We start from the raw sequence: 56153 nt of genomic DNA, 5'->3' as shown, positions 1-56153 counted from the left end.
GCTTGGGCTCACGTTCACGCGGAGTTTGCGGCCGCCGGTGAAGATGTCGGCGGTGCCGACCTCGTTCGCCGAGAGGAAGACTCCGAAGCCTGCCGGTGGTTGTGCGAGCCGGTCGACTTCTTCCTTGAGGGCCACGATTTGGTCGCGGGCCTCACGGAGTGTGTTGGCGAGCCGCTCGTTCTGGGCGGACACGCCGGCCAGGTTGGTCTGAAGTTCGACGATCCGCTCTTCGAGAATCCTCGTGTGCCGCGGAGAGTCGGCGAGCTTGCGCCGCAGGACGGCGATTTCCTGCTCGAGATAGGCAACCTGCCCGGCAGGGTCTTCGGACCCTCGTCCCGGGCGGATGCCGCGGTTGATGTCGTCGTCGTGGGCTGCCACGGTCCTCACCTCCTCCAAGGGGAGCTGGACGCTTCCAGACCCTACCTGGGCGGGTGTCGATTGAAACCCCTAGATCAAAAAGACGATGGGGTGTGTCCGATCTTCACCCTTGCGCTCTCCCTCACGCCAGTGGAATACCCACCCAACAACATCGGAAAGCGGCCGGTTGTAGGGTCGAAGTGTTCAACACCCGTCAGGCTCGGCCCGACTTGCTCCTCTGAAGGAGGTTTTCGGGGGCCGCGACGCAGGAAACGGCAGGAGACATGAGCGTGCGGCAAGAGGCCGGATCCGGTACCGACAGCCACATTCCGCTGGAGGTGTGGATCGACCAGGATCTGTGCACGGGCGACGGGATCTGCGCGCAGTACGCCCCCGAGGTGTTCGAGCTGGACATCGACGGTCTGGCGTATGTGAAGAGCGCGGACGACGAGCTGTTGCAGGACGTGGGCGCGGCAACGCCCGTGCCGCTTCCGCTTCTCACGGATGTAGTGGCGTCGGCGAAGGAGTGCCCGGGCGACTGCATTCATGTGCGGCGGGTTTCGGACAGGGTCGAGGTGCACGGGCCGGACGCGGAGTGAACGCGGGGTAGCCCGAAGTGTACGAAAGGGCCCCGTTCGCCGGTTTTCCGGCGGACGGGGCCCGTTGCGTGCGGTGTCAGGCGGCGCGGGCCTCGGAGGGGGTGGAGCGGACGAACGCCCCGTCCTTCCACTGCCACTTGGCCTTCTCGTGGACGTCCGGGCGGTAGCGGGGCACGGAGTCGGAGGAGTAGCCGTCCAGGTCGGCGAGGACGGAGCCGTCCTGTATGGCGAGGGTGGTCGTCGAGTAGTTGTCCTTGGGCGTGACGAGCGTGGCGACGACGCGCGGCTTGGCGCCGGCGGGCTGGGTGAGGACGTAGATGCCGCTGGGCGGCGTGCCGACGCCGGCGTCGCAGCGGACGACGGCGACCGTCTCGGGACGGCCGTCGCCGTCGAGGTCGCCGGCCGCTTGGCGGACGACCTTGGTCTTGACGGGGCCGCAGTCGAGCGGGAAGTGGACGGCGGCGGGGTCGGGCGCGGCGACGGCCGCGGGTCTGTCCCGGGGGGCCTTGTGCTCGGCCTGGGCCGCGGTGGCGGAGTCCGGCTTGAGGAAGCCGGAGACCGCGACGACCGCGGCGAGGGCTGTCGCGGTGGCCAGCCAGTGGATGGGTCGTGTGGTGGTGTGCGCCAGTTCCGGGACGGCGGATTGCTGCACGAGGAGCGTCTCCTGTGAGGGCTGTGCCGGTGGGGGTGGCCAGCATCGTGCCATACGTCACAGTGCGCGGGAACGGCGGGGTCCGTTCTTTCTCAGGTGATATCTGGTCCTGGTGCTGCCGCTTCGCCAACGAACGGACGCCGCCGCGGAGTTCCCGTTGGTGCGGGGAACTCCGCGGCGGCGCTGTCGTGTTGTGCGGTCGTACGTTCTTCGGTGGCGCGGCCTCGGTGGCTCAGCGGCCTCGGTTGCCGCCGTCGGCGTTGGGGCCGTCGTAGTCCTCGCCGTAGGCGCCCTTGGCGGGGCGGCGGCGGCGCATGGGCGGCTCGACGCCGTCCGCGAGGCGGCGGGCGGTGAGCAGGAAGCCGGTGTGGCCGATCATCCGGTGGTCGGGGCGGACGGCGAGGCCCTCCACGTGCCAGTTGCGGATCATCGACTCCCAGGAGGTCGGCTCGTTGAAGCAGCCGATCTCGCGGATGGACTCGACGGTGCGGGCGAGCTGCGTGGTGGTGGCCACGTAGCAGCACAGGATGCCGCCGGGGACGAGCGCCTTCTTGACGACGTCCAGGCACTCCCAGGGGGCCAGCATGTCGAGGATGACGCGGTCGACGTCACCGTCGGACAGGTTGTCCTGGAGGTCGCCGACGGTGAGCTGCCAGGCGGGGTGCGGTCCGCCGAAGTAGCGCTCGACGTTGCCCTTGGCGATCTCGGCGAAGTCCTCGCGGCGCTCGTAGGAGTGCAGCATGCCCTGGTCGCCGATGGCGCGCAGCAGGAAGCTGCTGAGGGAGCCGGAGCCCACGCCCGCTTCCACGACGCGGGCGCCGGGGAAGATGTCGGCGAAGGCGAGGATCTGCCCCGCGTCCTTGGGGTAGACCACGGCGGCGCCGCGGGGCATGGACAGGACGTAGTCGGGGAGCAGGGGGCGCAGCGCGAGGTAGGCGACGTTTCCGGTGGTACGGACAACGCTGCCCTCGGGTGCGCCGATCAGCTCGTCGTGCGGGAAGGAACCCTTGTGGGTGTGGAAGTTCTTTCCCTCTTCGAGCGTGAACGTGTAGTGGCGGCCCTTGGGGTCGGTCAGCTGAACCTGGTCCCCGACCGTGAAGGGCCCGCGCCTGCGGGCGGCACCGGTCGGTTCGGACATGTGAACAGCCTACCGGGCCCGGCGGGGGACGCCGACCATCGCTCGGCGAAACCCGATGGGGTGTACTCGGCGTCGGCCCGTACCGCCCGGTCCGTCGACAGCGGATCGTGATGCCGAGAGCCGTCGTACCTATTGCCGTCGGCTGTGTCCGTCAGCCGAGGGCAGGATGCCGTGCCGCGGCGACGCGACGCGCACGGGCGGCCACTGTGATGCACGGCCGGGCACGCGTTCAGGACGGGCGGGCCATGGCCTTTACGAAGGCGCGTTCGACGTCGGCTGCGGAGAGGACTCCGTAGATGGCGCCGTTCTCCTCGACGACGAGGTATTCGGTGGCGGGGGTTTCGCGGAGGGTGTCGAGGAGTTCCTCGCCGGCGAGTTCGGCGGAGACGCGCATGCCGTCGGTGAGGTCCTGGGCGAGGCCGCTGACGGGGACCCAGGGGCGGCGGTGTTCGGGGATGCCGACGATGGCGGCCTCGCGGACGAGGGAGTGCGGGTCGCCGTCGGCGTCGACGACGACGAGGGCGCGGGCGCCGGCCTCGTTGGCGCGGCGGAGCGCCTCGGAGAGCGGGGTCTCGGATTCGACGGGGACGGCGCGCCGGGTGAGGGTGCGGGCACGCAGGTCGGGGAGGTGTTCGCGCAGTCGTGCCATGCGCAGGCTGTTGCCGGCGCCGGTCCAGATGATGGCGGCGAGGATGGCGGCGAGCAGCGCGTCCATGAGGGTGTTCATGCCGCCGGCCTCCTCGGCGCCTTCACCGAGGGCGCCGGACTGCGTGAGCAGCGGCAGGCCGATGAGGACGGTGACGGCGAGGGCGCGGCCGACCCAGGCGGCGGCGACGGTGCCGCTCATGGGCTTGCCGGTGAGCTTCCAGACGACGGCGCGGAGCATGCGGCCGCCGTCGAGCGGGAGGCCGGGCAGCAGGTTGAACGCGGCGACGATCAGGTTGGAGATCATCAGGCCGGCGAGGAGCACGCCGGGGACGGTGCCGGGTTCGACGGCGCGCATCGCCGCGTAGAAGACGCCGGAGAGGACGAGGGAGAGCAGCGGGCCCACGAAGGCGAGCATGAATTCGCGGCCGGGGGTCTCGGACTCCTTCTCGATCTCGGAGACGCCGCCGAAGAACTGCAACTGGATGCGGCGCACCGGGAGCTTGTAGCGCAGCGCCACGACGGTGTGGGCGAGTTCGTGGATGAGTACGGAGGCGTAGAAGGCGACGGCGAAGAAGAGGGAGACGAGGTAGCGGGCGGCGCCGAGCTCGGGCAGGACGCGGTCGAGCTGGCCGCCGAAGACCCAGGTGATGAGCGCGGCGACGAGGAACCAGCTGGGGGCGACGTACACGGGGACGCCGAAGGGGCGGCCCATGAGCAGTCCGCCGCGCGGTTCGGGTCGTTTGGTGGGGCCCTTGATGGCGCCCTTGCGCTTGCCCGAGGTGGCGGTGGCGCGCTCGGGGTGGCGGTCGTAGGGGTGCGCGGGTGGCGCGTCCTGCGGCGGGGTGGCCGGGTCCGCGGGCGGGTCGGCCGGTTGCGTACCGGGCCGCTCCTCCCGCGCCGCGTGCTCCGGCTCCTCGGTGGCCGCGCGCGGCGGCTCCGAGCCGGTTCCGCGCTCCTGCGGCGTTTCCGGCTCGCCCGGCTCCTGGGCCTCACTGGTTGCGCGGGCTTCGGTCGCGTCCGGCTCGACCGCGGCCGGCGGCCCGGGTGGCGTCGCCTCGCCGGTGCCGGACTGCGGCTGCCCGCTCTCGTCCACGGTGATCCCTCGGTCCCCTCGTTCGAAGCGTTTCCCGCCGCCCGGCGGGACGTTCTGGCGTCGATGGTATGCGGACAGTGTCCGCGGGCCCCCGTCGACTCCCCCGCGCCACGCTACGCAAGACGCGGCTTCGCGTGCAGGTGCCTGACTGTCAGTGCGGGCCCGTATCGTCGTGACGCATGGAGACCAGCACCGATCAGGCCCCCGCGCAGGCCGTGGCCGCCCCGCCGAGGTCGCTCTCGCCGTCGCGCGCGAGCGATTTCATGCAGTGCCCGCTGCTGTACAGGTTCCGGGTGATCGACAAGTTGCCGGAGAAGCCGAGCGAGGCGGCGACGCGGGGCACGCTGGTCCATGCCGTCCTGGAGCGGCTGTTCGACGCGCCGGCGGACGAGCGGACGGCCCCGCGGGCGGCTGCGCTGATCCCGGGCCAGTGGGAGCGGCTGCGGGAGTCGAAGCCGGAGCTGGCGGAGCTGTTCGCCGACGCGGGCGAGGGCGAGGAGGCCGCGGGCGAGCGGATGGCGCGCTGGCTCGGTGATGTGGAGCGCCTCGTGGAGCGCTGGTTCACGCTGGAGGATCCGACGCGCCTGGAGCCCGTCGAGCGGGAGCTGTTCGTGCAGGCCGAGCTGGAGTCGGGCCTGAAGCTGCGCGGGATCATCGACCGGGTGGACGTGGCGCCGACGGGCGAGGTGCGCATCGTCGACTACAAGACGGGCAAGGCGCCGCGCCCCCAGTACGCCGAGGGCGCGCTGTTCCAGATGAAGTTCTACGCGCTGGTGGTGTGGCGCCTGAAGGGGGTCGTGCCGCGCCGCCTTCAGCTCGTGTACCTGGGCAGTGGGGACGTGGTCACGTACGACCCGGTGCCCGCGGATCTGGAGCGGGTGGAGCGCAAGCTGCTCGCGCTGTGGGAGGCGATCCAGCAGGCGACGGAGACGGGTGAGTGGCAGCCGAGGCCCACGAAGCTGTGCGGCTGGTGCGACCACCAGGCGGTGTGCCCGGAGTTCGGCGGCACTCCCCCGCCGTACCCGTTGCCGATCGTCCCGGCGCCCGCGGCCGGGGCGGAGGACCTTCCGCAGGCATAGCAGGGCAGAATGGGCCGCCGGGTCTATCGAAGGATCAAAGGAGAGTTTCGTGGCCATCCGCGTCCTACTGGTCGACGACCAGCCGCTGCTGCGTACGGGCTTTCGCATGATCCTGGAGGCCGAGCAGGACATCGCGGTGGTCGGCGAGGCCGGGGACGGGCTGCAAGCGCTCGACCAGGTGCGTGCGCTTCAGCCCGATGTGGTCCTGATGGACATCCGGATGCCGCGGATGGACGGCGTGGAGGCGACCCGGCAGATCTCGGGACCCGGCAAGGACGGCCCGGCGAAGGTCCTGGTGCTGACCACGTTCGATCTCGACGAGTACGTGGTGGAGGCGTTGAAGGCGGGGGCCAGCGGCTTCCTGCTCAAGGACGCGCCCGCGGGCGAGCTGGTGCAGGCGATCCGGGTGGTGGCGGCCGGCGAGGCGATGCTGGCGCCGAGCATCACCCGTCGTCTCCTTGACAAGTACGCGGACCACCTCCCGTCCGGGGACGAGCCGGTGCCGGACACGCTGCACACGCTGACGGAGCGGGAGGTGGAGGTGTTGAAGCTGGTCGCGCGCGGCCTGTCGAACGCCGAGATCGCCGCCGACCTGTTCGTGAGCGAGACGACGGTGAAGACGCATGTCGGCCATGTGCTGACGAAGCTGGGCCTGCGCGACCGCGTGCAGGCGGCCGTCTACGCGTACGAGAGCGGTCTGGTCCGCCCCGGCGCCCAGTAGGGCTACTGGCCCAGTAGGGCCACTGGTCCGCCCCAGGCGTGCAGTGGGCCGCCGTCCCGCCCCGGCGCGCGGCTGCGGCCGGGGCGGGTCCGCGAGCGGTCAGCCCTTGCTGATCTCCCAGAACCGGAAGACGGTCGACGCGTCGAGGCAGTTCTCCAGGCCGTACACGTCGGACTTGGCGACGGCGTACTGCTTGGCCTGCCAGACCGGGAGGATCGGCAGCTCGTCGGCGACGATGTTCTGGAGCTGCTCGTAGCGCGGGGCCGTCCCGGAGCGGTCGCTCTGGGCGCCGGTCTCGGGGATGATCCGGCCGGTGATGGTGCTGTTGTCGTAGCGGTTGTCGAGGACGTTGCCCTTGCCGAAGAACGGCTGGGTGAAGTTGTCCGGGTCCGGGTAGTCCGGCACCCAGCCCTTGACGTAGACGCCGTACTTGCCGGACTTGATGTCCCGCTCGTACTGGGCGAATTCGACGGACTTCACGTCGGCGTCGAACAGGCCGCTCGCGTTGAGCTGCTTGGCGATGGCCTTGAGCTCGGCGTCGGTGCCGGGGCCGTAGCGCGCGGGCGTGGACCAGAGCGTGAGCTTGACCGGCGCGCTGATGCCGTCGGCGCGCAGCGCGGCCGCCGCGCGGCTCTTCGAGGGGCGGGACCCGTACTTGTCGAAGAACGCCGTGTTGTGGCCCGTGATGCCCGCCGGGATGATCGAGTACAGCGACGTGGCGGTCTGGTCGTACACGTCGTTGATGAGGGCGTCGCGGTCGATGAGGTAGGCCATCGCCCTGCGGACGCCGATCTTGCCGGCGACCGGGTCGTCCATGTTGAAGACGAGGTGCTGGACCTCGGCGCTCGTGCCCTCGATGACGTCCATGTTCTTGCTGCCGGACTTCTGGATGTCGGCGACGTCCTTGGCGGCGAGGCCGCGGTAGGCGAGGTCGAGCTTCCCGGCGAGCAGGGACTTCTTCAGGCCGGCCTGGTCACCGTGGAAGAACTTCATGGTGACGCCGTGGTTCTTGACCTTGGCGGTGCCCCGGTACTTGGCGTTGACCGAGAAGGCGGCCTGCTTCTTGCCGAAGGAGTCGAGCTTGTAGGGGCCCGAGCCGACGGCCTTGCCGTCGTTGCGCAGCTTGTCCGCGGGGTACGCGGTGTGGTCGACGATCGACCCGGCGCCCGAGGCGATCTTGCTGGGGAAGGTCGCGTCGGCGGACTTCAGCTTGAAGGTGACGGTCTTCGCGTCCGGGGTCTCGACCTTGTCCAGCATCGGGAACATGATCGCGGGACCGGCCTCGTCGTTGATCCGCATCATGCGGTCGAAGGAGAACTTGACGTCCTTCGACGTGAGCGCGTGTCCGTTGCTGAACTCCAGGCCGGAGCGGAGCGTGCACGTGTAGACCTTGGTGGCGCTGTCGCTGAAGTGGCACTCCTTGGCGGCTTCCGGCTCCGGCTCGGTGCCTCCCTTGGGGAAGCTGAGCAGCGACTGGAAGACGTTGTTGAACAGCAGCCACGAGCCGGGGTCGTAGCCGGATGCCGGGTCGGTGGCCTGGATGTCGTCGGACATTCCCATGACCACGGCGTCGCCGCCGTCGGCGGAGTCGCCCTCTTCAGAGCCACAGCCGGTCAGGAGTGCCGCGGCGAGTCCCGCGCCGAGGGGCATGACCAGCCACTGGTTGCGCATTCTCACGTACGTGCCTTGTCGTCGGTCGAGCGGACGGGCTGGGGCCGGCCGCGAGTGGACCGGCCCCGGGGTGGGCTCAGCCGCTGACGCCGCGGCCCAGCTCCCACAGCTGAAGGACCGAGGAGGCGGACAGCGCCCATTCCACCCCGGTGATGTCGTCGCGCGCCGCGACGTACTGCTTGCCCTGCCACAGCGGCAGGACCGGCACGTCGTCGGCGACGACGTTCTGGATCTGCTGGATGGGCTTGGACGCGGTGAGCCGGTCGGCCTCGCGGCGCTCGGCCGGGATCAGGTCACTGCGGATCCGGCTGTTGGCGTACGGGGACGAAAGGAAGTTGTCCTTGTCGAGGAACGGCGCGAGGAAGTTGTCCGCGTCCGGGAAGTCGGGGAACCAGCCGAGGCCGTAGACGTCGTACTTCCCCTTGAGCTGGGCGTCGCGGTAGGTGTCCCAGACGTCGCCCTTGATGTCGACGTGGAACAGGCCGCTGGAGTTCAGCTGCTTCTGGAGGAGCTCGAACTCCTTCTTCGTGCCGGACCCGTAGTGGTCGCTCGTGTAGTGCAGGGTGAGCTTGACCGGGGTGCTGATGCCGGCCTGCTGAAGGATCGACGCGGCCTTGGTCCTGCTGGGGTCGCCGTACTTGTTGAAGAACGAGTTCTGGTGACCGGTGATGCCGCTGGGCACGAGCGAGTAGAGCGGCTCCGCGCCGGTGCCGTACACCTGGGAGGCGAGCTCGCCGCGGTCGACGAGCTGCGCCATGGCCTGGCGGACGGCCTTGTCCCGGACGGTGCTGGCCTTGGTGTCGAAGCCGAGGTAGCGGATCTCCATGCCGGGCATCTCGACCAGGTTGATGTTCTTGGGCGCGCTGTCCGAATACTTCTTGATCTGCTCCGGGGACATGGTGCGCGTCATCATGTCGATGTCGCCCTTCTCCAGCGCCTTGCCCATGGCGTCGGCGTCGGTGAAGGAGTCCAGCTCCACCTTGTCGTTCTTCGGCTTCAACTGACCCTTGTAGTTCGGGTTCTTGGTGAAGACGGTCTTGACGACGGCGTCGTCCTTGACGGTGGCCTTCAGGGTGTACGGGCCGGAGCCGTTCACCTTGAAGCCGTTGCGCAGCTTGTTCTTCGGGTACTCGTCGGGGTCGACGATGCCGGCGGAGGGCGTGGCCAGCTTGTACGGGAACGTGGCGTCCGGGGACTTGAGGTGGAAGATGACCTCGCGGTCGCCCTGGGTCTCGATGGTGTCGATCGAGGAGAGCAGACCGTAGGAGCCGCTGTCGCTCTTGATGTTCCTGACGCGGTCGATGGAGTACTTCACGTCGGCCGCGGTGATCGGCTTGCCGTCGGCGAACTTGAGGTCCTTGCGCAGCTTGCAGGCGTAGCGCTCGCTGCCGCTGTCGGAGAATATGCAGCTCTGGGCGGCCTCGGGGACGGGCTCGCCGCTGCCGCTGCGCGGCATCGCCATGAGCGTCTGCACGGTCTGGCGCAGCACGTTCCAGGACCCGGTGTCGTAGGCGTACGCCGGGTCGAACGGCGCGGGGACCTTCCCGGAGGCGATGAACCGGTCCGTGGTGCCCACCTTGATCGCATCGCCGCCCGCGTCTCCGCTGTCCGACCCGCCGCATGCGGCGAGCACGGGGGCCAGCAGACCGATGATGGCCGGCAGCACCAAAGTCTTGCGGTTCATGCTCGAAGTTCTCCAGAGCTGTTGAACCCGCCGGCCCGGCGAAAGGGGTGGGACGCCTGGGCGACGGGAGGGTACGGCGATGTTCTCGCGACGACATTAATGGGCGTGCCGCCACGGTTCGCGGGCGCGGGAGCGGAGCTTTCATCACGCTGTGGAATCAGGCGTGGACGCACCGAAAACACCTCAGGAGGAAGGTTCGTCGCATGGGGTGGCCAATCGGGACACAAGGGCACCCCGCACCGCACGGGAAGCGGTCGCGCAGCATGTGCCCGACGGGCTGTCGACCCCCGGGAAAGTGGGAAAGGTCACACGCTCAACGAGCTTGTCGTGCGCATTGATTCAGCCACCCCGCGGACTTCAGGACGTCATGAGTCCCTTCAGGAAAGGCACGTTGACGTGCTCCAGGGAGCGGACGACGGTGCGCCGGGGCGCGGGTTCGATCGGCGACACGGACGGCACGGCGACGACCTGGCAGCCCGCGGCCTCGGCCGATGTGACGCCGGTCGCGGTGTCCTCGATGACGGCGCAGCGCCCCGGATCGGCGCCGAGACCCGCCGCGGCGAGGAGGTACGGGTCGGGGTGCGGCTTGGTGCGTGAGACCTCGTCACCGGCGACGGTGAGGCGGAAGTTGGCCGGTCCGAGCGAGTCCAGGACGCGGTCGATGATGCGCCGGTGGGAGGCGGACACGAGCGCCGCCGGCACGTCGTGCGCGGCGAGCTCGGCGAGGAGTCTCGCGGCCCCCGGCATCAGCGGCAGGGAGCTGCTGATGCGCTTCTCGAAGGCGTCGTTGAGCAGCACGGTCACCTCGGGCACCGTGATGTCGGCGCCGGTGGCTTCGATGAGGAAGCCGGCGCTGCGGGTCATGGGCCCGCCGACGACGACATGGCGCCAGTCGTCCTCGAGGGTGTGGCCGAGCTCGGCGAAGACGGCCGTCTCGGCGTCCCACCAGAATCCCTCGGTGTCGACGAGTGTTCCGTCCATGTCGAGGAGCACGGCCTGGAGCGTGGAGCCTTCGGCCGTTCGGGTACCGAGTGCGGGGACCGTACTGGTCATCCGTACACCTCCATGAGGGACGAAGAGGCCGGTTGCCCCTTTTCGAGCTCAAGGGCAACCGGCCTGCGCTGGACCGACCAGTGTACGACTGGTGGCAATTACCGCGCGTTGAAGTACTTCGCCTCGGGGTGATGGATGACGATCGCGTCGGTGGACTGCTCGGGGTGCAGCTGGAACTCCTCGCTGAGCTGGACGCCGATCCGCTCGGGCTCCAGGAGGTCGGCGATCTTCGCGCGGTCCTCCAGGTTCGGGCAGGCGCCGTAGCCGAGGGAGAAGCGGGCGCCCCGGTACTTCAGGTCGAACATGCCCTCCATCTCGGCCGGGTCCTCGCCCGCGAAGCCCAGCTCGGAGCGCACGCGCGCGTGCCAGTACTCGGCGAGGGCCTCCGCCAACTGCACGGACAGGCCGTGCAGTTCGAGGTAGTCGCGGTAGGAGTCGGACGCGAACAGCTTCGCCGTCTCCTCGCCGATCCGGGAGCCGACGGTGACGACCTGGAGGCCGACGACATCGATCTCGCCGGACTCCTCCGGGCGGAAGTAGTCCGCGAGACACAGGCGGCGGCCGCGGCGCTGGCGCGGGAAGGTGAACCGGGTCCGCTCGTTGCCCGCGTCGTCCAGGATGATCAGGTCCTCGCCCTTGGAGACGCACGGGAAGTAGCCGTGCACGACGGCCGCTTCGAGCATGTTGTCCGTGTGCAGCTTGTCGAGCCAGCCGCGAAGGCGCGGACGGCCCTCGGACTCCACCAGCTCCTCGTACGAGGGACCGTCGCCGGTGCGCGCCTGGCGCAGGCCCCACTGGCCCTTGAAGAGGGCGCCCTCGTCGAGCCAGGACGCGTATTCCTTGAGCTGGATGCCCTTGATGACGCGGGTGCCCCAGAACGGCGGTTCGGGGACCGGGTTGTCGACGGCGACGTCGGAGCGCACGGGGCCCTCGTCGGGCGTCTCCTCGACCACGACGTCCCGCTTGGGGACCCGGCGCTGCTTGAGCTCCGGCAGGGTCGCGCCGGGGACGCCGCGCTTGACCGCGATGAGCGCGTCCATCAGGCGCAGGCCCTCGAACGCGTCGCGGGCGTAGCGGACTTCGCCCTCGTAGATCTCGTGCAGGTCCTGCTCGACGTACGCGCGGGTAAGGGCGGCGCCGCCGAGGATCACCGGGAAGTCGGCGGCCAGCTTGCGCTGGTTGAGCTCCTCCAGGTTCTCCTTCATGATCACGGTCGACTTGACCAGGAGCCCGGACATGCCGATGACGTCGGCCTTGTTCTCCTCGGCCGCTTCGAGGATCGCGGAGACGGGCTGCTTGATGCCCAGGTTGACCACGTTGTAGCCGTTGTTGGACAGGATGATGTCGACGAGGTTCTTGCCGATGTCGTGGACGTCGCCGCGCACGGTGGCGAGCACGATGGTGCCCTTGCCCTCCGAGTCGGACTTCTCCATGTGCGGTTCCAGGTAGGCCACCGCGTTCTTCATGACCTCGGCGGACTGGAGCACGAACGGCAGCTGCATCTGGCCGGATCCGAACAGTTCGCCGACGACCTTCATGCCCTCCAGGAGGGTGTCGTTGACGATGTCGAGGGCGGGCCGGGTCTCAAGCGCTTCGTCGAGGTCGGCCTCCAGGCCGTTCTTCTCGCCGTCGATGATGCGCCGCTGGAGGCGCTCGTCCAGCGGGAGGGCGAGGAGCTCCTCGGCCTTGCCGGCCTTCATCGACTTGGTGGAGACGCCCTCGAACAGCTCCATGAGCTTCTGAAGCGGGTCGTAGCCCTCGGCGCGACGGTCGTAGATGAGGTCGAGGGCCGTCTTGACCTGCTCGTCGTCGAAGCGTGCGATCGGCAGGATCTTGGAGGCGTGCACGATCGCCGAGTCCAGGCCCGCCTTGACGCACTCGTCGAGGAAGACCGAGTTGAGCAGCACGCGGGCGGCCGGGTTGAGGCCGAAGGAGATGTTGGAGAGGCCGAGCGTGGTCTGCACGTCCGGGTGGCGGCGCTTGAGCTCACGGATCGCCTCGATGGTGGCGACGCCGTCGCCCCGGGACTCCTCCTGACCGGTGCAGATGGTGAAGGTCAGGGTGTCGATGAGGATGTCCGACTCGTGGATCCCCCAGTTCCCGGTCAGGTCCTCGATCAGCCGCTCGGCGATCTGGACCTTGTGCTCGGGGGTGCGGGCCTGGCCCTCCTCGTCGATGGTCAGCGCGATCAGCGCGGCGCCGTGCTCCCGCGCCAGCTTGGTGACCTTCGCGAAGCGGGACTCGGGGCCGTCCCCGTCCTCGTAGTTGACGGAGTTGATGACGGCGCGTCCGCCGAGCTTCTCCAGTCCCGCCTGGATGACGTCGACCTCGGTCGAGTCCAGGACGATCGGCAGGGTGGAGGCGGTGGCGAAGCGTCCGGCCAGCTCCTTCATGTCGGCGACGCCGTCGCGGCCCACGTAGTCGACGCACAGGTCGAGCATGTGCGCGCCCTCGCGGATCTGGTCGCGGGCCATCTCCACGCAGTCGTCCCAGCGGGCCTCCAGCATGGCCTCGCGGAACTTCTTCGAGCCGTTGGCGTTGGTGCGCTCGCCGATCGCCATGTACGCGGTGTCCTGGCGGAACGGCACCGTCTGGTAGAGCGAGGCGGCGCCCGGCTCGGGCTGCGGGGTCCGCTGGGTGGGCTCGGCGCCGCGGACGCGCTCGACGACCTGGCGCAGGTGCTCGGGGGTCGTGCCGCAGCAGCCGCCGACCAGGGAGAGGCCGTATTCGCGGACGAAGGTCTCCTGGGCGTCGGCCAGCTCGGCCGCCGTGAGCGGGTAGTGGGCGCCGTCCTTGCCGAGGACCGGCAGGCCCGCGTTGGGCATGCAGGAGATCGGGATGCGCGAGTGGCGGGCGAGATAGCGCAGGTGCTCGCTCATCTCGGCGGGCCCCGTGGCGCAGTTCAGGCCGATCATGTCGATGCCGAGCGGCTCCAGGGCCGTCAGGGCGGCGCCGATCTCGGAGCCGAGCAGCATCGTGCCGGTGGTCTCGACGGTGACCGAGCAGATCAGCGGGAGGTTCACGCCGGTGGCGTCCAGGGCGCGGCGGGCGCCGAGGATCGCGGACTTGGTCTGGAGGAGGTCCTGCGTGGTCTCCACCAGGAGGGCGTCGGCGCCGCCCGCGATCATGCCTTCGGCGTTGGTCTGGTAGGCGTCGCGCAGCACCGTGTAGGGAGCGTGGCCGAGGGTGGGCAGCTTGGTACCGGGGCCCATCGAGCCGAGGACCCAGCGCTGCTGCCCGGTCTTCTCGGTGAACTCGTCGGCGACCTCGCGGGCGATGCGGACGCCGGCCTCGGAGAGCTCGAAGTTCCGTTCGGGGATCTCGTACTCGTTCAGGGCGGCGAAGTTCGCGCCGAACGTGTTCGTCTCGACGCAGTCGACGCCGACGGCGAAGTACTCCTCGTGGACCGAGCGGACGATGTCCGGCCGCGTCACGTTCAGGATCTCGTTGCAGCCTTCGAGCTGCTGGAAGTCATCGAGCGTCGGGTCCTGCGCCTGAAGCATGGTGCCCATCGCTCCGTCGGCCACCACGACGCGGGTGGCGAGGGCTTCTCGGAGGGCGTCCACACGGGCGCGGGGATCGGATGCGGGCGTTGGCAACGAGGCCATGAAAGTTCTCCCAGAGGTGCGACGGCTGTCGGCTTTGCGGCTCCACTCCCTGAAGGCGCACCCGGTCAGGGTAACGGGGACCATGGTCCCGTCGTGGTGACGTCCACAAGCCGGAATGGTGTGCGCGTGTCGTGGCCGGAAGCAGCCGATGGAAATATTGGCGCACGCCGCGCTCGCCGGAGGTCGGCAACGACCGATACTGTTCAGCATTGCCGAACGTTGCATGGCGACTCCAGCCAGCGACCTGTCAGCGAGAAACCGAGGAGGAAGGGACTGCGATGGCACGCAACATCCAGTCGCTCGAACGGGCCGCGGCCATGCTCCGGTTGCTCGCGGGCGGCGAGCGGCGGCTCGGCCTCTCGGACATCGCCGCCGCGCTCGGCCTCGCCAAGGGCACGGCGCACGGCATCCTGCGCACCCTCCAGGCCGAGGGTTTCGTGGAGCAGGACTCCGCCTCGGGCCGCTACCAGCTGGGCGCCGAACTGCTGCGCCTGGGCAACAGCTACCTGGACGTGCACGAGCTGCGGGCGCGCGCCCTGGTGTGGACGGACGACCTGGCCCGCTCCAGCGGCGAGGCGGTCTACCTGGGCGTACTGCACCAGGGAGGCGTGCTGATCGTGCACCACGTCTTCAGGCCCGACGACAGCCGGCAGGTCCTGGAGGTCGGCGCGATGCAGCCGCTGCACTCCACGGCCCTGGGCAAGGTGCTCTCCGCGTACGACCCGGTGGCGCACAGCGAGGCCCTGGAGGCCGAGCGCAAGGACTTCACCGCGCGCACCGTGTGCGACTCCGGCGAGCTGGAGGCGGTGTTCGACCTCACCCGTGCGCGCGGGTACGCCGCGGACATCGAGGAGACCTGGGAGGGCGTGGCCTCGGTCGCCGCCCCCATCCACGACCGGCATCGGATGCCGGTGGGCGCCGTGGGCATCACGGGCGCCGTCGAGCGGGTCTGCCGGGACCCCGAGACCGGTGGCGACGCCGGGTCCGGCGGGCTGCGCCCCGAGCTGATCGCGGCCGTCCGCGACTGTGCCCGCGCGGTCTCCCGCGATCTGGGCGCCAGCCGCTTCTGAGCCGCGCGCCCGTACTCAAGGTGCAGGACGCACCGATCCGAGTGACCATCGTTGAACGCCCACCGGCCTGTCGCCCCACAAACGACGGGCCGATAACCGCAGGCGATCAATAACGATCGCGCATTCGATAAAAGATCCCTTGACGAGCCGGGAACCACAGAGCGAGACTCGCGTCCATCGGTCGGCATTGTCGAACACCTACCGGCAATACGCGTTAGAGTGTCAACAGGCCAGACCGGACCCGACCCTCGCCTGAGGGCTCGGACCACCGGAAAGGGACCCGGGAGGTTCGTTACTCGGGTTTTCCCCTGGACGAAGGACAAAGGAGTCGCGGGTGTCCAGCCACGACATCTTCCTTGGCGAGACCATCGGTACCGCCATCTTGGTTCTGCTGGGCGGTGGCGTGTGCGCCGCCGTCACTTTCAAGCGCTCGAAGGCGTTCAACGCCGGCTGGGTCGCCATCGCGTTCGGCTGGGGCTTCGCGGTTCTCACCGGTGCGTACCTCTCGAGCGGCGTCTCCGGCGCCCACCTGAACCCCGCCGTCACCATCGGCCTCGCCATCGAGGGCGGCACCAAGTGGAGCGACGTACCGCTCTACCTGGTCTCCCAGCTCTTCGGCGCCATGATCGGCGCGGCCCTGGTCTGGCTCGCGTACTACGGGCAGTTCCACGCCCACCTCACGGACCGTGAGGTCCTGATCGCGCACAACGGCGCCGCTGCCGACGACGAGGGTCTCGTCGACCCGAAGGCGGCCCCCGAGGCCGGCCCCGTACTCGGCGTCTTCTCCACCGGTCCGGAGATCCGGGTCGCCTGGCAGAACCTCCTCACGGAGATCATCGCCACGGTCGTGCTCGTCCTGGCGATCCTCACCCAGGGCCTCAACAACGAGGGCAACGGCCTCGGCGTCCTCGGCGCCCTGATCACCGCGCTCGTCGTGGTCGGCATCGGCCTCTCCCTCGGTGGCCCCACGGGGTACGCCATCAACCCGGTCCGTGACCTCGGCCCGCGCATCGTGCACTCACTGCTCCCGCTGCCCAACAAGGGTGGTTCGGACTGGTCGTACGCCTGGATCCCGGTGGCGGGACCGCTCATCGGCGGTGCCCTCGCCGGCTTCATCTACAAGCTGTTCTGAGCGACGCCACCGAGACCGACCACTCACGAACCACGCACGAGGAGCACTCCGTGACCGACGCACACACCACAGGCCCCTTCATCGCGGCGATCGACCAGGGCACCACGTCCAGTCGCTGCATCGTGTTCGACAAGGACGGCCGGATCGTCTCCGTCGACCAGAAGGAGCACGAGCAGATCTTCCCGAAGCCGGGCTGGGTCGAGCACGACGCGAACGAGATCTGGACGAACGTCCAGGAGGTCGTCGCCGGTGCCATCACCAAGGCCGGCATCACCCGCGACGACATCAAGGCCATCGGCATCACCAACCAGCGCGAGACGACGCTGCTCTGGGACAAGAACACCGGTGAGCCCGTCCACAACGCCATCGTCTGGCAGGACACCCGCACCGACGCCCTGTGCAAGGAGCTCGGGCGCAACGTGGGCCAGGACCGCTTCCGCCGCGAGACCGGCCTGCCGCTCGCGTCGTACTTCGCAGGTCCGAAGGCCCGCTGGCTGCTCGACAACGTCGAGGGCCTGCGCGAGCGCGCCGAGCGCGGCGACATCCTCTTCGGCACGATGGACACCTGGGTCATCTGGAACCTGACGGGCGGTGTCAACGGCGGCAAGCACTACACCGACGTCACCAACGCCTCCCGCACGATGCTGATGAACCTGCACGAGATGCAGTGGGACGAGCGCATCTGCTCCTCCATCGGCGTCCCGATGTCGATGCTGCCGGAGATCCACTCCTCCGCCGAGGTCTACGGCGAGGTCACCGGCGGCAAGCTGGGCGACCTGCTCGGCGGCATCCCGGTCGCCTCGGCGCTCGGCGACCAGCAGGCGGCCCTGTTCGGCCAGACCTGTTTCGCCGAGGGCGAGGCCAAGTCCACGTACGGCACCGGCACGTTCATGCTGATGAACACCGCGGACAAGGCCATCAACTCGTACTCCGGCCTGCTGACCACGGTCGGCTACCAGATCGGCGACCAGAAGCCGGTCTATGCGCTCGAGGGCTCGATCGCCGTCACGGGCTCCCTGGTGCAGTGGATGCGCGACCAGATGGGTCTGATCAAGTCGGCCGCCGAGATCGAGACGCTCGCGTCCTCGGTCGAGGACAACGGCGGCGCGTACTTCGTGCCCGCCTTCTCCGGCCTGTTCGCCCCGTACTGGCGCTCGGACGCGCGCGGTGTCATCGCGGGTCTGACCCGCTACGTCACCAAGGCGCACCTCGCGCGCGCCGTGCTCGAGGCCACCGCCTGGCAGACCCGCGAGATCACCGACGCCATGACGAAGGACTCCGGCGTCGAGCTGACCGCGCTCAAGGTCGACGGCGGCATGACCTCCAACAACCTGCTGATGCAGACCCTCTCGGACTTCCTGGACGCGCCGGTGGTGCGCCCGATGGTCGCCGAGACGACCTGCCTCGGCGCCGCTTACGCCGCCGGCCTCGCCGTCGGTTTCTGGTCCAACACCGACGAGCTGCGTGCCAACTGGCGCCGGGCCGCCGAGTGGACCCCCCGCATGGACGCGGACACCCGCGACCGTGAGTACAAGAGCTGGCTCAAGGCCGTGGAGCGGTCCATGGGCTGGCTCGAAGACAGCTCTGTCGAGGAGTAACACCCCACCATGAGTACCCAGTCCACCCTGAAGACCGTGCCTGCCCTCGGAACGCACCCGGTCGCCGGTTCCAACCCGAGCCGCGCCGAGACCCGCGAGCAGCTTTCCAAGGCGACGTACGACCTCCTGGTCATCGGCGGCGGCATCCTGGGCATCTCCACTGCCTGGCACGCGGCGCAGTCCGGTCTCAGGGTGGCCCTGGTCGACGCCGGCGACTTCGCCGGCGCCACGTCCTCCGCGTCTTCCAAGCTGCTCCACGGCGGTCTGCGCTACCTTCAGACCGGTGCGGTGAAGCTGGTCGCGGAGAACCACTTCGAGCGGCGTGCGGTGTCCCGCAATGTGGCCCCGCACCTCGCCAACCCGCTCACCTTCTACCTGCCCGTCTACAAGGGCGGCCCGCACGGCGCGGCCAAGCTGGGCGCGGGTGTCTTCGCGTACAGCGCGCTGTCCGCGTTCGGTGACGGCGTCGGGCACCTGTTGTCGCCGGACAAGGCGCAGCGCGATGTGCCCGAGCTCCGTACGGACAACCTGAAGGCCGTCGCCGTGTACGGCGACGACCAGATGAACGACGCGCGGATGGCGCTGATGACCGTGCGTGCGGCTGTGGACGCGGGCGCCGTGGTCCTCAACCACTCCGAGGTCACGGGCCTTCGGTTCACCAACGGCCGGGTCACGGGCGCCGAGCTCAAGGACCGTATGGACGGTGAGGAGTTCGGGGTCAACGCCCGCCTGGTGCTGAACGCGACGGGTCCGTGGGTCGACCACCTGCGCAAGATGGAGGACCCGAACTCGGCGCCGTCCATCCGCCTCTCCAAGGGCGCGCACCTGGTCATGAAGCGGACCTCGCCGTGGAAGGCCGCGCTCGCGACCCCGATCGACAAGTACCGCATCACCTTCGCCCTCCCCTGGGAGGACATGCTGCTGCTCGGCACGACCGACGAGGAGTACGAGGGTGACCCCGCGGACGTCTCGGTCACCGAGAAGGACATCGACCAGATCCTGGACGAGGCCGCGTTCTCGGTGCGTGACCAGCAGCTCAAGCGGGAGCTGATGACGTACTCCTTCGCCGGTCTGCGCGTGCTGCCGGGCGGCCCCGGCGACACCTCGAAGGCCAAGCGCGAGACGGTCGTCAACGAGGGCAGGGGCGGCATGCTGTCCGTCTCGGGCGGCAAGTGGACGACGTTCCGGCACATCGGCCGCACGGTCATGAAGAAGCTGGAGTCGCTGCCCGGCCACCCGCTCGGCGACGACTACGAGCCGATCGACTCGCTGCCGAAGAAGCTGCCGCTGCCGGGTGTCGCCAACCCGCGCGCCGTCGCGCACCGCCTCCTCGTCGACAGCCCGGCGCCCGGTCCGCGGATGGGGGCCGACACCGCCAAGCACCTGGCGACGCACTACGGTTCGCTGTCCTTCGACATCGCGCGGCTGGCCAACGAGAACCCGGAGCTGGCCGAGCGGGTGCACCCGGACGCGCCGGAGATCTGGGCGCAGGTCGTGTACGCGCGTGATCACGAGTGGGCGGAGACGCAGGACGACGTGTTGCGGCGGCGGACGACGCTGACGATTCGTGGGCTGGACACGGATGACGTTCGTTCCCGGGTGCAGGATCTGCTCGACAAGAAGTAGGGCTCACCCGGTGTGACGAAGGGGCGGCTCCCACGGGGGGAGCCGCCCCTTTCGCCTGTCACCTGTAGCGGGGTTGACGTCTCGGGGCGCTGCCCCGGACCCCGCTGCTCAATCGCCGCAGGGGCTTGGATTACCCGAACCGGGGTTGCGGACTCGGGGCGCTGCCCCGGGCCCCGCTCCTCAATCGCCGGAGGGGCTTGATTTGTCGGCGTTCGGGTCGTCCGCGTCCAGGATGGAGTGTTCCAACTTGCCCAGGAGGCGGGCCAGTTGGCGGCGTTCGGCCGGGGAGATGCCGGCGAGCATGCGTTCCTCGTTGGCGAGGTGGTCGGTGAAGACCTCGTCGACCGTGGCGAGGCCGAGGTCGGTGAGGCGGGAGTAGACGACGCGGCGGTCGTCGGCGTCCCGCTCGCGCACTATCAGGCCGTCCTTCTCCAGGCGGTCCATGCGCAGGGTGACCCCGGCGGACGAGACGAGCCCGGAGTCGGCGAGCTGACCGGCGGTGAGCCGGTAGGGCTTGCCCGCGCGGCGCAGCGCGGTCAGGACGTCGAACCCGGCGACCGACAGGCCGTGCCGCTCGATCGACGCGTTGAGCTTGGTGTTGTAGCGCAGGAACGAGCGGTGCAGGCGGGCCAGCACCTCCAGCGGTCCTGTGTCGAGCTCGGGCCGCTCGCGCGCCCAGTCCGCCACGATCTGTGTCACGGCGTCGTGCCGCTTCGCCTTCCGCTCGGCCATCCCCGTCCCCTCGCGCGCTTCCCACGGGCGGACGCGAAATCGTACGCCCCTGAAAATTCTACCCCTGAAGCGATCCGCGGCGGCGCCTGCCGATCACCGCGACCAGTATCGCCGCCGCGAGCGCGGCGGCGGCGGGAACCGCGGCCTTCTTCAGGAGTACGGGCAGGGCGGCGGCGCCGAGGTCGACGGCCTCCGGCTCGGCGGGCGCCGCCGCAGGGGCGGACTCGGCCTGTGGGCCCGACATCAATTCCGCGAGCCGCTCGGCGAACTGGCCGACGATCCGGTCGCCGACCTCGGCCATGATGCCCCGGCCGAACTGGGCCGGGCGCCCCGTGATGTCGAGGTCGGTGCGGACGCGGACGCGGGTGCCCGCCGGGTCGGCGGCGAGTTCCGCGGTGACGGTCGCGGCGGCCGTGCCCGCGCCGCGGGTCTCGCTGCCGCTGAGGTCGAGCCGCATGCTGCGGGCGGCCTCGTCGCGGGTCACGGAGCCCTCGCCCCGGTAACTCATCTGCACCGCGCCGACCTTGACCTTCACGCGTCCGGTGAAGGTGTCCGCTTCAAGGGTGTCGAGGACCGCGCCCGGCATGCAGGGGGCGACGCGCCCGAGGTCGTGGAAGAGCTTCCAGGCGTCGTCCGGCGCGGCCGGCACGGTGAAGGTGTGGTCGAGTTGCATGGGCGGGGCCTTCTTCCGATCGTCAGTGGGTGGTCGGCGCGTCGCGCAGCAGGTCGCGGATGCGGCTGGGCGAGAGCGGGCCGCGGCGGACGACGACACCGAAGGGGCGCAGCGCGTCCTCGACGGCGTTCGCGAGGACGGCCTGCGGGGCGATGGCGCCGCCCTCGCCGAGGCCCTTCACTCCGAGGTCGTTCATGGGGCTCGGCGAGTGGATCTCGTCCATGTCGAGGTCGGGGATCTCGGACGAGGTGGGGACGAGGTAGTCCATGTAGGTGCCGGTGCGGGGCTGGCCGTCGGGGCCGTAGATCAGCTCCTCGTAGAGGGCGCCGCCGATGCCCTGGGCGACACCTCCGGTGACCTGCCCCTCGGCGATCAGCGGATTGACGATGACACCGGCGTCGTGCACGACGACGTACTGGAGGATCTCCAACTCACCCGTGTGTTCGTCGACTTCGATGACCGCGGCGTGCGCCCCGCTGGCGACCGCGAAGCCGGGAGGGCGGAAGTGGACGGTCTCGCTGAGTTCGGTGCCGTGCCGGCCGTCGGTGGGTTCGGGGGTGCCGGGGAGCGGGGCGCGGCCCGCGAGTTCGGCGAGGGTGAGGGTGGGACCATCGGGCTTGTTCGTGGTGAACACACCGTCGGTGAGGGTGAGTTCGGCCGCGGGCACGCCGAGTCGGCGGGCCGCGGCGTCGAGGGCCTTCTCGCGTACGAGCCTGCCGGCCCGGTGGGTCGCGTTGCCCGCGTTGACGAGGGCGCGGCTCGCGATGGTGCCGACGCCGAAGGGGGTCGCGGAGGTGTCGCCGCCGACCACGTCGATGACGTCGAGCGGCACACCGAGCGCGTCGGCGGCGATCTGCGCCATGGACGTGCGATGACCCTGCCCCTGCGAAGGCGCGCCGATGGCGAGCTTGACGCGGCCGCTGGGCGCGATGTCGATGCGGGCCGTCTCGAAGGGGCCGAGCCCGGTCGCCTCGATGTACATGGCGTAGCCGACGCCGATGTGCTTGCCGTCGCGCTTCTCCGTGGGCCGGTGGACCTTGGCGCGGGCCCGGCGCAGCAGTTCGGGGAAGTCCCCGGAGTCGTAGGACTGGGGGTTTCCGGAGCGGTCGACGAGGCCGGTCGCGTACGGCATGTCGTCGGGTCCGATGAGGTTGCGTGCCCTCAACTCGGCAGGTTCCAGGTCTAGTTGCGCGGCCAGGCGGTCCATCGCCCGTTCCATCGCGAAGACCGTCTCGGGGCGTCCCGCACCCCGGTACGGCGTGGCGAAGGCGGTGTTGGTGAGGACGCCGATGACGTCGATGTCGACGTTCGGGATCCGGTAGGGGCCGAGGAGGTGGCACAGCGAGTTGTACGGGACGACCAGGCCGGTCATGTTGTACGCGCCGAAGTTGACGGTGATGCGGTCGCGGACGGCCAGGAGCCTTCCGTCGGCGTCGGCGGCGAGTTCGATGCGGTGGAGCTGCTCGCGGGCGTGCGAGGCGGCGGTGAGGTTCTCGCCCCGGTCCTCGCGCCAGACGACCGGGCGGCCCAACTCGGCCGCCGCGCAAGGGATCAGCATCTCCTCTACGTAGAGGATGCCCTTCTGGCCGAAGCCGCCGCCGACGTCGGTGGCGATGACGCGGACGGATTCGGCGTCGAGGCCGAGGGTGTGCGCGATGGACTCGCGGACGCGGTGCGGCGTCTGGGTGTTGGACCAGACGGTGAGCTCGCCGCTGTAGGGGTCGACGCGGGCGGCGACGGCGCGGGTCTCGATGGGCGAGGCGACGTAGCGGTGCGCCTGGAACTCCTCGCCGACGACGGTGTGCGCGGCGGCGAACGCGGCGTCGGGGTCGCCCACTTGGGCCGCGACGGCCACCGCCGTGTTGTCCGGCAGGTCCTCGTGCAGCAGCGGGGCGTCGTCGTCGAGGGCGCGGTCGGGGTCGACGAGGACGGGCAGCGGCGCGTAGCGGACGTCGACGAGTTCGAGGGCGTCCTCGGCGAGGTAGCGGCTGTCCGCGAAGACGACGGCGACGGACTGGCCGACGTACAGCACCTTGTCGGTGGCGAGCAGCGGCATCGGGGTCGTGGCGACGCGCGGGTCGAGGAGTTCGGCGAGGCGGGGCGGGGTGCGCAGCTCCTCCTTGTTCAGGAGCGGCGCGAGGTGGGCGACGTCGGCGCCGGTCCAGACGGCGACGACGCCCGGGGCTTCGAGCGCGGCGGTGACGTCGACGGACCCGATGCGGGCGTGGGCGTGCGGGCTGCGCAGGACGGCGGCCTCGGCGGCGCCGGGCAGGTCGATGTCGTCGACGTAGCGGCCGTTGCCGCGCAGCAGGCGGTCGTCCTCGACGCGGGGGACGGGGCGGCCGATCCAGGTGGTGGGCATGCGGGTCACTCCCCTCGCCGCGCGTCGGCGGCCGGTACCGGTCCGTACGTCTCGTCGAGGGCGCGGCCGAGCGCGCGGCGGATGCCCCGGTAGCCGGTGCAGCGGCAGAGGTGGCCGCTGAGGGCGTCGGCGACCTCGGTGGCGCCCGGCCGCTCGTCCTGTTCGGTCAGAGCGGTCGCGGTCATGAGGAAGCCCGGGGTGCAGAAGCCGCACTGCATGCCGTGGCAGGCGTGGAAGGCCTCCTGCACGGGGGTGAGCGGCGCGTCATCGGGCGCGAGCCCCTCGACGGTGCGCAGCTCGGCGCCCTCGCACTGCACGGCGAGCGTGAGGCAGGAGCGGACGGGCGTGCCGTCGACGAGGACGGTGCAGGCGCCGCAGACCCCGTGCTCGCAGCCGACGTGGGTGCCGGTGAGCCGGAGCCGGTCGCGCAGGAAGTCGCTGAGCAGCAGCCGGGATTCGACCTGCGCGGTGACGGAATCGCCGTTCACGGTGAGCCGGATCTCGTGCCAGCCGGAGGGTTCGGCGAGCGGCGGCGTCCGTACGGTGGCGGGGCTCGGCGTCGTGGTCATCGAGTGCGCTCCCAAGCTGTCGTGCAGGCGCGGACGAGGAGGTGGGCGGCGGCCTCGCGGCGGTACGCGGCCGTGGCGTGGACGTCGTCGGACGGGTCGAGGTGCGCGAGGGCGGCCCCGCGGGCGGCCGGGCCCGCGTCGGTGCCGGTCAGGGCCGCTTCGGCGGCGGGCAGCCGGACCGGGGTGGGGCCGACGCCGCAGAGGACGACGCGGGCGGCCGCCACGGTCGAGCCCGTGCGCTCCAGGAGGACGGCGACGCCGACGGTGGCGAAGTCTCCGTGTCTGCGGGTGAGTTCCTCGAAGGCCCAGCCGCCTTCGCGGGGCGGGAACACGACCTCGGTGAGGAGTTCGTCGGGCTCGACCGCGGTCTGGAAGGTGGCGACGAAGAACTCCTCGGCGGGGACCGTGCGCTCCCCCGCCGGCCCCGCGACGACGAAGCGGGCGTCAAGCGCCACCGCGGCCGTGGGGAGTTCGGCGGCCGGGTCGTGGTGCACGAGGCTGCCGCAGACGGTGCCGCGGGCGCGGATCTGCGGGTGCCCGATGTGGCCGATCGCGGCGGCGAGCAGCGGCCAGCCCTCTCGGACGCGGGGGTCGGCGGCCGCGTCGCGCTGGCGGACGGCGGCGCCGACGCGCAGCGCGCCCGACGCGTCGACGGAGAGTTCGCCGAGGCCGGGGATGCGCGTGATGTCGACGAGGAGGCCGGGGCGGGCGAGCCGCATGCTCAGCATCGGGATCAGCGACTGGCCGCCGGCGACCACCTTGGGTTCGCGGTCCTCGGCAGCGAGCAGGGCGAGCGCCTCGGGGACGGAGCGCGGGGCGCAGTAGTCGAAGGGTGTGGGTTTCAAACCGTCTGCCACCAGGCCTCTCGGAGCGAGCGAGCGGTACGGATTACCTAAGAGCTGAAATGATTGACTCTGAAGTACCTTCTTGGCAAGGGGGTCGCTCACATCGATGTTCGCCAGCTCTTGCCTGGGTGATCGATTTGAACGGCCGTGCACAAGTGGGCCGCTCCCCCGGCTCGACTACTGTTGGGCCGTGGATCCACAGCAGGAGAAACGGCGCGGCCGCCCGCACGACCCCGAGGGGAACCGGAGGGCCGTGCTCGACGCGGCCCGGCGGCTGTTCGCGGCCCACGGGTACCAAGGGGTCGGCATCCGGGCCATCGCCGCCGACGCCGGGGTGACACCCGGACTCGTCATGGCGTACTTCGGGTCCAAGGACGGGCTCTTCCGCGCCGTCGTCGGCGAGGGGACCGGCGTCACGGCCGCGCTGCTCGACGAGGCGGGCAACGATCCGGCCGGCCTCCCCGGGGCCCTCGCCCACTCCTACCTGGACCGCTGGGACCGCCTCTCCGCCCAGGACCCGCTGGCCGCGCTGATCCGCTCGGCGCTCAACCACCCGCCCAGCGCGGAGCAGTTGAGCGAGCTCCTGGAGCGCCTGGTGACCGGGCCGCTGCGGGGCGTGCTCGGCGAGGGGTCCGGGGCGGCGGCCCGGATCGGCATGGTCCGCAGCGTGCTGTTCGGCGTCATCATGGAGCGCTACCTGTTCGCGCACGAGCCGGCCCGCTCGGTGCCGACGGCCGACCTCGAGCCGTTGCTCACCGACGTACTGGCCGCGGCCATCGGCGCACCGGCCGAGGACGCCGAAGGGGCGCGGCCGCCCGGGGACTCCCCCGCCACCGACGCCGACACCCGCGTCTTCGCCGCCCTCACCGACTGCGCCACCCGCTACCGCACCCTGATCGGCCGCGTCGTCAAGCGGCACGGCATCTCCCTGGCCGCCTTCGAGGTGCTCGCCGAGCTGCGCCGCACCCCCGCCCCACACCGCCGCACCATGGGCGAGCTGGCGGCGGCCGGCGCGGTCGGGGCCGGCGGGATGACCCAGCACGCGGATCGTCTCGAGCGGGCCGGGCTCATCGAGCGGGAGGGCGACGAGCGGGACCGGCGGGTCGTGCAGCTGCGGCTGACCGGGGCCGGGCGGGAGCTGGTCGACCGGGTCACCGAGGAGCGCAGGGCGGGCGAGCGGGAGCTGCTGGACGGGCTGCGGCCGCAGGAGCGGCGGGGGCTGCGGGCCCTGCTGGGGACGCTGGGCGGGGCCCTCAAGGACGCGCCGGGCACCACCTGAGGCCGGGCCCGCCCCGCGGCGGGCCGCAGCGCACGACAACGGCGCCGGAGCCACCTGGCCCCGGCGCCGCGACATCGCACTCCCCCGTTACGAGTTGAGCTCCTCCAGCGTCTTGCCCTTCGTCTCCACCGCGAACAGGGCGATCACCGCGCCCAGCACGGCCATGCCCGCCAGCTGCGCGAAGACCAGGCCGAGCCCGCCGCCGGAGCCGAGGATCGCGCCGACCACGATCGGGCCGAGGATCACGCCGAGGCGGTTCCACAGTCCGCCGAAGGCCGCGCCCGTGGCCCGGTTGGCCGTCGGGTACAGCTCGGGCGAGTACAGATAGAGGCTCGCGTTGATCGCGTAGACGAAGAACGTCGTGCAGGAGGCGAACAGGGCGACCTGGAGGCCCGAGGTGACGCCCGCGATCGCCAGCACGCCCAAGGCGATGGCGGCGCCGCCGAGCCCCGCGACCAGGGCGGGCCGCCGGCCGATCCGGTCGATGAGCATGGCGACGACGAACGTGCCGAGCAGGCCGGTGACGTTGCCGAGCATCGTGTACGAGAGCGAGGTCGTCAGGTCGAGGCCGAAGTTCTTCGTGTAGAGCGACGGCAGCCAGCTCGCGATGCCGTAGTTCACGTAGTACGCGGCGAACCACAGCGCCGAAAGGACGGCCGTGCGGCGCAGGTAGCGGCCGGTGAACAGGTCCCGCAGGCGGCCGCGCGCCACCTCCGCGTCGGGCGTGGGCCCGGGCTCCGGCAGCGGCCGGCCGACGGCCCGCTCAACCTCGGACTCGATCCGGGCGATGGCCTGCTCGGCCTCCTCCGTGCGCCCCTGGGAGAGCAGCCAGCGCGGCGACTCGGCGACCTGCTTGGGCAGCGCAAGGGCGATCAGGACGGGCAGCGCGCCAAGGACGAACATGGCGCGCCAGCCGAGGTTCGGCACGACCCACACGGCGACGAGGCTGGCGGTCGCGAGGCCCGCCGGGAAGATCATCTCGTAGAGCAGGACGAAGCGGCCGCGCTTGTCGGAGCGGGAGATCTCGTTGATGTACGTGGCCGCGACCGGGACGACGCCGCCGATGCCGAGGCCCTGGATGAACCGGAAGAGCGAGAACAGCTCGATCCCGTTCGCCAGGGCGACGGCGAGGCTGCCGAGGCCGGTGATCGCGACGCCGAGGGCCACCGTACGGACCCGGCCGATCCGGTCCCCGAGCCAGCCGGCGACCAGCGCGCCGAGCAGCATGCCCACGGAGCCGGTGGTGACCGCGAAGGTCGCCTGCGCCGTGCTCAGGTGCCAGTCCTTGATGAGGACGGGCAGGGCGGATGCGGCGAGGAGCTGGTCGAAGGCCTCGAAGAACGTCACGGCGCCGATCAGGAAGCGCACCTTGACGTGCCAGCGGGAGTGCGGCAGCCGTTCGAGTCTGGCCGCGATCGAGCCGAGGCCCTGGCTGCCGGATTCTCCGGCTTTACCGGCCACAGTCGTCATGGAGGGGTCCTTCCGCGAGCACGCGAACACGAGGGGATTGCGGCGACAGTAGAAGCCAACTCCTTAGCGGTCAATGGTTAGGCACTTAGGGATCTGGAGACAGGTGAACCGAAAAGCCGCCGACGGCAGGGTCTTGCGGAGAAACATTTAAGCGCTTAGCTTTCTAGTGCTTCAGCAAGTCAACTCCCGTGCGCCGGAGGTCCCGCCGTGTCCCACCACCCCACCGAAATCCTCGTCGCGGGCCAGTGGCGACGCGGCGCCGGTGCCCCGCTCGACACGGTCGACCCCGCCACCGGCGAGGTGCTCGCCACCCTGCACACCGCGTCCGCCGAGGAGGTCGACGAGGCCGCCCGCGCCGCGGCGGCGGCAGCGGCGGACCCCGCCTGGCGCGAGCTCCTCCCCCACCAGCGGGCCCGGCTCCTGTACCGGATCGCGGAGCTGACCGAGGAGGCAGCGGACGAGCTCGCCGCGACGCAGACCGCCGACACCGGCAAGACCCTCACCGAGACGAAGGCGCTCGCGCTCAGCGCGGCGGGCACCTTCCGCTACCTGGGTGCCGCCCTGGAGACCGCCGAAGAGGCGATCACCCCCTCGCGCGGCCCGTACGTCACGATGAGCGTGCACGAGCCGATCGGCGTGGTCGGGGCGATCAACCCGTGGAACTCCCCCGTCGCCAGCGACGCGCAGAAGATCGCGCCCGCCCTGGCGGCCGGGAACGCGGTGCTGCTCAAGCCCGCCGCCTGGACCCCGCTGGTCTCCCTGGGACTCGGCCGGATCATCACCCGGGCGCTCACCGAACTCGGCCTGCCCACCGCCCTGTTGTCCGTCCTGCCCGGCAGCGGCCGGGTCGTCGGCGACGCCGTCGTCAAGCACCCGCTCGTCGGCCGGATCGGCTTCACCGGCGGCACGGAGACCGGCCGCTCCATCGCGGAGATCGCCGCGCGCAAGCTGATCCCCGCCTCCCTGGAGCTGGGCGGTAAGTCGCCGACGATCGTGCGGGCCGACGCGGACGTCGAGCAGGCCCTCGCGGGCGTGATGTTCGGGATCTTCTCGTCCAGCGGGCAGTCCTGCATCGCCGGTTCGCGGCTGTTCGTGCACGCGTCGCTGTACGAGTTGTTCGTCGATGAACTCGTCTCCCGTGTCAGCAAGTTGCGGGTCGGCCCCGGCACCGACCCGGACACCCAGGTCGGCCCGCTGGTGCACACCAAGCACCGGGACTCGGTCGCCGCCTACGTCGACCTCGCCCGCTCCGAGGGCGCCGAGGTGCTGTGCGGCGGTGCCGTCCCCGAGGGCCCCGCGTACGAGAACGGCGCGTACTACCTGCCGACCGTCCTCGCCGGGCTCGCGAACGACTCCCGCACCTGCCAGGAAGAGATCTTCGGCCCGGTCCTGGTGGTCCTCCCCTACGACGACGAGGACGACCTGGTCGAGCAGGCCAACGACTCCGTGTACGGCCTGGCCTGCGGGATCTGGACCCGGGACCACCGCGCCGCCTGGAACCTGGCCCGCCGCATCGACGCGGGCACCGTGTGGATCAACACGTACAAGCAGTTCAGCGCGTCCACCCCGTTCAGCGGGATGAAGGACAGCGGCCTCGGCACCGAGAAGGGACGTGACGCCATCCGCGCCTACCAACGCCAGAAGTCCCTGTACTGGGGCACGTCCGAAGCCCCGCTCCCCTGGGCCAACTGACCACCCCTGCAACGGAGTTCCGTATGCCCCACCCCACTCAGCCCCCGATCGCCCGGCTGCGCGCGCTGCGCTCCGTCGAGCTGCTCACCCCCTCGTTCGCCGAGGCCACCGACTTCTACGAGGAGGCGTGGGGCCTGGAGGTCGTCGAGTCCGAGCACAGCGCGAGCTGGCTGCGCGGCACCGGCGAGCAGCACCACGCCCTCCAGCTCACCCGCTCCGACCGCACCGGCCTCGGCCGCCTCGTGTTCGCCGTCACCACCCCCGCCGAGATCGACGAGGCGGCGCGCCGCCTGGAGGCCCGCGGGATCGTGCCCGTCGCCGGGCCCGGACCGCTCGACCAGGTCGGCGGCGGCTACGGCCTGCGCTTCCACGACCACGAGGGCCGGCTCGTCGAGCTGTCCGCCGAGACCTGGGCGGTCGCCCCGCGCGGGCAGGACGGGGCCGTCCCGGTCGGTGTCACGCACGCCGTCCTCAACACCCCGGACATCGACGCCGCCGTCGCCTTCTACTGCGACGTCCTCGGCCTGCGGGTCTCCGACTGGTCCGAGCACCAGATGGCGTTCCTGCGCTGCAACGCCGACCACCACTGCATCGCGTTCAACCAGGCCGAGTGGGTGTCCCTCAACCACGTGGCGTACGAGATGAGTTCGGTCGACCACTTCATGCGCGGACTCGGGCGCCTGCGCCACCACGGGATCGTCCCGCAGTGGGGTCCGGGGCGGCACGGGCCCGGCAACAACACCTTCTCCTACTTCACCGACCCGACCGGGCTCGTCTGCGAGTACACGTCCGAGGTCGCCCAGATCGTCGAGGACCGGTGGATCGCCAAAGTGTGGCGGCGGATCCCGGAGCTCTCCGACCTGTGGGGCACGGCGGGCCCGCCGTCGAAGGAGATCCGCTGTCACATGGCCGGTTCGCCGGAATCCCCGGTCGTCCCCGAAGGAGTACGGAAATGAGCACGCTGAAGGTCGGACTCGTCGGCTGGGGCGCCATCGGCCGCGTCGTCGGCACCGCGCTCGCCGGGCGGGAGATCCAGGGCGCCGAGCTGACGTGCATCGTCGACAACCGGCCGCTCGGCGAGGCGGCGCCCGCTCCGCAGGTGACCTTCGAGGAGGCCATCGACCGCTGCGACCTGATCGTCGAGGCGGCCGGTCAGGGTGTCGTCCGGGAGTGGGGCGAGCACGTCCTCGACTCCGGCACCGATCTGCTCGTGGCCTCGACCGGGGCCCTCACCGACGACGAGCTGGCCAAGCGGCTGCTCGCCGCCGGGCCCGGCCGGGTGTTCTTCACGGGCGGCGCGGTCGGCGGCCTCGATCTGCTCCAGGCCGTGCGGGTCCTGGGGCCGATCGAGGACGTCCGGCTCACCACCACGAAGCTGCCCTCCACCCTCGAACAGCCGTGGATGGACGAGGAGTTGCTGGGCCGGATGCGCTCGGCGACCGGTCCGGTCGTGGTGATGTCCGGCACGGCGCGCGACGTGCCGGTGAAGTTCCCCAAGTCGACGAACGTGGCCGCCTCGGTCGCCCTCGCCGTCGGCGACCTGGACGCTGTGCGGGTCGAGGTCGTCGCCGATCCGGGGGCCACGCGCACCCGGCACGTCATCGAGGCGTCCGGGGAGCACGGCGCGTACCGCTTCGAGGTCGCGCACCGGCCGGACCCGGGCAACCCGGCGACCAGCCAGGTCGTGCCGTACGCGGTGCTGCGTTCGGTGGCCGCGCTCGCCGGGCGGTCGGGGCAGATCCTGTGATCCACGTGGAAGAAGCGGGTGCCGAGGGCCCGCTGCTGCTGTGCCTGCACGGCATCGGCTCCTCCTCGGCCGCGTTCGCGCCACAGCTCGAAGGGCTCGCGCCGCACGCCCGGGTCGTCGCCTGGGACGCGCCCGGCTACGCCAAGTCGGCCGATCCGGACGGCCCGTTGGACCTCGACGGCTTCGCGGACGCCGCGGCCGACGTGATCCGCTCGTACGGTCCCTCCGCGCACGTCCTCGGTGTCTCGTGGGGCGGCGTCATCGCGCTGCGGCTCGCGACCCGGCACCCGGACCTCGTGGACTCGCTGATCGTCGCCGACTCCAGCGCGGGCTCGGGCACCGACCCGAAGAAGGCGGAGGGCATGCGTGCGCGCGCCAACGAGCTGGCCGAGGCCGGAGCGCGCGCCTTCGCCGAGAAGCGCGGACCGCGCCTCGTCTCCGACCTCGCCCCCGAAGCGCTGGTCGAGCGGGTCGTCGACACCATGGCCGCCTCCGTGCGGCTGCCCGGCTACGGGTACGCCGCCGAGGCCATGGCGAGCGCCGACCTGCGCCCCGAACTGTCCGCCGTCACCGCTCCCACGCTCGTGATCTGCGGCGACCGCGACAAGGTCACCGGCGTCGAGGCCTCCCAGGTCATCGCCGGCGGCCTGCACAAGACGGCCTACGTGATCGTCAAGGACGCCGGTCACCTGGCCAACCAGGAACAGCCCGAGCGGTTCAACGCCTGGGTCCTGTCCCACCTGCACATCGCCACCGCCTGACGGTCACCGCCCGACCGTCGGCGCCTACCTAAGGACACACACCATGCCTTTGACCACCACCGAGTACGACAACGGCGGCGACCTCGGCGCGTACACCGACTCGCTGATCGCCTCGAAGGAGTCCCGCGTCGCGGACTTCGACACGCTTTCCTTCCAGGAGAAAGCGGGCAAGCAGTACCGCCGCGGCCAGATCCGCTACGTGGGCTCCGGTGCCACCGGCAACCACGAGGGCGACAGCCGCATCCTCCCGTCCGGCGGCTTCACCTTCTCGAACATGCTGCTGCCGCCCGGCGCCGAGGGCCCGGCCCACACCCACCACGACGTGGAGGAGGCCTTCTTCGTCCTGGAGGGCGAGGTCCGCGTGGGCGTGCACCGCGGCCCGGACGAGGTCGAGTACCGCACCCTCGGCTACCGCGACATGATCGTGGTGCCCGCCGGTGTGACCCGCTCGCTGAAGAACGAGGGCGACACCGACGCCCTGTTCTGCGTCGTCATCGGCACGCAGAAGCCGCAGGTTCCCTCGTACCCCGAGTACTCGCCGATGCACGGCGTCACCCGTGACTGACGTGCCCGACGCGCGCACGGTCGTCGTGACCGGGGCGGGCCGTGGCCTGGGACTGGCCATGGCCCGCCGGGCCGGCGCGGACGGCTTCCGGGTCGTCCTCGCCGAGCTCGACCCCGAGCGCGGCGCCCGCGCCGCCGAGGAACTGCGGGCCGAGGGGCACGACGCGCACTTCGTCCGCTGCGACGTGGCGGACCCGGCGTCCGTCGACGAACTCGCCGCTTTCGTAGGCAAGTTGGGCGGGCTGTACGGTCTCGTCAACAACGCGGCCCTCGCCAACGGCGTCGGCGGCAAGGAGTTCCAGGACATCGACATCGAGACCTGGGACCGCCTGATGACGATCAACGCGCGCGGCCCCTGGCTGGTGGCCAAGGCCCTGCACCCGCTGTTCGGCCCGACCGGACGCATCGTCAACATCGCGTCGGACGCCGCGCTCTACGGCTCCCCGAGGCTCGCGCACTACATCACCTCGAAGGGCGCCGTCATCGCCCTCACCCGGGCGATGGCACGGGAGCTCGGCGAGCGCGGCATCACCGTCAACGCGCTGGCGCCGGGCCTCACCGAGTGCGAGGCGACCGAAGGGGTGCCCGAGGAACGGCACGGTCTGTACGCCGCGAACCGGGCGATCTCCCGGCCGCAGCAGCCCGAGGACCTCACGGGCCTCGCCTCCTTCCTCCTCTCGGAGGAGTCCCGCTATCTGACCGGACAAGTGATCGCCGTCAACGGCGGCTTCACGATGAACTGACCCACTGGAGCACTGAGTTATGGATCTGGGCCTCGCCGACCGGACCTACGTGGTCACCGGAGGCAGCTCGGGCGTCGGCCTGGCCACGGTCCGCGCCCTCCTCGACGAAGGCGCGAACGTCGCCACCTGCGGGCGCGACGCCGACCGCCTCAAGAGGATCGGCACGCACGACCGCCTCTTCACCGCCACCTGCGACGTGCGCGACGCCGACGCCGTACGCGGCTTCGTGCAGGCGTCGGCGCACGCGTTCGGCGGCGACCGCATCGACGGTCTCGTGAACAACGCGGGCCAGTCCCGCATGAAGCGCCTCGACGACACGACCGAGGACGACTGGCGCGACGAGCTGGAGCTGAAGTTCGCGGGCGTGCTCAACCCGCTTCAGGCGGCGCGGCAGTACCTGAAGGCGTCCGACGCGGCCTCCGTCGTCAACGTCAACGCGGTCCTCGCCAAGCAGCCGGAGCCGCGGCTGATCACGACGAGCGCCGCCCGCGCGGGCATCCTCAACCTCTCGAAGTCCCTGTCCCAGGAGCTGGCCCCGGAGGGCATCCGGGTCAACTCGGTCTGCCTCGGCCTCGTCGACACCGGCCAGTGGACGCGCCGGCACGCCGCCGCGGACTCCGGGATGAGCTACGAGGACTGGCAGGCGGAACTGGCCGCCGACCGCGGCGTCTCGCTCGGTCGGCTCGGCCGCGCCGAGGAGGTCGCGTACGCGATCGTCGCGCTGCTCTCGCCGCGCGCCTCGTACATCACCGGAACCGGCATCGATGTCTGTGGCGGCGTCGGCCGCGGCATTCTCTGAGGAGTTCACATGCAGTACACCAACGGCGGTGACCTCCTCGTCGCCGTCCTCAAGGAACTCGGCGTCGACACGGTCTTCGGCATCGTGTCCGTGCACAACCTGCCGCTGGTCGAGGCCGTCGACCGCGAGCTGCGCTTCGTGCCCGTGCGCCACGAGGCGAGCGCGGTCAACGCCGCCGACGCCTACGGCAGGGCCCGCGGCACGATCGGCTGCGCGCTCACCTCGACCGGCACGGGCGCGGGCAACGCGGCCGGTTCGCTGATCGAGGCGCTCGCCTCCGGCACGTCCGTGCTGCACGTCACCGGCCAGGTCGAGGCCGAGTTCCTGGGCAGCGGGCGCGGGTTCATCCACGAGACGAAGAACCAGCTCGGCATGCTCGACGCCGTCTCGGCGTACGCGGCCACGGTCCGCTCCACCGAGGAGGCGGGCACCGTGCTGCGCTCCGCCGCGCGCGCCGCGCTCGCCTCGCCGGGCGGTCCGGCGAGCGTGGAGTGGCCGATCGACCTCCAGTACGCGGCGCAGACGGACGCGCCGGTGGCCGTGGAGCCGACCGTCACCTCGGTGCCCGAGCCCGAACTCGCCGCCGCAGCACAGCTGTTGGCGACCGCGGAGCGTCCCCTGATCTGGGCCGGCGGCGGCGCCGCCCGCGCGGGCGCCGAGCTGACCGCGCTCGTCGAGGCGACCGGCGCCGGACTGCTCACCTCCAACTCCGGGCGCGGCGCGGTCCCCGAGGACCACCCGCAGGTCATCGGCAACTTCGCGACCACCCCCGCCGGACGTGCCCTGCTCGCCGACGCGGACGTGCTCCTCACCATCGGCACGCACTTCCGGTCCAACGAGACCGCCGACTACGGCCTGAAGCTCCCGGACGCGGACCGGCACATCCAGATCGACGTCGACGCCGCCGCCCTCGGCCGCGTCTACCCGGCCGCGCACACCCTGCACGCCGACGCCGCCGACGCCCTGGCCGCCCTGCTCCCCCACGCCCGCGCCGCCGCGCCCTCGTGGACCCGGCGGATCAAGGACGTACGGGCCGAGGTGCGGGCCACGCTGCACGACAACATCGGCCCGCAGGCGGCGATCTGCGACGCGCTGCGCGCCGTGCTGCCGCGCGACGCCGTCGTCGCCCGGGACGTCACCATCCCGTCCAGCAGCTGGGGCAACCGACTCCTGGAGATGTACGACCCGCGCTCCAACGTCTTCCCGCGCGGCGGCGGCATCGGGCAGGGCCTCGGCATGGGCATCGGCGCCGCGCTCGCGGACCCCGAGCGGCCCACCGTTGTCATCGCGGGCGACGGCGGCCTCGCCGTGCACCTCGGCGAGCTGCTCACCGTCGCCCAGGAGCGGCCGCGGCTGACCGTCCTCGTCTTCAACGACGGCGGCTACGGCGTGCTGCGCAACATGCAGGACCGGTACAGCGAGCGCCGCTCCGGCGTCGACCTCGCCACGCCCGACTTCGAACTCCTCGCCCGCGCCTGCGGCTTGCCGTACCTGCGGATCGCCGACGCCGAGCACGCCCGGCCGGTCCTGGAGCAGGCCGTCGGCGCCGAGGGCCCGACCCTCGTCGAGGTCGACCTGGCCGCGCTCGGCCCGATGAAGAACCCGTTCACCCCGCCCGTGAAGATCCCCGGCGCGTAGGAGACCACCATGACGACCGAAGAGCGTCGCCTCGACCTGCTGGTCCGGCGGATGACCTGGGAGGCCGACGACGTCCTGTCCGTCGAGCTGACCCACCCCGAGAGCAAGCCGCTGCCCGCCTGGGAGCCCGGCGCGCACCTCGACGTGCACGTCGGCGGCCAGGTCCGCCAGTACAGCCTGTGCGGGGACCCCGCCGACTGCGGCACGTACCGCATCGGCGTGCTCAACGAGCCGTCCTCGCGCGGCGGTTCGCGGCACGTGCACACCAAGCTGCGCCCCGGCCAGCAGGTCACCGTGTCGGAGCCGCGCAACCACTTCGCCCTGGAGGACGCCCCGGCGTACGTGTTCATCGCGGGCGGCATCGGTGTCACGCCGATCCTCGCAATGGCCCGGGAGGCCGCCCGGCGCGGCGCCGACTGGCGCATGGTGTACGGCGGCCGGGGGCGCGCCTCGATGGCGTTCACCGACGAGCTGGCCGCGCTCGGCGGGGACCTGACCCTCGTACCGCAGGACGAGCAGGGGCACATCGACCTGGATGCGACACTCGCCGAGCTGCCCGAAGGGGCGCTCGTCTACTCCTGCGGGCCCGAGCCGCTGCTCGCCGCCGTGGAGGAGCGCTGCCCTGGCGACCGGCTGCGCCTGGAGCGGTTCGCCGCCCCGGTGGTCGAACGGTCCGCGGACGACGGCGAGTTCGAGGTCGAGTGCCGCACCTCGGGCCAGACCCTCACCGTCGGTGCCGACACCTCGATCCTGGAGGCCGCCGAGACCGCGGGCATCGATGTCGCCAGCTCCTGCCGCGACGGCATCTGCGGCTCCTGCGAGACCCGCGTCATCGAAGGCGCCCCCGAACACCGCGACTTCCTCCTGTCGGAAGCGGAGCACGCCGCGAGCGCCTCGATGATGATCTGCGTCTCGCGCTGCGCGGCCGGCTCCCGCCTCGTACTGGACCTTTAAGCCCCTCCTGACACGTAGGAGACACCACCCATGAGCAGCAGCACCGAGACCACCACCGACTGGCCCTACCTGGAGGTCCACCAGTCGCGCACCCACGAGCCGAGCCCGTACGAGTACAAGCTCGCGGCGACGCTCGAGGAGGTCTTCACCAAGGTCGGCCACGAACTCGCCGATGTCGTCGGCGGGCTGAACGCCCGTCAGGTCCACGCCCCCGACGGGCAGCCGTGGACCGAGGAATCCTTCCGCGCCGAGATGCACCGACTGGGAGCGTGACACACCATGGCTCTGACCGCCGACAAGATCTACGCGACCGGCCTGCGCAACCAGTGGCACCCGGTCGTCCCGTCCTCCTTCGTCGCCCCCGGCGCGATGCGCAAGGTCACCGTCCTCGGTGAGCAGTGGCTGCTGTTCCGCCGCTCGGACGGCACCCTGAGCATGCTCGCCGACCGGTGTCCGCACCGCGGCGCCCCGCTCTCCCTCGGCAAACACCTGGGCGACCGGGTGGCCTGCTGGTACCACGGCGTCGAGGTCGAGACCGACGGCACGGTCTCCTCCGTGCCCGGTCTGCCCGGCTGCAACCTGGAGGGCAAGAAGCTCGTCACGTCGCTGCCCGTGCGCGAGGTCTCCGGCGCCGTCCTCGCCTACTTCGGTGACGAACAGCACCCGGAGCCCGTCGAGTTGACGCTCCCCGACCCGCTGACCGACCCGGACACCGACGCGTTCCTGTGCTACGCCGAGTGGGACGTGCCGTGGCGCTTCGGCGTCGAGAACCTGCTCGACCCGATGCACGGCCAGTTCCTGCACCACGACTCGCACACGATGTTCGACGGTGACACCACCGCCAAGTTCCGCATCCGCGAGACCGACCGCGGCTACTTCTTCGAGAAGACCGACCAGCGGGGCGTGAACTTCGACTGGGTCGAGCTGTGCCGCACCGGCGTGGACTGGGTCGACCTGTCGATCCCCTACCCGCCGTCCGCGGGCCCCGGCGGCCCGTTCGGCATCGTCGGCATGGTCCGCCCGGTCGACGAGGAGCGCTGCGCCGTCTTCTTCTGGCGCTACCGCAAGGTCCAGGACTGGCAGCGCGACACCTGGCGCTTCCTCTACAAGACGCTGATCGAGGAGCGCCACTGGGCGGTCCTGGAGCAGGACCGCACGATGCTGGAGGCCATGCCGGCCGACGCCGACCAGCGGGAGAACCTGTACCAGCACGACCTCGGCGTGGTCCGCCTGCGCCGCATGTACCGCGGCGAGGCCGAGAAGCAGTCCGCCGGCGCATGAGCACCCGGGCCCGCTGGGCGGGCGTCCTCAGCCTGCTGGTCATCGTCCTGATCAGCTACGTGGACCGGGTGAACGTCTCCGTCCTCATCACGGACAAGGCGTTCACCGACCACTTCGGCATCACCGGCGACCCGACGGCACAGGGCGCCCTGTCGACGGTGTTCCTCATCGGGTACGGCATCGCGGCGTTCGTCCTCACCCCGTTCTACGAGACGTCGCTCGGGGTGCGCCGCGGGCTCGTCGTCAGCGTCGCCCTGTGGTCGCTGATGACACTGCTCTCCCCGTACGCGCTCGGCGCGCTCACGCTGACCGTCCTGCGCGCGCTGCTGGGCGCCGCCGAGGGTCCGCTGTTCTCGCTGAAGACGATGTACGTGCGCGAGCACTTCGAGCCGCACGAGGCGGGCCGCCCGAACGCCGTCAGCTCCATGGGTGTCTCGCTGGGCACGGCGGCGGGCCTGCCCCTCATCACGTACCTCGTCTACCGCTTCGACTGGCACACCTCGTTCATCGCCCTCGCGGCCCTGAACGCGGTCATCGGCCTGCCGCTGATCCTGCTGTTCGTACGGGTCCGGCGGGGACACCGCGTGCGCGGCGCCGAGCGGCCCGGCTTCGGGACCACGCTCAAGGGCGCACTGCGGATGCCACGCCTTGCGCCCATCCTGGTCATCGAGATCGCCACGCTCGCGTATCTGTGGGGGTCGAGCGCGTGGCTGCCCTCGTACCTGCTGCGCGAGCGGCACTTCTCGCTCTCCGCGATGGGCATCGTCTCGGCGCTGCCGTTCCTGATGTCGCTGGTCTCCGGGTTCCTCGGCGGGCTCGTGCTCGACCGGCTGCCGCGGCGGCTGCTCGCGCTGCCGTTCGTGGTGGGATCGGCCGGCACCGCCGTGTGCGTGCTGCTCGTCGCGGGCGCGGACAGCGACGCGGCGGCGGCCACGGGTCTCATCCTGGCCGGCGGTTTCTGGGGCCTTCAGGGTCCGGCGATCCCCACCCTCGTCCAGCACTGCGCGCCCGCCCACTTCGTCGGCAGCGCCTACGGCGTCGTGAACGGCGTCGGCAATCTCGTGTCGGCGTTCATGCCCACCCTCATGGGCGTGGCCATCGCGGCCAGCGGCGGCCACGGCTTCGGCGCCGGATTCGGCCTCCTCGCCGGGGCCCAGGCGCTGACGCTGGTGTGCGGGGCATGGCTGCTGGTCAGGCCGGTCCGCGAGGCACCGGCCGCCGGAACCGACGCCGCGCGGCTCGCGCGGACCTGACGACTGCCCCGCGGTGGAGTGGACCACTCCGCCGCGGGGCAGTGTTGGGGGCAGTCCGCGCCCACAAGGGGATGCGGAGGGCCCCCGCCGACGCCGTAAGGTGGGCAGGTACGCGAGGGCACGTCGGAAGGAGGCGCTGGGTGATCGAGCTCGAGGGGGTTCCCGAGCTGGTCGACCCGGTCATGGTGGCCGCGTTCGAGGGCTGGAACGATGCCGGCGACGCCGCCTCCACCGCGGTCGCGCATCTCGACAAGGAGTGGAAGGGCGAGGTGTTCGCGGCGCTGGACGCCGAGGACTACTACGACTTCCAGGTCAACCGCCCGACGGTGTTCGTCGACGGCGGCGTGCGAAAGATCACATGGCCGACGACGCGGCTCTCGGTGATCCGGGTCGGCGGGGACAAGCCGCGCGACCTGGTGCTGGTCCGGGGCATCGAGCCGTCCATGCGCTGGCGCTCGTTCTGCAACGAACTGCTCGGCTTCGCGCACGAGCTGGGCGTCGAACTCGTCGTCGTGCTCGGCGCGCTGCTCGGCGACACCCCGCACACCCGGCCCGTGCCGGTCAGCGGTGTCACCTCCGACCCGGATCTGGCCACGCGGATGAACCTGGAGGAGACCAAGTACGAGGGGCCCACGGGCATCGTCGGCATCCTCCAGGAGGCCTGCACGCACGCGGGCGTCCCCGCGGTCTCGCTGTGGGCGGCCGTCCCGCACTACGTGTCGCAGCCGCCGAACCCGAAGGCGACGCTGGCCCTCCTCAACCGCCTGGAGGACCTGATCGACCTGCGCATCCCGCTGGGCGAGCTGGGCGAGGACGCGCGGGCCTGGCAGCTGGGCGTGGACCAGCTGGCGGCCGAGGACAGCGAGGTCGCCGAGTACGTGCAGTCCCTGGAGGAGGCCCGCGACACCGCGGAGCTGCCCGAGGCCTCCGGCGAGGCCATCGCCCGCGAGTTCGAGCGCTATTTGCAGCGCCGCGATCCGGGCGCCGGTCCTGGCGGTCACGCGACGGACGGCGGGGACGGCTCCTCGCACCTGCGTGACAATCCGAGCGGCCGGACCAGGCCGCCGAAGCCGCCGCGCCCGGAGAGCGACGACGGCGACGAGTAGTCGCGGCATGCGGTGACGATCAGGGCGGGGCGCCGAGCGCCCCGCCCTTCGTCGTGCCCCGCCCGCGCCCCGAGTCTGGCCGGTTTGCGGCGTGACAGTTGTTTCCGGCCGAATTGAAGGCAGTTGCAGGGGGTTCCCCATTCAACTTGTTTTCAAACGCAGTTGGCCGACGAGGGGTGGACGGGCGGGCGTCGGCGTAGCAGGGTGAGCCCCGACGAGCCTCAAGGAAGCACACGGCACAAGCAGACCCGTACGACCGGATGTGGCGAGGGGAGCTGTGAACCGATGACCGACCAGCACGCAAGCCCGGCACAGGGGCCGGGAGCGGCCGGGCCGGGACCGGACGGATCCGGTTTCACCTATCGCGGGGCGGAAGAGGAACTCATCGTCGTGGCGCGCCCGGAGGCCCGCCTGCGCGTCCAGGCAGACGGTGTGCGCTCCGCCGCAGGCGCCGACGTATCGGCGCTGAACATGTTCCTCGGGGACGAACAGCTCGCTCTTGAACCGCTGTTCGGCGGCGAGGAGCGGGTACGGGACGCCGACGCGGCGCCCGGGGCGGAGGTGCCCGATCTGGCGCTGTTCTACCGGGTGCGCGGCGGGGCCGAGCGCGCACAGGAGCTGCGCGCGCGGATCGCGGCGCTCCCGGAGATCGACACGGCGTACGTGAAGCCGGGCGCGGTGCCCGCGACGCGCGCCTCGTCGCCCCAGCCGTCCCCGGAGAACTTCGAGGAGGCGCGGCGGCTGAAGGAGAAGACGGCCGCGACGCCCGACTACACGGGCCGCCAGGGCTACTTGGGCCCCGCGCCCGCCGGCATCGACGCGCAGTGGGCGTGGCGGCGGCTCGGCGGCAGCGGCGAGGGCATCACCGTCATCGACGTGGAAGGCGCCTGGCAGCTGGGGCACGAGGACCTGTCGGCGAAGCTCGCGGGCATCGTGGTCGGCACGCCGATCTCGGACGTGGCCTGGCGCAATCACGGCACGGCGGTCCTCGGCGTGATCGGCGGCGACCGCAACGAGCGCGGCATCACCGGCATCGTGCCGGAGGCGGTGACCGCGGCGGCGTCCTTCCAGGGTGTGGGCACGGCGGCGGCGATCCACGCGGCGGCCGAGCGGCTGAACCCCGGCGACGTCATCCTGATCGAACTGCACCGCCCGGGACCGCGGTTCGACTTCGAGCCGCGCGACGACCAGCGCGGCTACATCGCCCTGGAGTGGTGGCCCGACGACTTCGCGGCCATCAAGTACGCGACGGCGAAGGGCATCGTGGTCGTGGCCGCGGCGGGCAACGGAGCCGAGTCCCTCGACGACGCGGTGTACGAGCGCAGGCCCGACGAGTTCCCGGCGTGGTGGCACAACCCGTTCAACCCGTCGAACCGCTCCTCGGACGCGGTGCTCGTGGGCGCGGGCGCCCCGCCGCCGGGCACGCACGGCCGCGACCACGGCCCGGACCGCTCGCGCCTGTCCTTCTCCAACTACGGGGCCCGCGTGGACGCCCAGGGCTGGGGCCGCGAGGTCACCACCACCGGCGGCGCCTGGGACCGGCCCGGCGACCTCCAGGGCGGTACCGAGGAGATCGCCTGGTACACGGACACCTTCTCCGGCACCTCGTCCGCCTCCCCGGTGGTCGTCGGCGCGCTGACCGCCCTCCAGGGAATGCTCAAGGCAGGCGGTCAGCGCCCGATGACGTCACGGCGGGCGCGCGATGTGCTCCGGGCGACCGGCTCACCTCAGCAGGACGCCCCCGGCCGGCCCGCCTCGCAGCGGATCGGCAACCGGCCCGACATCAAGGGAGCGGTCACCAACCTGCTGCCCTCGACGGTCGGTTCGGGCCAGGCCGAGCGGTACTGGGACGAGCTGATCCCGTATCCGCCGGAACTCCCGCCCCGGCTACGCCTGTTCGTGGCGGGCTCCTGGCGCAATCTGAACAACCCGTCCCCCGAGACCCGCCAGGCGGTGCACACCGCTTTCGCGGGGGGACGGCCCGACGTACGTGTGTGGTTCTCGGACGACGAGGTCGTCGGCCTGGTCGTCACGGGCTGAGGCAACGCAACCAACCATTGAACGCAGCCAACCATTCATGGAAGGTGGCACCCGCATGAGCATCACCCCCCAGATGGGCCAGCAGGGGCAGCAGTTCCCGAGCACCTCGCCCTACCAGCAGGGCATGAGCCAGCAGCAGCCGTTCGGCCAGCAGTCGTACGGCCAGCAGCAGCCCGGCATGTTCGGCCAGGGCCAGGGTCAGGGTCAGGGCCAGGAGCACCTTCAGCAGCAGCTCCAGCAGCTCGGCCAGCAGCAGCCGTACCAGCAGCTGCTCCAGCAACTCGGCGGGCAGCAGCAGGGATTCGGCCAGCAGCAGTACGGGCAGCAACAGCAGGGCCAGCAGCAGGACCAGCAGGCGCAGCAGATGGAGCAGCAGGCCCAGCAGCAGCTCCAGCAGGTCCAGTTGGCCGCGATCCAGCAGGCCCACCAGCAGGTGCAGCAGCAGGCCCTGGCCGCCGGCATCGCGAACGGCTACATCGACATCGTGCAGCCGCTCCCGGGCCAGCCGAGCCAGATCTTCCTGCGCATCAACAACGTGTTCCGCGTCCTCAACAACCCCACCCCGCAGGCACACGACGAGATCCAGGAGGCCTTCGCGTTCGGCCACCAGGTCGTGGGCGTCTGGGACACGGGGTCGCCGAACATCCTGCGGAGCGTTCGGGTGCAGCGCATCTGAGCACGCGCCGGAAGCACCGGAAACACCGGAAATAAAGGGGCGCCTCCCCGCTCGGGGAGGCGCCCTCTCGGCTACCGGACGGGTGTTGCTACAGCGCCACGCCCAGCAGGGCGTCCACGGCACGGGACACGACGCCGGGGGCGCCCTCGTCCGTGCCGCCCGCGGTCGACTGGGTCTCGGCCCAGCGGTCGACGGCGGCCAGCGCGGCCGGCGCGTCCAGGTCGTTCGCGAGCGCCGCGCGGATCTCCTCGACGAGCGCCTCGGCGGACGGGCCGTCGGGGCGGGAGACGGCCGCGCGCCAGCGGTCGAGGCGGGCCACGGCGTCGGTGAGCACCTGCTCCGTCCACTCCCAGTCGGAGCGGTAGTGGTGGGCGAGGAGCGCGAGCCGGATGGCGGCGGGGTCGACGCCCTCGCGCCGCAGCGCGGAGACGAACACCAGGTTGCCCTTGGACTTCGACATCTTCTCGCCGTCGAGCCCGACCATGCCGGCGTGCACGTACGCCTTGGCCATCGGGAACTCGCCGGTCAGCGCCTGCGCGTGCGAGGCGCCCATCTCGTGGTGCGGGAAGGCCAGGTCGGAGCCGCCGCCCTGGACGTCGAAGCCCATGCCGAGGTGGTCGAGGGCGATGGCGACACACTCGATGTGCCAGCCGGGGCGCCCCTGGCCGAGCGAGCCGCCGTCCCAGCTGGGCTCGCCGTCGCGCGCGGCCATCCACAGCATCGGGTCGAGCGGGTTCTTCTTGCCGGGACGCTCGGGGTCGCCGCCACGCTCGGCGGAGAGCAGCCGCATCGCCTCGGCGTCGAGGTTCGAGACGGAACCGAAGTGCGGGTCGGCCTCGACGGAGAAGTAGGTGTCACCTTCGAGCTCGTAGGTGGCACCGGCGTCACGCAGTCGTTCGACGAGCGGCACGATGCCGGGTATCGCCTCGACGGCGCCTATGTAGTGCTGCGGCGGCAGCATCCGCAGGGCGGTCATGTCCTCGCGGAACAGGGCGGTCTCGCGCTCGGCGAGGCCCTCCCACTCGATGCCGTCACGCACGGCCCGCTCAAGCAGAGGATCGTCGACGTCCGTCACGTTCTGGACGTAGTGAACCTGCCGCTTGGTGTCGAGCCACACGCGCTGCACGAGGTCGAACGCGTTGTAGGTCGCCGCGTGACCCATGTGGGTCGCGTCGTACGGCGTGATGCCGCAGACATAGATACGGGCGACGGGACCGGGGGCAAGGGTGACGAGCCCACCGGTCGCGGTGTCGTGGATCCGGAGGTCGCGGCCCTTGCCGGGCAGGGCGGGGACCTCAGAAGCGGGCCAGGCATGCATGCATCGAGCGTAACCGGACGGTGCTTCCGCATACGAACCGGACCAGGCGTATTGGCCGAACCGGCCCTCTTGCGCGATCTTGACGGACGCGCTAGGCAAATCCAGCCCCTGCGGCGATCGAGCAGCGCGGTCCGGGGCAGAGCCCCGCGACCGCGACACCGGTGCGGGCCGCACTACACCGGCGGCCAGGGGATCGCGGGCCAGTCGCCACCGGGCTCCCGGTGCCGCCCGGACTTCAGAAGGTCCGCCACCCGCTCACGTACGGCCTCCACCTCGGCCGACGTGATCAGCTCGCCCAGCCTCGCAGCGAGCGGCTCGCCCTCGCCGAGGGCCACCCGCAGCCCCTCCAGGGCAACGGTGGCCTCCTCGGTCAGCGGCTCCCCCGCCCAGCCCCACAGCAGCGTGCGCAGCTTGTCCTCGGCGTTGAACGTCACACCGTGGTCGATGCCGAACAGGTGCCCATCGGCGTCGACGAGCAGGTGCCCGCCCTTGCGGTCGCCGTTGTTGATCACGGCGTCGAGCACGGAGAGCCGGCGCAGGCGGGCGTCGTCACGGTGCACGAGCAGCGCCGTACGGCCCTCTCCGACCTCCGCGAACCCGATGGCCTTCCAGCCCTCCTCGGGCTCCTCACGGTCGACGAGGGCCAGCAGTTCCTGCCCCTCGGCCTCGTCGTCGGGCCCGTCGACCCACAGCTGGCACATGCCCTCGCCGTAGGGCCCGTCGCGCAGCACCGTCGGCGGCACCAGGCCCCAGCCGAGCGCCTCGGAGACCTCGTACGCGGCGACCTCGCGCTGCGCCAGGGTGCCGTCGGGAAAGTCCCACAGGGGACGCTCCCCGCGTACGGGCTTGTAGACGCAGCGCGCCTCGCGGCCGTCGTGGGTGACGGTGCACACCAGCACCGCGTTCGACGACTCGCGGATCTGTCCTTCCACGTGCAGCTCACCGAGGGCGAGCAGGTCCCGGTCGTCGCTCACGCGTCGCGCCGGTATCCGTTCTGGCGCGGACATACGTGTCCCTCCGGGTCGAGCGGCAGGCTGCACAGCGGGCACGGCGGGCGGCCCGCGTTCACGACGTCCAGGGCCCGCTTGGCGAAGGCGCGTGCCTGGTTCCCCGTGAGGCGGACCCGGAGCATCGGCGGGCCGTTCTCCTCGTCCTGGAGGAGCTTCTCCTCGGCCTCCGCCAGGTCCTCCTCGGACTCGGCGTCCAGCTCGACGAGGGCCTGCGCCTCGACGATCATGCGCTGTTCGTCGCCGTCCCACGCGAGGGCCATGGTGCCGACGCGGAACTCCTCCTCCACGGGCGCCTCCAGGGGCGCGGTGTCGGAGACCTCGCTGGGCGCGACGGCGGGCACCGGCGCGTTGCCCCCGGTGCGCCGGACGACCTCGTCGAGCAGTTCGTCCATGCGCTCGGCGAGCGCGGCCACCTGGGTCTTCTCCAACGCCACGCTGGTGACCCGGGCTCCTGCCGTGGCCTGCAGGAAGAAGGTGCGGCGCCCGGGGAGCCCGACCGTACCGGCCACGAACCGCTCCGGAGGGTCGTAGAGGAACACCTGACGGGACACGTCCTGTCTCCATGGGATCGGAATCGACTGTCTTGAACCGGTCACGGCCGACCGGGCCGACTGTGCTTACGGCTGCTTCACCCTACTGCGGCGGACGATCACGGTGCGCCCGCGCCGCCCCCGACGGGCGCATCGCCCTCCTGTGGCGCCTCACGCGGCGCCAGGGACGCGAAGTCCCCGGTGTCCCCGAGGCGTACGAGAAAGGGGCGCAGCCGTGTGTAACGGATCGCTGTGATGGAACACGGCTCTACAGAGATGCGCTGAAAGAGGTCCAGATGAAGCCCGATGGCGTCCGCGACAAGGGACTTGATGATGTCGCCGTGCGAACACATCACATAGACGGCGTCCTCGCCGTGCTCGCGCTCCACGCGCGCGTTCCACTCACGTACCGCCTCGGCGGCCCGGTGCTGCATCTGCCGCATCGACTCACCGCCGGGGAACGCGGCGGCCGTCGGGTGCTGCTGCACGACCTGCATCAGCGGCTCGTCCGTCAGCTCGGCGAGCTTGCGGCCGGACCAGTCCCCGTAGTCGCACTCGCCGATCCGGTCGTCGGTGCGCAGGGTGATGTCCGGCCGGGCGGCGAGCAGCGGCGCGACGGTCTCCCGGCAGCGCTGGAGCGGGCTGGCGACGATCTCGGCGAGGGGCAGGTCCGCGAGCCGCTCGGGCAGCCGCGCGGCCTGCGCCGCGCCGCGCTCGTCGAGCGCCACACCGGGCGTCCACCCGGCGAGCACGCCCGCGGTATTGGCGGTGGACCGTCCGTGCCGGACAAGGATCAGCGTGGGCATGTGCCCCACCCTAGGCATACGACGACGTGCGACAGTGCCCGGTCCTGGGAAGAATTCGCTTCGTGATCGTCGACTGCGCCATCTACCGGGAAGGGCGCCGCATCGAGCGCCCCGCCGACTTCTCCGACGCGCTCGACGAGGCGCGGGCGGCCGGGGACGCCTTCGTGTGGATCGGGCTGCACGAGGCGAGCGACGAGGAGTTCGACCAGGTCGCCCAGGAGTTCGGGCTGCACCCGCTGGCCGTGGAGGACGCCATGAAGGCGCACCAGCGGCCCAAGCTGGAGATCTACGACGACTCGCTGTTCGTGGTCCTCAAGCCGGTCGTCTACGAGCCGAACAGCGACAAGGTGTCCACGGGCGAGCTGATGCTGTTCCTGGGCGACTCGTTCGTGGTGACCGTGCGGCACGGCGAGGGCGCGCCCCTGAAGGCCGTACGGCAGCGTCTGGAGGCCGAGCCGGAATTCCTGAAGCAGGGGCCGACCGCGGTCCTGTACTCGGTCGCGGACGCCACGGTGGACCACTATCTGGAGGTCGCGGCCGAGCTCCAGACCGACCTGGAGGAGCTGGAGACGGAGGTCTTCTCGCCACAGGGCGGCGGCACCCGCGACACCGCGGAGCGGATCTACACCTTCAAGCGCCAGATCCTCGAATTCCGGCGCGCCACCGGCCCGTTGGCGATGCCGGTGGCCCGGCTCGCCGGGGTCGGCCCGTGGGGCCTGGCCGCGGTGCCGTTCGTGCACGAGGAGGCGCGGCCGTTCTTCCGCGACGTGAACGACCACCTGACGCGGGTCAACGAGTCCGTGGACGGCCTGGACCGCCTCGTGTCGGACATCCTTTCGGCGCACCTGGCGCAGATGAGCGTGCGGCAGAACGACGACATGCGGAAGATCTCGGGGTGGGCGGCGATGGCGGCGGTGCCCACCATGATCGCGGGCATCTACGGCATGAACTTCGACCACATGCCGGAACTGCACTGGGTGTGGGCGTACCCGGCGGTCATCATCCTGATGGCCCTCCTGGAACTCCTCCTCTTCCGCCTGTTCAAGCACCGCGGCTGGCTGTGACCCACTCAAGCCCCGCCGCCAATTGAGGCGCAGGACCCGGCTGCCCCAATCAAGCCCCAACGGCGATTGAGGCGCGGGGTCCGGGGCAGAGCCCCGCGACCGCAACACCGGTCGAGCAGTACCACCGGACGACTCAGGCGAACTCGACCGTGGCAGGCGGCCCGCCCAGGGCATCGCGCCGATCCGGCATCCGCAACGACACCATCCGCCGCCACCCGCCAAGACGCTCGTACGCGTACACCGCACGGATCCCCGCGGCGAGCACCGCCGCCTTCGGCTTCGACCAGCCCAGAATGCGCCCCATGTGGTCCATGACGGCGAGGCTGACGTCCCGGTAGACGGCGATCTCGGCAAGGGCGCACTCCCGCAGGACCCGCTGAATCGTGCGCCCGTGCCCCGCGTAGGCGAACCGCAGCAACTCCTCGTGGCAGTACGCGAGATGGTTGTCCTCGTCGTTGGAGATCATCTTGACCGCGCGGCCGAGGTCGGGATCGTCGGCGAAGTGCTTGCGGAGCATCTCCATCTGCTCGGAGGCCCGCTGTTCGGTGACACGGCTGTGCGCCAGGTACGTGACGACGTCCCGCACGGAGAGCCGCTCGTCGCCGCGCAGCCGCTCGTGCGCGAGCCCGATGCGCCGCCTCTCCAGAAGCATCGTGTAGTCGGTCTCGGCGGGGACGGGCGCCGGCTCCAGGCCGCGCTTCTTCATGAGGGCGTTGAAGATACGCCCGTGCTTGTCCTCGTCCGCGCCGTGCCGCGCGATCTTGGGGGCGAGGTCGCGCTCGCCCTCGGGCACCAGCGCGGCGATCCGCCCGTTCTCCCAGCCGCCCTGGGATTCGCCGCCGGCGGCGATGGAGCAGAACAGCCGGAACGACTCGTCGTTGTCGATGATTTCCTGGAACAGACTCTTGGCCGACAGCATCTGCTACCTCCATCTCGCCGCGCCGGACTCCGCAGTACTGCAAAGTCCGAGTCAAATGCGGGACATGAGGCAGGGCAACAGCTATGCGGGTCAACTCGTCCGAAAGGAGGACCCGGGGCGCGGGAGGAGCCGTAACCGGAGCCCCTCGTGACGCGTTGTGCTCTGTGACGGCCGTGGCGGGGAAGACCCCCCGAGCCCCCACCACGGCCGTGGAAGAACTCCGCCGAGCCCTTGGGCCCCTGAACCCCTACGCCAGCCCGGCGAGCTCCATGGCCTCGGTGCCCGCGCGCAGCGAGGCGAGCCGGTCGTCGAGCGTGAGCCCGGCCGGGTTGACGGTCAGCGTGGTGACACCGGCCTCGGCGTAGGCCCGCATCCGGTCGGCGATCCGGTCCACGGAGCCGAGCAGCGTGGTGGAGTCGATGAGCTGCTGCGGGATCGCCGCGGCCGCGCCCTCCTTGTCGCCGGCCAGGTACTTGTCCTGGATCTCGGCGGCCTCCTTCTCGTAGCCCATGCGCTGCGCGAGCTGGTTGTAGAAGTTCTGCTTGCGGCTTCCCATGCCGCCCACGTAGAGGGCGGTGTACGGCCGGAACATGTCGGCGAGCGCGCTCACGGACGCCTCGTCGTCCCCGCCGAGTGCCAGCGGAACCGTCGGGCAGACGTCGAAGCCGTCCATGGTCTTGCCGGCCTTCTCGCGGCCCACGCGGATGTGCTGGAGCGCGGTCTCCTCCAGGTGCTCGGCCGCCGGGAAGATCAGCAGGGCGCCGTCGGCGATCTCGCCGGTCTGCTCCAGGTTCTTCGGGCCGATGGCGGCGATGTAGAGCGGAATGTGCTCGCGCTCCGGGTGCACGATGAGCTTCAGCGGCTTGCCCGGCCCGCCGGGAAGCGGCAGCGTCCAGTGCGCGCCCTCATGGGTGACCCGCTCACGGCTCATCGCCTTGCGGATGATGTCGACGTACTCGCGGGTGCGCGCCAGCGGCTTGTCGAACTTGACCCCGTACCAGCCCTCGGAGACCTGCGGCCCCGAGACACCGAGGCCGAGCCGGAAGCGGCCCCCGGACAGCGAGTCGAGCGTCGCGGCCGTCATCGCCGTCATCGTGGGCTGACGGGCCGGGATCTGGAAGATGGCCGAGCCGACGTCGATCCGCTCCGTCTGCGCGGCGACGTACGCGAGGACCGTGGCGGCGTCGGAACCATAGGCCTCGGCGGCCCAGCACACCGCGTAGCCCAGTCTGTCGGCTTCCTTCGCGACGGCCAGGTTGTCCGCGTCCATACCCGCGCCCCAGTAGCCGAGGTTGATGCCGAGCTTCATTGACCACATCCCCTTAACGCTTAACGCCTTGCCGGATCCAGTGATTTACCCATGGGTAAGGTGCCCCGCCCGGCACCCTAACCCGGCGACCCCGACGGCAGATATCCACAGGACCCCCGTTCCTGACCTTCGGCCAGTAACCTCAGCGCCCATGGAGCAGAGGCATCTCGGCCGCACCGGCCTGCGCGTGTCCCGGATCGGGCTCGGCACCCTCCTGTGGGGCCGGGACACCGACGAGCACGACGCCGCCGACCTGTTGAAGGCCTTCTGGGAAGCGGGCGGCACACTCGTCGACACGGCCGACGTGTACGGGGACGGGGAGTCGGAGTATCTGCTCGGCAGGCTCATCGAGGGCCTGGTGCCGCGCCGTGACCTGGTGATCTCCACGAAGGCGGGCAGCGTGCCCGATCCCGACCGGCGTTTCGACGGCTCGCGCGGCCATCTGCTCTCGGCCCTGGACGCCTCGCTCGCCCGCCTCGGCACGGAGTACGTCGACCTGTGGCAGGTGCACGCGTACGACCCCGGGACCCCGCTCGACGAGACGTTGCAGGCCCTCGACATAGCCGTCAGCAGCGGCCGCGCGCGCTATGCGGGCGTCTCGAACTTCTGCGGCTGGCAGCTCGCCAAGGCCGCCACCTGGCAGCTCGCCGCGCCCGGCACGCGTACGCGTCTCGCCAGTACGCAGATGGAGTACTCGCTGTTGCAGCGGGGCGTGGAGCGCGAGGTGCTGCCTGCGGCGCTTGACCTCGGCATCGGCCTGCTGCCCTCCTCGCCGCTGGGCCGCGGGGTGCTGACCGGGAAGTACCGCTCGGGCACGCCCGCCGACTCGCGGGGCGGCTCGGACCACATGGCGCCGTTCGTCGAGCCGTACCTCGACGAAGCGGCGGGGCACATCGTGGACGCGGTAGCGACGGCGGCGGACGGGCTGGCCGTGACGCCGCTCCAGGTGGCGCTCGCGTGGGTCAGGGACCGGCCGGGAGTGACCGCGCCGATCGTCGGCACGCGCAACGCGCAGCAGCTCACGGCGGCATTGTCAGTGGAGGCCCTTAGTCTTCCTGACGAGATCTGCCAGGCGCTCGACGACGTGTCGGCGCCCGTGCACCGCTATCCCGATCAGGACTGGAGCACGTTGTGAGTACGGAGTCCGCTCCCGCGGAGAACGAGTCGGGGGCCCGCCCCGACACCGGGCCGGACACGGAGCACCTGGCCGGTGCGCCCGACCCGACGACGACCGAGGCCGACCGTGTCGCGGACGCGGAGACCACCGGCTCGGAGCCGGGCGGGATCGACGAGACCGAGTCGGAGGCCACGGCGGCCGGCACCGACGGCCGTGCGGACCGTGCCCCGGACGCGGAGGCCGCCGACGAGGAGGCCGAGTCGGGCGGGATCGACGGGGACGGCGCGCAGGCCGCGGCGGACGGCGACGACAGCACGGAGGGCGGCACCGAGAAGTCCGCCGAGGTGTCCGAGGCCGAGCTGGCGGCCCAGCGGGAGTTCCAGGAGCGGATCGCGGAGCGGAAGGCCGCCAAGGAGGGGCCGATCGCCGCCGGGACGAAGCTGAGCGGGACCGCCGCCGACCTGCTGGCCGCCGTACGCGCGGTGGAGAGCGGGGAGAAGCCGGTCGCCGCCCCCGTGCTCGCCCGCCCCGAGCCCGAGCCGCGGCGGGACCCCGCCGCCTCCCCCGCCGAACCCGTGCGCAGGCCGCAGGACCCCGGTCGGGCGGGACCCGATCCGGAAGCCGTCGCCTCGGTGCGGGCCGTGCTCGTCGAGGGCGGGGCCCCCGAGTCACTGGCCGGTGCGGCCGCCGCGGCCCTCGGCGAGGGCGCGGGCGACGAACTGCGCGCGGATCCGTGGCTGTTGCTGCGGGTGGCCGGAGTACGGCCCGAGCAGGCCGACGGGTTCGCGCGGGCGCTGCTCGGCGCGGAGTGCGGGCCGGAGGACGAGCGGCGCGGCCGCGCCGTCACCGTATGGCTCCTCGAGCAGGCCGCGAACGCCGGGCACACGGCCCTCGACCTGCCGGTGCTCGCGGACGCGCTCGGCAAGCGCGGGGTGGCAGAGCCGGAGGAAGCCGTGCAGAGCGCCGTCGCGGAGGGCGACGCGCTGATCTTCCACGACCCCCTTGAGGACGCGCCCGCCCCCGCCCCCGCCGCCGAGGAGGACGGCGAGGAGGAAGAGGCGGAGCGGCCGGTACGGGTCCTGGTCGGCCTCGAGCGGTACGCGCTCGCCGAGGAGAGCCTCGCGGACGGGCTCGCCCGGCTGCTCAACGCCGCGCCCAAGGACGAGGGTTCGGCCGCCGCCGGTCTCGAGGAGGCCGCGGGGGCGGAGCGCGGTACGACGGCCGAGCTGATCCGGGCGATCGCCGCGCACCGGCTCGTCCTGCACACCGGCGGTGAGGCGGCCCGCGCAGAGCCCGTCGCCGCGGCCGCCGCCGCGGGCAGGCTCGGCCTGCGGGTGTGCGTCGCCGCGCACAGCGCGGACGGCCGCCGCCGGGCCGCCGAGCTGCTCGGCCCGGACGCGCCGGAGTCGGCCACCGCGACCGTCGCGGGTCTGCTCGCGCGGGCGGAGGGGCCGGGCCTCGACCGGGACGGGGCGTTCGCCCTCGACGTCCTGGTCGTCCTGGACGCGCCGCAGTTGGACGTGGGCGACGCCGCGATGCTCGTGGAGCTGCTCGCCGACGGGACGTGCCTGGTGCTCAGCGGGGATCCCGGAACGCTGTGGTCGGCAGGGCCCGGCCGGGTCTTCGCGGACGTCGCGGCGGCCGAGATCTGCCCGCGCATCGCCTCCCGCACGCCCGACTTCGGGCCGATCGGCGAGCTGGTGTCGGGCATCGGCATCGGTGAGCTGAACCAGGTGGAGGCGCCCGACAAGGAAGTCGTGATCGTTCCGGTGCGGGACCCGGCCGAGGCGATCCACCGCACCGTGCAGCTGGTCGCGGACTCGGTGCCGCGGGCGATCGGGGTGCCGTCCGAGCAGACGCAGGTGATCACGACGGGGCACGGAGGCGCCGCGGGGACGCGGGCGTTGAACGAGGCGCTGAAGGAGCGGCTCAACCCGGGCCCCGGGCGGTTCGGCGGCTTCGACCCCGGGGACCGTGTGGTGTATGTCACCGGGCGCGGGCGCATCCGGCCCGGCGTGGTCGTCGGGGCGGACGCGGAGGGCCTGCGTCTCGAGTGCGACGGCTCCCCCGTCCTCGCACCCAAGGAGCAGGTGGAGCAGGGCGCGGTGCGGCACGGGTGGGCCGTGACCGGCCATCAGGCCGTCGGAGTCCGCTGGCCCGCGGCCGTGGTGGTGCTGCCCGGCGATGCGGCGCAGTCCCTGAGCCGCCCCTGGGTCTACACGGCCTTCGGGCGCGGTGAGCGCCATCTCTCGGTGGTGCACGGCGTGGACGCGGCCCTCCCGCGCGCCGTGTCGGAGGTCCCGCCGAAGCCCCGGACGACGCGTTTGCGGGGCCTGGTCCGGGCCCAGGTCCCGAGCGCGTAACCGCGGCGCCGCCTTGCCCCCCCCCGGAGGGGGCGGGCGGTGGAATTTGAAGCCCCGCCGGCGATTGAGGCGCGGGGCCTGGGGCGGAACCCCGATCTTTTGAAGCCCCGCCGGCGATTCAGGCGCGGGGCCTGGGGCGGAACCCCGATCTTTTGAAGCCCCGCCGGCGATTGAGGCGCGGGGTCCGGGGCAGCGCCCCGCGACCGCAACCCCGCCGCGGCGAAACCACCGCCCCGCCCCCCCCCCGCGGCAGCGAGGTGTCAGCGGTCCGCCTCCTCCAACGCCTCATCGCCCCCGGCGGAGCCGTCGTCGTCGAACTCGTCGTCGTCGAAGACCGCGCTCACGTCGAAGCGGCACACCACCCGCTGCGGATCGACCTGCTCGAAGGGGGCCTCCAGCCACTCGCCGGGGTCCGTGGGGTCGTCCGCCGCCGTGACCCAGAGCGTGGAGTCGCCCTCCTCCAGGCCGAACTCCTTGTGCCGGGAGGCGATCTCGTCGGGCTCGAACTCACCGAAGAGGACACCGAGCGCGGCGTGCACACTGCTGCCCGCCCCGTTCCCGGCCTCCGCATCCGGCTCCGCGTCCAGGTCGGCGACCCGCCCGGCCTGGGAGAGCAGACGCTGCGGCTCGACCACGGCGTAGTCGCGTCGGATCAGCACGCTCAGCGCGTTCGGCTCCTCGGGTCCCGCGTACGGCGGCAGCGAGTCCTCGCTGCCGGGGATCTCGAAGGGGGTGACCTCGTCGTAGCGGTCGTAGAGGAGTTCGTCGTACTCCTCGGCCGCCGCGGCCAGCTCGTTGAACGCTTCATAGACGGCCGGATCATCTTCTCCCGACCGGCGCTCGACCGCCGCCAAGTGGGCGTCGAGCGCAGCCTTGACCGCCTCGGCGGCGGCGCGTACCTCGGCAGCGGTGGGCTGCGCAGCATCAGACATAGTGCAGACGCTATCCGTACCGGGCCACTGCCCGCACAATAGATGCGATGCCGGAATACGAATTTGTCGACGTGTACGTGCCGCGCGGGGTCTCCCGCAAGGAGGCGACACGCCTGCTGACGGACCATGCCGAGTACGGACACTGGGAGTTGGACCGCTTGAGCCTGCGCCGCGACGGCAGTCGCCGCGTGCGTCTGCGCCGACGGATCATCCGCCAGGTGCGGGCCACATGGTGACCTGAGGGCAAGGCGAGACAACGGAGCGGGCCCCGTCCGTGCGGGGCCCGCTCCGTTGTGCACCGCCTGCTGTCACGCCGCCGCGTTCGCCCGCCGGTAGAGCAGCGCGCCCGCGAGCAGCGCACCCCCGGCGAGCGGTACGGCCGCGCCGATCGGCACCGAGCTGCCGGTCTCCGCGAGGGTGCCGGCCGCCCGCGCCCGGGGGCTGCCGGTCTGCCCGAGCTGGGACTCGCCCTTGGGCATGTCGACGGTCTGCGTTCCCGGGGCGTTGGGCGTGTCGGACCCCGTGCCCGGGTGGTGCCCGCCGCTGGAGGGCGGGGTGTTCGAGTCCGCCGGCGGCGTCGTGGTGCTGCCACCGCCGTCGTCGGAGCAGCCGTTGCCGGTCGTCCCGTTGCCGACGGAGCCGGCGCCGACGGAGTTCCCGCACGCGTTGACCGGCACGTGCACCGGGACCGACACATGGTTGCCGGTGCCGACACCCGGTGAGTCGCTGGTGTGCCCGCCGGCCTGCGAGCCGCCGTCCGAGGACTGGCCGCCGGTCTTGTCGCCACCGCCGCCCGAGTTGTCGCAGCCGTTGCCCGACGCCGGGTTGAGCAGTCCGACGACGTTGATCGTGTTGCCGCAGACGTTCACCGGGACGTCCACGGGCGCCTCGACGGAGTTGCCGGACAAGACGCCCGGCGAGTCCGAGGAGCTTCCGTTCGCACCCGAGTCCGCGTGCGCGTAACCACCGGTGACGGCGAGTACGCCGGACGCGGCCGCCACGGTGATCAGGCCCTTCCGCATGACCTGTCGCATAGGTTTCCCTGCCTTGCCTTATCAGTCTTGCCCTGGAACCTTGTCCAACCCGTCGGCCCCGGAGTGCATGGCTCGCACTCCGGGGCCGTGGGCTCAAACCCTCAAGGGGTGAGGCACAACAACGTCAGTCGTTGGCGCAGGTGTTACCGAAGGCAGGGTTCAGCAGCCCGATCACGGAGACCGTGTTGCCGCACACATTCACCGGCACGTGGATCGGGGCCTGGATGACGTTGCCCGAAATGACGCCGGGGGACTGCGTGGCAGCACCCTGAGCGCCGGAGTCGGCGACGGCCATGCCCGCACCCGCGAGAACCAGACCACCAGTGGCTGCCGCAGCGGCGACGACCTTCTTGAGCATTATTCCTCCTTGTTGGCAATGCAGTCCCAGCCGCGGACTGCACTCCCTGTAACGAGGAAGAACGCAGGGGGCTACGACCGTGAAACCCCTTTCACTCTTTCCGGTCCATTGCGCACGTGCGAACGATTTCCGGCCCGGCGCGGGATTGACGCGTCAGGACGCGTCGATGAAGCGGTCCAGGACCCGCACGCCGAACTTGAGGCCGTCGACCGGCACCCGCTCGTCGACGCCGTGGAACATCCCGGCGAAGTCCAGCTCGGGCGGCAGCTGGAGCGGCGCGAAGCCGAAGTTGCGGATGCCGAGCTCCACGAAGGACTTGGCGTCGGTGCCGGCGGAGAGCTGGTACGGGATGGCCTTGCCGATCGGGTCCTCGGCCTCGATGGAGGACTTCATGGCCTCGACGATCGCCCCGTCGAACGTCGTCTCGACGGCCTTGTCGGCGTGCACGTCCTCACGCCTGACCCTCGGACCGAGGATCCG

51 protein-coding genes (2 of these 51 running past the window's edge) are annotated in these 56153 nt (G+C 71.3%); 27 read left to right on the top strand and 24 right to left on the bottom strand.

What is annotated here, in order from left to right; all coding sequences use genetic code 11:
* On the bottom strand, positions 1 to 378 hold the 5' end (the start) of the coding sequence (arc, locus tag ACNYS0_RS32145) for a proteasome ATPase (protein ID WP_422478588.1). The gene continues 1389 nt to the left of window position 1, outside the view; the window shows 378 of its 1767 coding nt (coding positions 1-378); it begins with the start codon at positions 376 to 378; its stop codon lies off the left edge, out of view.
* Positions 379 to 641: 263 nt separating this feature from the next.
* Here arc and ACNYS0_RS32140 point away from each other — a divergent pair, with 263 nt between their 5' ends.
* On the top strand, positions 642 to 956 hold the full coding sequence (locus ACNYS0_RS32140) for a ferredoxin (RefSeq protein WP_422478586.1): 315 nt from the start codon (positions 642 to 644) through the stop codon (positions 954 to 956).
* A 76-nt stretch (positions 957 to 1032) separates the two neighbouring features.
* Here ACNYS0_RS32140 and ACNYS0_RS32135 read toward each other — a convergent pair whose 3' ends face one another.
* The 3 genes from ACNYS0_RS32135 to ACNYS0_RS32125 form a co-directional block, all read right to left on the bottom strand.
* On the bottom strand, positions 1033 to 1608 hold the full coding sequence (locus ACNYS0_RS32135) for a hypothetical protein (RefSeq protein ID WP_422478584.1): 576 nt from the start codon (positions 1606 to 1608) through the stop codon (positions 1033 to 1035).
* A gap of 232 nt (positions 1609 to 1840) precedes the next feature.
* Complete coding sequence (locus ACNYS0_RS32130) at positions 1841 to 2746, bottom strand: tRNA (adenine-N1)-methyltransferase (RefSeq protein ID WP_389279439.1); 906 nt, start codon at positions 2744 to 2746, stop codon at positions 1841 to 1843.
* 229 nt (positions 2747 to 2975) lie between these two features.
* Entirely contained in the window at positions 2976 to 4487 is a 1512-nt protein-coding gene (locus ACNYS0_RS32125) for a site-2 protease family protein (protein WP_422478582.1), read from the bottom strand.
* A gap of 179 nt (positions 4488 to 4666) precedes the next feature.
* On the opposite strand from ACNYS0_RS32125, the gene ACNYS0_RS32120 reads away from it, so the two are divergent.
* Together ACNYS0_RS32120 and ACNYS0_RS32115 are read left to right on the top strand one after the other, a co-directional pair.
* Positions 4667 to 5566, top strand: coding sequence for a RecB family exonuclease (locus ACNYS0_RS32120; protein ID WP_422478580.1), 900 nt, complete (start codon positions 4667 to 4669; stop codon positions 5564 to 5566).
* Positions 5567 to 5615: 49 nt separating this feature from the next.
* On the top strand, positions 5616 to 6287 hold the full coding sequence (locus ACNYS0_RS32115) for a response regulator (protein ID WP_266721484.1): 672 nt from the start codon (positions 5616 to 5618) through the stop codon (positions 6285 to 6287).
* A 99-nt stretch (positions 6288 to 6386) separates the two neighbouring features.
* Here ACNYS0_RS32115 and ACNYS0_RS32110 read toward each other — a convergent pair whose 3' ends face one another.
* From ACNYS0_RS32110 to metH, 4 genes are all read right to left on the bottom strand, one after another.
* Entirely contained in the window at positions 6387 to 7964 is a 1578-nt protein-coding gene (locus ACNYS0_RS32110; RefSeq protein WP_422478578.1) for an ABC transporter substrate-binding protein, read from the bottom strand.
* Positions 7965 to 8034: 70 nt separating this feature from the next.
* Positions 8035 to 9642, bottom strand: coding sequence for an ABC transporter substrate-binding protein (locus ACNYS0_RS32105; protein ID WP_422478576.1), 1608 nt, complete (start codon positions 9640 to 9642; stop codon positions 8035 to 8037).
* 357 nt (positions 9643 to 9999) lie between these two features.
* A complete protein-coding gene (locus tag ACNYS0_RS32100) occupies positions 10000 to 10695 on the bottom strand; it encodes an HAD family hydrolase (protein ID WP_422478574.1) in 696 nt (231 codons plus the stop codon).
* Positions 10696 to 10793: 98 nt separating this feature from the next.
* Entirely contained in the window at positions 10794 to 14303 is a 3510-nt protein-coding gene (gene metH, locus ACNYS0_RS32095; protein ID WP_422478572.1) for a methionine synthase, read from the bottom strand.
* A gap of 278 nt (positions 14304 to 14581) precedes the next feature.
* Between metH and ACNYS0_RS32090 the strand changes: the two genes are divergently transcribed.
* From ACNYS0_RS32090 to ACNYS0_RS32075, 4 genes are all read left to right on the top strand, one after another.
* Entirely contained in the window at positions 14582 to 15373 is a 792-nt protein-coding gene (locus ACNYS0_RS32090; RefSeq protein WP_422406253.1) for an IclR family transcriptional regulator, read from the top strand.
* Between the two features lie 334 nt (positions 15374 to 15707).
* Complete coding sequence (locus ACNYS0_RS32085) at positions 15708 to 16505, top strand: MIP/aquaporin family protein (RefSeq protein WP_422478570.1); 798 nt, start codon at positions 15708 to 15710, stop codon at positions 16503 to 16505.
* A gap of 50 nt (positions 16506 to 16555) precedes the next feature.
* Positions 16556 to 18103, top strand: coding sequence for a glycerol kinase GlpK (glpK, locus tag ACNYS0_RS32080; RefSeq protein ID WP_422478568.1), 1548 nt, complete (start codon positions 16556 to 16558; stop codon positions 18101 to 18103).
* A 9-nt stretch (positions 18104 to 18112) separates the two neighbouring features.
* The gene (locus tag ACNYS0_RS32075) at positions 18113 to 19729 is read left to right on the top strand and encodes a glycerol-3-phosphate dehydrogenase/oxidase (RefSeq protein ID WP_422478566.1); all 1617 of its coding nucleotides are present in this window, start codon (positions 18113 to 18115) and stop codon (positions 19727 to 19729) included.
* 180 nt (positions 19730 to 19909) lie between these two features.
* Here the strand turns inward: ACNYS0_RS32075 and ACNYS0_RS32070 are convergent, their stop codons facing one another.
* The 5 genes from ACNYS0_RS32070 to ACNYS0_RS32050 are packed head-to-tail and all read right to left on the bottom strand — an operon-like array spanning position 19910 to position 24910.
* Positions 19910 to 20461, bottom strand: a complete 552-nt coding sequence (locus tag ACNYS0_RS32070) for a MarR family winged helix-turn-helix transcriptional regulator (RefSeq protein ID WP_422478564.1) — start codon at positions 20459 to 20461, stop codon at positions 19910 to 19912.
* A 58-nt stretch (positions 20462 to 20519) separates the two neighbouring features.
* Positions 20520 to 21134: an SRPBCC family protein gene (locus ACNYS0_RS32065; RefSeq protein WP_422478562.1), complete on the bottom strand. Its 615-nt coding sequence runs from the start codon at positions 21132 to 21134 to the stop codon at positions 20520 to 20522.
* A gap of 22 nt (positions 21135 to 21156) precedes the next feature.
* A complete protein-coding gene (locus ACNYS0_RS32060; RefSeq protein WP_422478560.1) occupies positions 21157 to 23496 on the bottom strand; it encodes a xanthine dehydrogenase family protein molybdopterin-binding subunit in 2340 nt (779 codons plus the stop codon).
* A 5-nt stretch (positions 23497 to 23501) separates the two neighbouring features.
* On the bottom strand, positions 23502 to 24065 hold the full coding sequence (locus tag ACNYS0_RS32055; protein WP_422478558.1) for a (2Fe-2S)-binding protein: 564 nt from the start codon (positions 24063 to 24065) through the stop codon (positions 23502 to 23504).
* A complete protein-coding gene (locus ACNYS0_RS32050; RefSeq protein ID WP_422478556.1) occupies positions 24062 to 24910 on the bottom strand; it encodes an FAD binding domain-containing protein in 849 nt (282 codons plus the stop codon). The genes ACNYS0_RS32055 and ACNYS0_RS32050 overlap by 4 nt, the downstream gene beginning before the upstream one ends.
* Positions 24911 to 25100: 190 nt before the next feature.
* On the opposite strand from ACNYS0_RS32050, the gene ACNYS0_RS32045 reads away from it, so the two are divergent.
* Positions 25101 to 26189, top strand: a complete 1089-nt coding sequence (locus ACNYS0_RS32045; protein WP_422478554.1) for a TetR family transcriptional regulator — start codon at positions 25101 to 25103, stop codon at positions 26187 to 26189.
* An 87-nt stretch (positions 26190 to 26276) separates the two neighbouring features.
* Here the strand turns inward: ACNYS0_RS32045 and ACNYS0_RS32040 are convergent, their stop codons facing one another.
* Complete coding sequence (locus ACNYS0_RS32040) at positions 26277 to 27659, bottom strand: MFS transporter (protein ID WP_422478552.1); 1383 nt, start codon at positions 27657 to 27659, stop codon at positions 26277 to 26279.
* A gap of 207 nt (positions 27660 to 27866) precedes the next feature.
* On the opposite strand from ACNYS0_RS32040, the gene ACNYS0_RS32035 reads away from it, so the two are divergent.
* The 15 genes from ACNYS0_RS32035 (at position 27867) to ACNYS0_RS31965 (ending at position 42913) form a co-directional block, all read left to right on the top strand.
* Positions 27867 to 29351: an aldehyde dehydrogenase gene (locus ACNYS0_RS32035; RefSeq protein WP_422478550.1), complete on the top strand. Its 1485-nt coding sequence runs from the start codon at positions 27867 to 27869 to the stop codon at positions 29349 to 29351.
* A 23-nt stretch (positions 29352 to 29374) separates the two neighbouring features.
* The gene (locus ACNYS0_RS32030) at positions 29375 to 30307 is read left to right on the top strand and encodes a VOC family protein (RefSeq protein WP_422478548.1); all 933 of its coding nucleotides are present in this window, start codon (positions 29375 to 29377) and stop codon (positions 30305 to 30307) included.
* Positions 30304 to 31098 carry an aspartate dehydrogenase domain-containing protein gene (locus ACNYS0_RS32025; RefSeq protein ID WP_422478546.1) on the top strand — a complete coding sequence of 265 codons (795 nt, stop codon included), beginning with the start codon at positions 30304 to 30306 and terminating at the stop codon, positions 31096 to 31098. Before ACNYS0_RS32030 ends, ACNYS0_RS32025 begins: the two co-directional genes overlap by 4 nt.
* Positions 31098 to 31859, top strand: a complete 762-nt coding sequence (locus ACNYS0_RS32020) for an alpha/beta fold hydrolase (protein ID WP_422482835.1) — start codon at positions 31098 to 31100, stop codon at positions 31857 to 31859. The genes ACNYS0_RS32025 and ACNYS0_RS32020 overlap by 1 nt, the downstream gene beginning before the upstream one ends.
* Positions 31860 to 31902: 43 nt before the next feature.
* The gene (locus ACNYS0_RS32015; RefSeq protein ID WP_385759546.1) at positions 31903 to 32424 is read left to right on the top strand and encodes a cupin domain-containing protein; all 522 of its coding nucleotides are present in this window, start codon (positions 31903 to 31905) and stop codon (positions 32422 to 32424) included.
* Between the two features lies 1 nt (position 32425).
* Positions 32426 to 33166 (top strand): SDR family oxidoreductase, encoded by a 741-nt coding sequence (locus ACNYS0_RS32010; RefSeq protein ID WP_422482834.1) that lies wholly within the window; start codon positions 32426 to 32428, stop codon positions 33164 to 33166.
* 19 nt (positions 33167 to 33185) lie between these two features.
* The gene (locus tag ACNYS0_RS32005; RefSeq protein WP_422478544.1) at positions 33186 to 33965 is read left to right on the top strand and encodes an SDR family oxidoreductase; all 780 of its coding nucleotides are present in this window, start codon (positions 33186 to 33188) and stop codon (positions 33963 to 33965) included.
* 9 nt (positions 33966 to 33974) lie between these two features.
* Positions 33975 to 35603: a thiamine pyrophosphate-binding protein gene (locus ACNYS0_RS32000; protein ID WP_422478542.1), complete on the top strand. Its 1629-nt coding sequence runs from the start codon at positions 33975 to 33977 to the stop codon at positions 35601 to 35603.
* 9 nt (positions 35604 to 35612) lie between these two features.
* Complete coding sequence (locus ACNYS0_RS31995; protein ID WP_422478540.1) at positions 35613 to 36557, top strand: PDR/VanB family oxidoreductase; 945 nt, start codon at positions 35613 to 35615, stop codon at positions 36555 to 36557.
* Between the two features lie 30 nt (positions 36558 to 36587).
* Positions 36588 to 36830: a recombinase-like helix-turn-helix domain-containing protein gene (locus tag ACNYS0_RS31990; protein WP_422478538.1), complete on the top strand. Its 243-nt coding sequence runs from the start codon at positions 36588 to 36590 to the stop codon at positions 36828 to 36830.
* Between the two features lie 6 nt (positions 36831 to 36836).
* A complete protein-coding gene (locus ACNYS0_RS31985; protein WP_422478536.1) occupies positions 36837 to 37838 on the top strand; it encodes a Rieske 2Fe-2S domain-containing protein in 1002 nt (333 codons plus the stop codon).
* On the top strand, positions 37835 to 39091 hold the full coding sequence (locus ACNYS0_RS31980) for an MFS transporter (protein WP_422478534.1): 1257 nt from the start codon (positions 37835 to 37837) through the stop codon (positions 39089 to 39091). The genes ACNYS0_RS31985 and ACNYS0_RS31980 overlap by 4 nt, the downstream gene beginning before the upstream one ends.
* A 140-nt stretch (positions 39092 to 39231) precedes the next feature.
* Positions 39232 to 40197: a PAC2 family protein gene (locus ACNYS0_RS31975; RefSeq protein WP_422478532.1), complete on the top strand. Its 966-nt coding sequence runs from the start codon at positions 39232 to 39234 to the stop codon at positions 40195 to 40197.
* 285 nt (positions 40198 to 40482) lie between these two features.
* Positions 40483 to 42237: a S8 family peptidase gene (locus ACNYS0_RS31970; RefSeq protein WP_422478530.1), complete on the top strand. Its 1755-nt coding sequence runs from the start codon at positions 40483 to 40485 to the stop codon at positions 42235 to 42237.
* A 55-nt stretch (positions 42238 to 42292) separates the two neighbouring features.
* A complete protein-coding gene (locus tag ACNYS0_RS31965) occupies positions 42293 to 42913 on the top strand; it encodes a hypothetical protein (RefSeq protein ID WP_422478528.1) in 621 nt (206 codons plus the stop codon).
* Between the two features lie 88 nt (positions 42914 to 43001).
* Here ACNYS0_RS31965 and mshC read toward each other — a convergent pair whose 3' ends face one another.
* From mshC to ACNYS0_RS31945, 4 genes are all read right to left on the bottom strand, one after another.
* Positions 43002 to 44231, bottom strand: coding sequence for a cysteine--1-D-myo-inosityl 2-amino-2-deoxy-alpha-D-glucopyranoside ligase (gene mshC, locus ACNYS0_RS31960; protein ID WP_422478526.1), 1230 nt, complete (start codon positions 44229 to 44231; stop codon positions 43002 to 43004).
* 173 nt (positions 44232 to 44404) lie between these two features.
* Positions 44405 to 45238 carry an SCO1664 family protein gene (locus ACNYS0_RS31955; RefSeq protein ID WP_422478524.1) on the bottom strand — a complete coding sequence of 278 codons (834 nt, stop codon included), beginning with the start codon at positions 45236 to 45238 and terminating at the stop codon, positions 44405 to 44407.
* Positions 45202 to 45792, bottom strand: a complete 591-nt coding sequence (locus tag ACNYS0_RS31950) for a DUF3090 domain-containing protein (protein ID WP_422406279.1) — start codon at positions 45790 to 45792, stop codon at positions 45202 to 45204. The genes ACNYS0_RS31955 and ACNYS0_RS31950 overlap by 37 nt, the downstream gene beginning before the upstream one ends.
* 98 nt (positions 45793 to 45890) lie before the next feature.
* On the bottom strand, positions 45891 to 46577 hold the full coding sequence (locus tag ACNYS0_RS31945; RefSeq protein ID WP_422478522.1) for a histidine phosphatase family protein: 687 nt from the start codon (positions 46575 to 46577) through the stop codon (positions 45891 to 45893).
* A 62-nt stretch (positions 46578 to 46639) separates the two neighbouring features.
* On the opposite strand from ACNYS0_RS31945, the gene corA reads away from it, so the two are divergent.
* On the top strand, positions 46640 to 47641 hold the full coding sequence (gene corA, locus ACNYS0_RS31940) for a magnesium/cobalt transporter CorA (RefSeq protein ID WP_422478520.1): 1002 nt from the start codon (positions 46640 to 46642) through the stop codon (positions 47639 to 47641).
* A 133-nt stretch (positions 47642 to 47774) separates the two neighbouring features.
* Here corA and ACNYS0_RS31935 read toward each other — a convergent pair whose 3' ends face one another.
* Both ACNYS0_RS31935 and ACNYS0_RS31930 read right to left on the bottom strand, forming a co-directional pair.
* Positions 47775 to 48560 carry a ferritin-like domain-containing protein gene (locus tag ACNYS0_RS31935; protein ID WP_422478518.1) on the bottom strand — a complete coding sequence of 262 codons (786 nt, stop codon included), beginning with the start codon at positions 48558 to 48560 and terminating at the stop codon, positions 47775 to 47777.
* 247 nt (positions 48561 to 48807) lie between these two features.
* Positions 48808 to 49869: an LLM class F420-dependent oxidoreductase gene (locus ACNYS0_RS31930; RefSeq protein WP_422478516.1), complete on the bottom strand. Its 1062-nt coding sequence runs from the start codon at positions 49867 to 49869 to the stop codon at positions 48808 to 48810.
* 151 nt (positions 49870 to 50020) lie between these two features.
* On the opposite strand from ACNYS0_RS31930, the gene ACNYS0_RS31925 reads away from it, so the two are divergent.
* Both ACNYS0_RS31925 and ACNYS0_RS31920 read left to right on the top strand, forming a co-directional pair.
* Positions 50021 to 51004, top strand: coding sequence for an aldo/keto reductase (locus ACNYS0_RS31925; RefSeq protein ID WP_422478514.1), 984 nt, complete (start codon positions 50021 to 50023; stop codon positions 51002 to 51004).
* Entirely contained in the window at positions 51001 to 53349 is a 2349-nt protein-coding gene (locus ACNYS0_RS31920) for a helix-hairpin-helix domain-containing protein (RefSeq protein ID WP_422478512.1), read from the top strand. The genes ACNYS0_RS31925 and ACNYS0_RS31920 overlap by 4 nt, the downstream gene beginning before the upstream one ends.
* Positions 53350 to 53609: 260 nt before the next feature.
* Here ACNYS0_RS31920 and ACNYS0_RS31915 read toward each other — a convergent pair whose 3' ends face one another.
* Positions 53610 to 54281 (bottom strand): hypothetical protein, encoded by a 672-nt coding sequence (locus tag ACNYS0_RS31915; protein WP_422478510.1) that lies wholly within the window; start codon positions 54279 to 54281, stop codon positions 53610 to 53612.
* A gap of 47 nt (positions 54282 to 54328) precedes the next feature.
* Here ACNYS0_RS31915 and ACNYS0_RS31910 point away from each other — a divergent pair, with 47 nt between their 5' ends.
* Entirely contained in the window at positions 54329 to 54517 is a 189-nt protein-coding gene (locus ACNYS0_RS31910; RefSeq protein ID WP_018535088.1) for a DUF5703 family protein, read from the top strand.
* 72 nt (positions 54518 to 54589) lie between these two features.
* Here the strand turns inward: ACNYS0_RS31910 and ACNYS0_RS31905 are convergent, their stop codons facing one another.
* The 3 genes from ACNYS0_RS31905 to ACNYS0_RS31895 form a co-directional block, all read right to left on the bottom strand.
* Positions 54590 to 55315, bottom strand: coding sequence for a chaplin family protein (locus ACNYS0_RS31905; protein ID WP_422478508.1), 726 nt, complete (start codon positions 55313 to 55315; stop codon positions 54590 to 54592).
* Positions 55316 to 55439: 124 nt separating this feature from the next.
* A complete protein-coding gene (gene chpH / locus ACNYS0_RS31900; RefSeq protein WP_399231363.1) occupies positions 55440 to 55673 on the bottom strand; it encodes a chaplin ChpH in 234 nt (77 codons plus the stop codon).
* Positions 55674 to 55826: 153 nt separating this feature from the next.
* A protein-coding gene (locus ACNYS0_RS31895; RefSeq protein WP_422478506.1) for a M20/M25/M40 family metallo-hydrolase crosses the window boundary here: on the bottom strand, positions 55827 to 56153 show its 3' end. 999 nt of this gene lie beyond the right edge of the window; 327 of the gene's 1326 nt are visible here — the last part of the coding sequence; its start codon lies beyond the right edge, outside the window — the gene reads right to left on this strand; the stop codon is at positions 55827 to 55829.

The sequence above is a fragment of the Streptomyces anthophorae genome, from assembly GCF_049310305.1.
Taxonomy (GTDB): Bacteria; Actinomycetota; Actinomycetes; order Streptomycetales; family Streptomycetaceae; genus Streptomyces.
This window is presented reverse-complemented; position numbering and strand designations above follow the sequence as displayed.

What these genes read in the sequence shown, in the direction of transcription:
- ACNYS0_RS32140 (WP_422478586.1), top strand. Translation starts at nt 642, where the DNA reads ATGAGCGTGCGGCAAGAGGCCGGATCCGGTACCGACAGCCACATTCCG.
- ACNYS0_RS32130 (WP_389279439.1), bottom strand. Translation starts at nt 2,746, where the DNA reads ATGTCCGAACCGACCGGTGCCGCCCGCAGGCGCGGGCCCTTCACGGTC.
- ACNYS0_RS32120 (WP_422478580.1), top strand. Translation starts at nt 4,667, where the DNA reads ATGGAGACCAGCACCGATCAGGCCCCCGCGCAGGCCGTGGCCGCCCCG.
- ACNYS0_RS32105 (WP_422478576.1), bottom strand. Translation starts at nt 9,642, where the DNA reads ATGAACCGCAAGACTTTGGTGCTGCCGGCCATCATCGGTCTGCTGGCC.
- ACNYS0_RS32100 (WP_422478574.1), bottom strand. Translation starts at nt 10,695, where the DNA reads ATGACCAGTACGGTCCCCGCACTCGGTACCCGAACGGCCGAAGGCTCC.
- metH (WP_422478572.1), bottom strand. Translation starts at nt 14,303, where the DNA reads ATGGCCTCGTTGCCAACGCCCGCATCCGATCCCCGCGCCCGTGTGGAC.
- ACNYS0_RS32090 (WP_422406253.1), top strand. Translation starts at nt 14,582, where the DNA reads ATGGCACGCAACATCCAGTCGCTCGAACGGGCCGCGGCCATGCTCCGG.
- ACNYS0_RS32075 (WP_422478566.1), top strand. Translation starts at nt 18,113, where the DNA reads ATGAGTACCCAGTCCACCCTGAAGACCGTGCCTGCCCTCGGAACGCAC.
- ACNYS0_RS32070 (WP_422478564.1), bottom strand. Translation starts at nt 20,461, where the DNA reads ATGGCCGAGCGGAAGGCGAAGCGGCACGACGCCGTGACACAGATCGTG.
- ACNYS0_RS32065 (WP_422478562.1), bottom strand. Translation starts at nt 21,134, where the DNA reads ATGCAACTCGACCACACCTTCACCGTGCCGGCCGCGCCGGACGACGCC.
- ACNYS0_RS32060 (WP_422478560.1), bottom strand. Translation starts at nt 23,496, where the DNA reads ATGCCCACCACCTGGATCGGCCGCCCCGTCCCCCGCGTCGAGGACGAC.
- ACNYS0_RS32055 (WP_422478558.1), bottom strand. Translation starts at nt 24,065, where the DNA reads ATGACCACGACGCCGAGCCCCGCCACCGTACGGACGCCGCCGCTCGCC.
- ACNYS0_RS32040 (WP_422478552.1), bottom strand. Translation starts at nt 27,659, where the DNA reads ATGACGACTGTGGCCGGTAAAGCCGGAGAATCCGGCAGCCAGGGCCTC.
- ACNYS0_RS32030 (WP_422478548.1), top strand. Translation starts at nt 29,375, where the DNA reads ATGCCCCACCCCACTCAGCCCCCGATCGCCCGGCTGCGCGCGCTGCGC.
- ACNYS0_RS32025 (WP_422478546.1), top strand. Translation starts at nt 30,304, where the DNA reads ATGAGCACGCTGAAGGTCGGACTCGTCGGCTGGGGCGCCATCGGCCGC.
- ACNYS0_RS32015 (WP_385759546.1), top strand. Translation starts at nt 31,903, where the DNA reads ATGCCTTTGACCACCACCGAGTACGACAACGGCGGCGACCTCGGCGCG.
- ACNYS0_RS32005 (WP_422478544.1), top strand. Translation starts at nt 33,186, where the DNA reads ATGGATCTGGGCCTCGCCGACCGGACCTACGTGGTCACCGGAGGCAGC.
- ACNYS0_RS32000 (WP_422478542.1), top strand. Translation starts at nt 33,975, where the DNA reads ATGCAGTACACCAACGGCGGTGACCTCCTCGTCGCCGTCCTCAAGGAA.
- ACNYS0_RS31995 (WP_422478540.1), top strand. Translation starts at nt 35,613, where the DNA reads ATGACGACCGAAGAGCGTCGCCTCGACCTGCTGGTCCGGCGGATGACC.
- ACNYS0_RS31990 (WP_422478538.1), top strand. Translation starts at nt 36,588, where the DNA reads ATGAGCAGCAGCACCGAGACCACCACCGACTGGCCCTACCTGGAGGTC.
- ACNYS0_RS31985 (WP_422478536.1), top strand. Translation starts at nt 36,837, where the DNA reads ATGGCTCTGACCGCCGACAAGATCTACGCGACCGGCCTGCGCAACCAG.
- ACNYS0_RS31980 (WP_422478534.1), top strand. Translation starts at nt 37,835, where the DNA reads ATGAGCACCCGGGCCCGCTGGGCGGGCGTCCTCAGCCTGCTGGTCATC.
- ACNYS0_RS31970 (WP_422478530.1), top strand. Translation starts at nt 40,483, where the DNA reads ATGACCGACCAGCACGCAAGCCCGGCACAGGGGCCGGGAGCGGCCGGG.
- ACNYS0_RS31965 (WP_422478528.1), top strand. Translation starts at nt 42,293, where the DNA reads ATGAGCATCACCCCCCAGATGGGCCAGCAGGGGCAGCAGTTCCCGAGC.
- mshC (WP_422478526.1), bottom strand. Translation starts at nt 44,231, where the DNA reads ATGCATGCCTGGCCCGCTTCTGAGGTCCCCGCCCTGCCCGGCAAGGGC.
- ACNYS0_RS31955 (WP_422478524.1), bottom strand. Translation starts at nt 45,238, where the DNA reads ATGTCCGCGCCAGAACGGATACCGGCGCGACGCGTGAGCGACGACCGG.
- ACNYS0_RS31945 (WP_422478522.1), bottom strand. Translation starts at nt 46,577, where the DNA reads ATGCCCACGCTGATCCTTGTCCGGCACGGACGGTCCACCGCCAATACC.
- ACNYS0_RS31935 (WP_422478518.1), bottom strand. Translation starts at nt 48,560, where the DNA reads ATGCTGTCGGCCAAGAGTCTGTTCCAGGAAATCATCGACAACGACGAG.
- ACNYS0_RS31930 (WP_422478516.1), bottom strand. Translation starts at nt 49,869, where the DNA reads ATGAAGCTCGGCATCAACCTCGGCTACTGGGGCGCGGGTATGGACGCG.
- ACNYS0_RS31925 (WP_422478514.1), top strand. Translation starts at nt 50,021, where the DNA reads ATGGAGCAGAGGCATCTCGGCCGCACCGGCCTGCGCGTGTCCCGGATC.
- ACNYS0_RS31915 (WP_422478510.1), bottom strand. Translation starts at nt 54,281, where the DNA reads ATGTCTGATGCTGCGCAGCCCACCGCTGCCGAGGTACGCGCCGCCGCC.
- ACNYS0_RS31910 (WP_018535088.1), top strand. Translation starts at nt 54,329, where the DNA reads ATGCCGGAATACGAATTTGTCGACGTGTACGTGCCGCGCGGGGTCTCC.
- ACNYS0_RS31905 (WP_422478508.1), bottom strand. Translation starts at nt 55,315, where the DNA reads ATGCGACAGGTCATGCGGAAGGGCCTGATCACCGTGGCGGCCGCGTCC.
- chpH (WP_399231363.1), bottom strand. Translation starts at nt 55,673, where the DNA reads ATGCTCAAGAAGGTCGTCGCCGCTGCGGCAGCCACTGGTGGTCTGGTT.